At 34.6% G+C, this 47,049-nt stretch carries 40 protein-coding genes, 2 tRNA genes, 1 rRNA gene, 1 pseudogene and 1 riboswitch; of the genes and pseudogenes, 34 read left to right on the top strand and 10 right to left on the bottom strand.

What is annotated here, in order from left to right; all coding sequences use genetic code 11:
* Positions 1-53: 53 nt before the first annotated feature.
* From GX308_06855 to GX308_06845, 3 genes are all read left to right on the top strand, one after another.
* A tRNA-Glu gene (locus tag GX308_06855) sits at positions 54-125 on the top strand.
* Positions 126-135: 10 nt separating this feature from the next.
* Positions 136-253: ribosomal RNA gene (rrf, locus tag GX308_06850) — 5S ribosomal RNA — on the top strand.
* Positions 254-271: 18 nt separating this feature from the next.
* A tRNA-Cys gene (locus tag GX308_06845) sits at positions 272-343 on the top strand.
* 35 nt (positions 344-378) lie between these two features.
* Here GX308_06845 and GX308_06840 read toward each other — a convergent pair.
* Complete coding sequence (locus tag GX308_06840; GenBank protein ID NLK21790.1) at positions 379-666, bottom strand: TMEM165/GDT1 family protein; 288 nt, start codon at positions 664-666, stop codon at positions 379-381.
* Between the two features lie 193 nt (positions 667-859).
* Between GX308_06840 and GX308_06835 the strand changes: the two genes are divergently transcribed.
* The 7 genes from GX308_06835 (at position 860) to GX308_06805 (ending at position 5,382) form a co-directional block, all read left to right on the top strand.
* Positions 860-1,081, top strand: a complete 222-nt coding sequence (locus tag GX308_06835) for a DUF951 domain-containing protein (GenBank protein ID NLK21789.1) — start codon at positions 860-862, stop codon at positions 1,079-1,081.
* A 107-nt stretch (positions 1,082-1,188) separates the two neighbouring features.
* On the top strand, positions 1,189-1,476 hold the full coding sequence (locus tag GX308_06830) for a 30S ribosomal protein S6 (protein ID NLK21788.1): 288 nt from the start codon (positions 1,189-1,191) through the stop codon (positions 1,474-1,476).
* A 95-nt stretch (positions 1,477-1,571) separates the two neighbouring features.
* Entirely contained in the window at positions 1,572-2,012 is a 441-nt protein-coding gene (locus GX308_06825) for a single-stranded DNA-binding protein (GenBank protein ID NLK21787.1), read from the top strand.
* 24 nt (positions 2,013-2,036) lie between these two features.
* Entirely contained in the window at positions 2,037-2,270 is a 234-nt protein-coding gene (locus GX308_06820; GenBank protein ID NLK21786.1) for a 30S ribosomal protein S18, read from the top strand.
* Between the two features lie 106 nt (positions 2,271-2,376).
* Positions 2,377-3,357 (top strand): MoxR family ATPase, encoded by a 981-nt coding sequence (locus tag GX308_06815; GenBank protein NLK21785.1) that lies wholly within the window; start codon positions 2,377-2,379, stop codon positions 3,355-3,357.
* Positions 3,358-3,359: 2 nt separating this feature from the next.
* Positions 3,360-4,232 (top strand): DUF58 domain-containing protein, encoded by an 873-nt coding sequence (locus GX308_06810; protein NLK21784.1) that lies wholly within the window; start codon positions 3,360-3,362, stop codon positions 4,230-4,232.
* 19 nt (positions 4,233-4,251) lie between these two features.
* Positions 4,252-5,382 carry a GAF domain-containing protein gene (locus GX308_06805; GenBank protein ID NLK21783.1) on the top strand — a complete coding sequence of 377 codons (1,131 nt, stop codon included), beginning with the start codon at positions 4,252-4,254 and terminating at the stop codon, positions 5,380-5,382.
* A gap of 18 nt (positions 5,383-5,400) precedes the next feature.
* Here the strand turns inward: GX308_06805 and GX308_06800 are convergent, their stop codons facing one another.
* The 4 genes from GX308_06800 to GX308_06785 all read right to left on the bottom strand — a co-directional run bounded on the left by GX308_06800 (position 5,401) and on the right by GX308_06785 (position 7,844).
* A complete protein-coding gene (locus GX308_06800; protein ID NLK21782.1) occupies positions 5,401-6,558 on the bottom strand; it encodes a SpoIIE family protein phosphatase in 1,158 nt (385 codons plus the stop codon).
* Positions 6,533-6,979 carry an ATP-binding protein gene (locus GX308_06795; protein NLK21781.1) on the bottom strand — a complete coding sequence of 149 codons (447 nt, stop codon included), beginning with the start codon at positions 6,977-6,979 and terminating at the stop codon, positions 6,533-6,535. Before GX308_06795 ends, GX308_06800 begins: the two co-directional genes overlap by 26 nt.
* A 132-nt stretch (positions 6,980-7,111) precedes the next feature.
* Positions 7,112-7,522 (bottom strand): histidine kinase, encoded by a 411-nt coding sequence (locus GX308_06790; protein NLK21780.1) that lies wholly within the window; start codon positions 7,520-7,522, stop codon positions 7,112-7,114.
* Positions 7,515-7,844 (bottom strand): STAS domain-containing protein, encoded by a 330-nt coding sequence (locus tag GX308_06785; protein ID NLK21779.1) that lies wholly within the window; start codon positions 7,842-7,844, stop codon positions 7,515-7,517. The genes GX308_06790 and GX308_06785 overlap by 8 nt, the downstream gene beginning before the upstream one ends.
* Before the next feature lie 151 nt (positions 7,845-7,995).
* On the opposite strand from GX308_06785, the gene pheA reads away from it, so the two are divergent.
* The 8 genes from pheA to GX308_06745 all read left to right on the top strand — a co-directional run bounded on the left by pheA (position 7,996) and on the right by GX308_06745 (position 14,914).
* Positions 7,996-8,823: a prephenate dehydratase gene (pheA, locus tag GX308_06780; GenBank protein ID NLK21778.1), complete on the top strand. Its 828-nt coding sequence runs from the start codon at positions 7,996-7,998 to the stop codon at positions 8,821-8,823.
* A gap of 67 nt (positions 8,824-8,890) precedes the next feature.
* Complete coding sequence (locus tag GX308_06775) at positions 8,891-9,229, top strand: hypothetical protein (protein ID NLK21777.1); 339 nt, start codon at positions 8,891-8,893, stop codon at positions 9,227-9,229.
* Position 9,230: 1 nt separating this feature from the next.
* Positions 9,231-10,010, top strand: a complete 780-nt coding sequence (locus GX308_06770) for a DUF2232 domain-containing protein (GenBank protein ID NLK21776.1) — start codon at positions 9,231-9,233, stop codon at positions 10,008-10,010.
* Complete coding sequence (locus tag GX308_06765; GenBank protein NLK21775.1) at positions 10,003-10,254, top strand: hypothetical protein; 252 nt, start codon at positions 10,003-10,005, stop codon at positions 10,252-10,254. The genes GX308_06770 and GX308_06765 overlap by 8 nt, the downstream gene beginning before the upstream one ends.
* Positions 10,255-10,309: 55 nt before the next feature.
* Positions 10,310-12,310: a phosphoesterase gene (locus GX308_06760; GenBank protein ID NLK21774.1), complete on the top strand. Its 2,001-nt coding sequence runs from the start codon at positions 10,310-10,312 to the stop codon at positions 12,308-12,310.
* Between the two features lie 2 nt (positions 12,311-12,312).
* The gene (locus GX308_06755; protein ID NLK21773.1) at positions 12,313-12,759 is read left to right on the top strand and encodes a 50S ribosomal protein L9; all 447 of its coding nucleotides are present in this window, start codon (positions 12,313-12,315) and stop codon (positions 12,757-12,759) included.
* Between the two features lie 19 nt (positions 12,760-12,778).
* A complete protein-coding gene (dnaB, locus tag GX308_06750; GenBank protein NLK21772.1) occupies positions 12,779-14,110 on the top strand; it encodes a replicative DNA helicase in 1,332 nt (443 codons plus the stop codon).
* Between the two features lie 219 nt (positions 14,111-14,329).
* Positions 14,330-14,914, top strand: a complete 585-nt coding sequence (locus tag GX308_06745) for a MerR family transcriptional regulator (protein NLK21771.1) — start codon at positions 14,330-14,332, stop codon at positions 14,912-14,914.
* 41 nt (positions 14,915-14,955) lie between these two features.
* On the opposite strand, the gene GX308_06740 is transcribed toward GX308_06745, so the two are convergent.
* Positions 14,956-15,129, bottom strand: coding sequence for a 4Fe-4S binding protein (locus GX308_06740; GenBank protein ID NLK21770.1), 174 nt, complete (start codon positions 15,127-15,129; stop codon positions 14,956-14,958).
* Between the two features lie 77 nt (positions 15,130-15,206).
* Entirely contained in the window at positions 15,207-15,707 is a 501-nt protein-coding gene (nrdG, locus tag GX308_06735; GenBank protein ID NLK21769.1) for an anaerobic ribonucleoside-triphosphate reductase activating protein, read from the bottom strand.
* A gap of 183 nt (positions 15,708-15,890) precedes the next feature.
* Here nrdG and GX308_06730 point away from each other — a divergent pair, with 183 nt between their 5' ends.
* Complete coding sequence (locus tag GX308_06730) at positions 15,891-16,373, top strand: hypothetical protein (GenBank protein NLK21768.1); 483 nt, start codon at positions 15,891-15,893, stop codon at positions 16,371-16,373.
* A 25-nt stretch (positions 16,374-16,398) separates the two neighbouring features.
* Here GX308_06730 and pflA read toward each other — a convergent pair whose 3' ends face one another.
* Positions 16,399-17,127, bottom strand: a complete 729-nt coding sequence (gene pflA, locus GX308_06725) for a pyruvate formate lyase-activating protein (protein ID NLK21767.1) — start codon at positions 17,125-17,127, stop codon at positions 16,399-16,401.
* 76 nt (positions 17,128-17,203) lie between these two features.
* Positions 17,204-19,432 carry a formate C-acetyltransferase gene (pflB, locus tag GX308_06720; protein ID NLK21766.1) on the bottom strand — a complete coding sequence of 743 codons (2,229 nt, stop codon included), beginning with the start codon at positions 19,430-19,432 and terminating at the stop codon, positions 17,204-17,206.
* Positions 19,433-19,822: 390 nt separating this feature from the next.
* Here pflB and GX308_06715 point away from each other — a divergent pair, with 390 nt between their 5' ends.
* The 3 genes from GX308_06715 to GX308_06705 all read left to right on the top strand — a co-directional run bounded on the left by GX308_06715 (position 19,823) and on the right by GX308_06705 (position 22,538).
* Positions 19,823-20,515, top strand: a complete 693-nt coding sequence (locus tag GX308_06715; protein ID NLK21765.1) for a hypothetical protein — start codon at positions 19,823-19,825, stop codon at positions 20,513-20,515.
* A 108-nt stretch (positions 20,516-20,623) separates the two neighbouring features.
* The gene (locus GX308_06710) at positions 20,624-22,252 is read left to right on the top strand and encodes a putative manganese-dependent inorganic diphosphatase (GenBank protein ID NLK21764.1); all 1,629 of its coding nucleotides are present in this window, start codon (positions 20,624-20,626) and stop codon (positions 22,250-22,252) included.
* A 79-nt stretch (positions 22,253-22,331) separates the two neighbouring features.
* The gene (locus GX308_06705; protein ID NLK21763.1) at positions 22,332-22,538 is read left to right on the top strand and encodes a DUF1858 domain-containing protein; all 207 of its coding nucleotides are present in this window, start codon (positions 22,332-22,334) and stop codon (positions 22,536-22,538) included.
* 30 nt (positions 22,539-22,568) lie between these two features.
* Here GX308_06705 and GX308_06700 read toward each other — a convergent pair whose 3' ends face one another.
* A complete protein-coding gene (locus GX308_06700; GenBank protein NLK21762.1) occupies positions 22,569-23,213 on the bottom strand; it encodes an adaptor protein MecA in 645 nt (214 codons plus the stop codon).
* Positions 23,214-23,489: 276 nt separating this feature from the next.
* On the opposite strand from GX308_06700, the gene trxB reads away from it, so the two are divergent.
* The 12 genes and pseudogenes from trxB to pulA (GX308_06640) all read left to right on the top strand — a co-directional run bounded on the left by trxB (position 23,490) and on the right by pulA (GX308_06640) (position 46,946).
* Entirely contained in the window at positions 23,490-24,401 is a 912-nt protein-coding gene (trxB, locus tag GX308_06695) for a thioredoxin-disulfide reductase (protein NLK21761.1), read from the top strand.
* A 131-nt stretch (positions 24,402-24,532) separates the two neighbouring features.
* Positions 24,533-26,227 carry an SH3 domain-containing protein gene (locus GX308_06690; protein NLK21760.1) on the top strand — a complete coding sequence of 565 codons (1,695 nt, stop codon included), beginning with the start codon at positions 24,533-24,535 and terminating at the stop codon, positions 26,225-26,227.
* A 58-nt stretch (positions 26,228-26,285) separates the two neighbouring features.
* Positions 26,286-26,983 (top strand): annotated as a pseudogene (cwlD, locus tag GX308_06685) (N-acetylmuramoyl-L-alanine amidase CwlD).
* Positions 26,984-27,501: 518 nt separating this feature from the next.
* The gene (gene trpE / locus GX308_06680; GenBank protein ID NLK21759.1) at positions 27,502-28,887 is read left to right on the top strand and encodes an anthranilate synthase component I; all 1,386 of its coding nucleotides are present in this window, start codon (positions 27,502-27,504) and stop codon (positions 28,885-28,887) included.
* 9 nt (positions 28,888-28,896) lie between these two features.
* Positions 28,897-29,475: an aminodeoxychorismate/anthranilate synthase component II gene (locus GX308_06675; protein ID NLK21758.1), complete on the top strand. Its 579-nt coding sequence runs from the start codon at positions 28,897-28,899 to the stop codon at positions 29,473-29,475.
* Entirely contained in the window at positions 29,469-30,485 is a 1,017-nt protein-coding gene (gene trpD, locus GX308_06670) for an anthranilate phosphoribosyltransferase (GenBank protein ID NLK21757.1), read from the top strand. The genes GX308_06675 and trpD overlap by 7 nt, the downstream gene beginning before the upstream one ends.
* Positions 30,482-31,261: an indole-3-glycerol phosphate synthase TrpC gene (gene trpC / locus GX308_06665; protein ID NLK21756.1), complete on the top strand. Its 780-nt coding sequence runs from the start codon at positions 30,482-30,484 to the stop codon at positions 31,259-31,261. Before trpD ends, trpC begins: the two co-directional genes overlap by 4 nt.
* Positions 31,245-31,847, top strand: coding sequence for a phosphoribosylanthranilate isomerase (locus GX308_06660; GenBank protein NLK21755.1), 603 nt, complete (start codon positions 31,245-31,247; stop codon positions 31,845-31,847). The genes trpC and GX308_06660 overlap by 17 nt, the downstream gene beginning before the upstream one ends.
* Positions 31,848-31,921: 74 nt before the next feature.
* Positions 31,922-32,022, top strand: a riboswitch (SAM riboswitch).
* A 76-nt stretch (positions 32,023-32,098) separates the two neighbouring features.
* Positions 32,099-33,376, top strand: coding sequence for an O-acetylhomoserine aminocarboxypropyltransferase/cysteine synthase (locus GX308_06655; protein NLK21754.1), 1,278 nt, complete (start codon positions 32,099-32,101; stop codon positions 33,374-33,376).
* 408 nt (positions 33,377-33,784) lie between these two features.
* Complete coding sequence (locus GX308_06650; GenBank protein NLK21753.1) at positions 33,785-36,115, top strand: alpha-amylase; 2,331 nt, start codon at positions 33,785-33,787, stop codon at positions 36,113-36,115.
* A gap of 320 nt (positions 36,116-36,435) precedes the next feature.
* Positions 36,436-38,427, top strand: a complete 1,992-nt coding sequence (pulA, locus tag GX308_06645) for a type I pullulanase (GenBank protein NLK21752.1) — start codon at positions 36,436-36,438, stop codon at positions 38,425-38,427.
* Between the two features lie 38 nt (positions 38,428-38,465).
* Positions 38,466-46,946, top strand: a complete 8,481-nt coding sequence (pulA, locus tag GX308_06640) for a type I pullulanase (protein NLK21751.1) — start codon at positions 38,466-38,468, stop codon at positions 46,944-46,946.
* The last annotated feature ends 103 nt before the right edge of the window (positions 46,947-47,049 follow it).

The following is a 47,049-nucleotide window of genomic DNA, read 5'->3' as shown; positions in this document are numbered from 1 at the left end:
GCTGTTAACCGGAGGGTCGTAGGTTCGAATCCTACTCGGGGAGTCATACATAGGGCCCATTGGTCAAGCGGTTAAGACACCGCCCTTTCACGGCGGTAACAGGGGTTCGAGTCCCCTATGGGTCATTCATATATTTCTGGTGGCGATGCGTCTATGGGAAACACCCATACCCATACCGAACATGACGGTTAAGCCATAGACGGCCGATGGTACTTGGTGGGAGACTACCTGGGAGAGTAGGTGGCTGCCAGAATTTAATAAAATAAAATATGGCGCCATAGCCAAGTGGTAAGGCAGAGGTCTGCAAAACCTTTATTCCCCGGTTCAAATCCGGGTGGCGCCTTAAAAACCGTAGAATGTATTATTTCTACGGTTCTTTTATTTCGACATTTCAAAAAAGACCTCCTTCAAAACAAATATTCCAATTCCAATAAATAGACAACCAGCAACAAGCTTTATAATATGCTGTGGAATTAATTTGGATAAATATTCGCCGAAAAATGCCCCTATGAATGTAACAAGTATTAATCCCAAAGAAGCACCTAAAAATATGGGAATCGGCTGTTTTTTATCAGCACTCATACAAAATACAGCTAATTGTGTTTTGTCTCCTAATTCAGCAATAAATAAGGTAATAAAAGCAGAGAAGAAAAGTTTCCAATTCATTGTAGCCCCCCGTATTTCTGGATGATTTAAAAAGGATATCTATATATATATAGATATTCTTTTTAGAAAATATAACCACAGATAGTATAGGATATGAAATCTATTTATTTGTTGAAATTATTCGCGGTTACATTTATTATAGATATAAGTTGATACTAAGAATCATAATTTAGAGGGCATGTTTAGATGAAGGATGGAGGTAAATATGAAATTTTATATAGGTGATATTGTTCAAATGAAAAAGCCCCACCCCTGCGGTGAAAACAAATGGGAAGTTCTTAGGGTAGGAATAGATTTTAGGATCCGCTGTATGAAATGCAGCCATTTGGTAATGCTACCAAGAGCCAAATTCGAAAAAAGCGTAAAAAAGATTCTAGATAGAAAAAAAAATATAGAAGAAAAAGACAATCTATAAAAAAACCTTGTATCTTCTCAGGTTTTATGGTAATATATTAGATTGTAAGTATAAATATCCTTGCTCTGTAAACAAACAGGGCCAAAGTCCAAAAGGAGGTGTTCATGATGAACAAATACGAATTATCAGTTGTTCTAGTTCCAACTCTTGACGAGGAATCAAAAGCCTCTGAATTAGAAAGAATTCAAAAGTATATAACAAGATTTGGTGGAACTATGGATAATATTGATGATTGGGGTAAAAGAAAATTAGCCTATGAAATCGATAAAATTAATGAAGGTTTTTATTACTTTATTTACTTCACGGCTGATGCAAATGCTCCAGAAGAAATTGAAAGTCGCATTCGTATTATGGATTCTGTACTTAGATACATGTTCATAAAACAAGAAGATTAATTGCATTAAAATAATATTTAATGATTAAACATCTATTTAGTGGTTATAATTGGAAGTGTAAACATTTCAGATTCCCAAAGTTAAGGGGGTATTGTATGAATAAGGTTATTTTAATGGGACGACTGACCAGAGATCCAGAGGTAAGATACTCGCAAAGTGCAGAACCGTTGGCAATAGCTAGATATTCTTTAGCAGTTAATAAAAGGTTTAAACGTGATGGAGAACCGGATGCAGATTTTATTAATGTTGTTGCTTTTGGTAAAACAGGAGAATTCGCTGAAAAGTACTTTAAAAAAGGACAGATGGTAGCGATTGTAGGGCGTATTCAAGTTCGCTCATGGGATGACCAAGAGGGCAAAAAAAGATGGACAACCGAAGTGGTAGTAGAGGAACAATATTTTGCAGAAAGCAAAGCTTCTTTTGAATCTCATCAAAGTCGACAATCCCAACAAAATAATTCAGCCCCTTTTAAAGATGAACCGGAAGGTTTCTATCCAATCAATGAAAGTTTAGAAGATGAGGATTTACCATTCTAGGTAATTCATAAAGGAGGGTTTAGGATGACAATGCAGAGAAGACGTATCCGTAAAAGGAAAAAAGTTTGTAATTTTTGTGTTGATAAGATAAATACAATTGATTATAAAGAAGTAAACAAAGTAAAAAAGTATATCTCTGAAAGAGGTAAAATTCTTCCAAGAAGAATTACAGGAAATTGTGCAAAGCACCAACGTGCTCTGACGATTGCTATAAAAAGAGCAAGGCATATAGCTCTTTTACCATTTACACAAGATTAATGATAAAAAGCCCTATTTATTATAATAAATAGGGCTTTTTATTGACTAATGTTTTTTAGTTAGATACAATGATATTAGACTATACTAATAAATAATGGTGGTTGACATGGATATAAATGAAAGTAAGATAAAAGGCTTTTCAAATAAATTTATGGAGATAGAAAGGGTCATAGGGGAGAGCATAATAGGGCAAGATGATATAATACGAAACGTTCTTGTCGCAATCATTTCAGGAGGGAATGTACTCCTTGAAGGGCTTCCCGGCTTAGGCAAAACCCAATTAGTAAAGACCATAGGAAATGTTTTAGACCTTAGATTTTCTCGGATTCAGTTTACCCCGGATTTGATGCCGGCAGATGTCATAGGAACTAATATTATCGTCAAAAACCCTGATGGAAGCAGTGGATTTCAATTTCAGCAGGGACCTATCTTCTCTAACATCGTCTTAGCAGATGAGATTAATCGTGCCACACCTAAAACACAAAGTGCTATGTTAGAAGCCATGCAGGAAAAAACCGTTACCGTGGGCAATAATACATACAATCTACCTAATCCCTTTTTTGTTTTGGCAACACAAAACCCTCTGGAGATGGAGGGCACATATCCGCTTCCAGAAGCCCAGATGGATAGATTTATTTTTAAGCTAGATGTGAAGTTTCCAAATAAAGAGGAATTATCTCAAATCGTAGATTTAACTACAGGTTCAAAGGTATTGGAGACAGTAAAAGTTTGCAACAAGGAAGATTTAACGGAAATGGGGGAAATAGCAAGGGAGGTACCTATTGCTAAGGCAGTTAGGGATTATGCTATGACAGTATTGTTAAAGCTCCACCCTGAATCAGGAGATGCCCCTAATATGATCAAGAAATATGTTCACTATGGGCCTAGTCCAAGGGGTGCTCAAGCAATCATTACAGCCGCAAGAATTTATGCTTTGGTTAATAGAAGGTTTAATGTCTCCTTTGATGATATTAAGGCTGTTTTATCTCCCGCTTTAAGGCACCGTATTTTTCTTAACTTCGAAGCCTTGGCAGATAGAATTACTGCAGATGACTTGATATTAGAAGTGTTAAGGGAAGGAAAATAAACATGCCAAAATTAGTAGACGTCTTAGATAAAGAGTTTTTAAGACAATTGGAAACCTTTTCTATTAGGATGGAAACTCTTCTTTTAAACGGCTATAGTGGAGTTAGGAGCTCTAAAGCTCGGGGAATGTCATTAGAGTTTTCGGATTTTCGACCCTATACCTTAGGGGATGATATAAGAAGGATTGATTGGAATAGTTATGGGCGTTTTGATAAATTGTTTCTAAAGCTTTTTATGGAAGAAAAACAAGGGACTATTAATATTTTTCTAGACAGCAGTACTTCTATGGATAGCGGAAAAGTAAATAAACTTTTCTACGCAAAGCAGTTGGCTGCTGCCTTATCATATATTGCTTTAAAAAATACTGATATCGTCAACCTATTTAGTTGCGGGAAGATTATCAATAAGGAAAAAAGGAACATACAAACAAAAAACATATATTTGGATTTAGTAACATTTTTAGATGAGCTTCCCGTAGATAATGGCACAAAGTTAGTAACTTCTATAATGAATATTAAAAATAGGCCTATAACCAAGGGAATTTCCTTTATTATTTCTGATTTTTTCTCAGAAGATGGGTATGAGGAAGCAGTTAAAATCCTACAATATAAGAGGCAACAGGTGGTTTTGGTTCATATTTTATCTCCAGAAGAGATAAATCCAAATCTTAGGGGAAACTTCAGACTTATTGATAAAGAAAATAGGAGTTCTAAAAGTGTTGAGATAACAGAGGATAAAATCAAGCATTACAAAAGGGTATTAGAAGATTTTAAGAATAAAATACAATCCTTTGCCACTCAAAGGGGAGTAGGATATGTCTTTCTTTCAACAGACATGCCTATTCTCAGGGGGTTAAAAGATTGTTTAGAAGAATAAATGGAAGAAGCGTGAGAGCGTGCTTATTGAATTAATTTGTAGAAGTGTCATTATTATTGTATTTTTTACAGTTATTTGGTGGATATATAAAACCAATACGAGAAAACAGGTGGAGAAATTAATAGAAAGCATCGAAAAAGTCTCTAAGGGGGAAGAACTAGATGATGTCCCTTCTAAAACCTTAAAGCCTATCTATGATGCCCTTGAATCTCTAGGTATCCATCACAAGGATCAAATTAGAATAAAAGAGAGCATATTTAAGATTGTAAAAACTCTATCGGTGAATATCCAATTGGAAGGATTATTAGAGGATCTTATACCCAGAATTATAGAAGGTACGAGAAGTAATTGGGGCGCTTTTTATGTAGTTAATTCTGCCACAAATAAATTAGAAATAAAGTCATCTCTAGGATTTACAAAAAATGTATATAAAGAATTCGATATATCAATAGGTGAAGGATTTATGGGGCAGGCAGCTAAAGATAAAAAGATACAAATCATCAGGGATATCCCTGATGATACCATATATATAGGTAAAACTTTTATGGGTACGATTAAGCCAAAAGCTATAATGATTGTTCCTATTTGTGCCCAACATGAATTAGTAGGAACATTAGTATTGGCCAGTGTTTATGATTACGGGGAGGAACAAATAGAAGTTATAAGATCGGTAGGATACTATCTTGGAATGGCAATTCATAACACAATGACTTATGGGAGAATCGAAAAAACCTTAAAGGAATTACAATTTCAAAACCAGCTTATACAAAATATGAACAATGAATTGGAGGAAAAGATAAAAGAAGCATCAGAGCTTTTAAATACCATCGTAAATAATATTGAGGATTATGCTATTGTGTCTATGGATAACAGAGGATTTATCACATTAATTAATGAACAGACCTCTAATCTTTTGGGATTTACTAAGGACGAAATGAAAGGAAGATATTTCCCTGAATATCTCGAAAATCCGGAAATAATAAAGGAAGAATTAAAAGAGATAATAAGAAGGGGCGACTATAGGGAAGGTAAACTCAGTATAAAAGATAAAGAAAATAAATACCATCATGTTATGGTCAAAGCTAATATGGTAACTGATATAAAAGGAAAGGTCAAAGAAATACTGTTATACATTAAGCCTGAAATATAAAGGACCCGAAAAGGTCCTTTATATTTTACATATTATTATACTTACATCATCATTTTCGTACTTAGAGGATTTATTGGAATTATAAAATTGACCTAATATGGAATCGATGATTTCTTCCGATGGCTGTTCTTTGTATTCTAGGAGAAGTTCTTTTAGTTTCTGTGTGAATTCTTCAGGAGAATTCTTATAAAGGCAATCGGAAAGTCCATCGGTATAAAATAAAATGAAATCTCCCTCTTCAAAGGAAGCGGACTTTAAGCCATAGGAAGCATCATCCATAAGGCCAATGGGAAGCCCATTAATTGCCAGCTCCTCTACGGTATGGGTAGATGATTTGACAAATAAAGGAAGAGACTGCCCTGCATTAGAATAATATATTTTTTTAGCTTTGGTATCGATTTTTGCATAAAACGCAGAAGCATATACATCATTGATTTTATTAATAAATACATTGCTAAATTCATTATTCATCTGAGATAAAAGATTATTAGGTTCTGGGTAGGAAGGTATCAAACTTCTAAAGAGCATTTTAATCATAGAAGTAAGAAGGGCAGCTGAAATCCCATGGCCAGAAACATCGGCAATAAAAACTCCTACGGAATCCTCATCTAGTTTTATAATGTCATATAAATCTCCCCCTATATCTAGAGCAGGCATATATTTACTAGTGAATTTTACATCATTCACTGAGAAATTCGCCTCTTGGATTAGGGCTCTTTGGATTTGACGGGCCATTTTAAGTTGATAATCCGTAATATTATTTTTTTCTTGAAGTTCTGAATACTGCTTTTTTAGTTGATCGCTTAAGTGTTTAATCCTTAAGAGGGACTTAACTTTAGAAAGTAGGGTTAACTTATCAAAGGATTTGGTTATAAAATCATCGGCCCCTACCCCAAGAGCCCTTACCCTAGTCTCTTTTGAATCTAAGGCTGTTACAACCAAGATAGATATATATTTAGTATCCTCATCATTTTTAAGAGTCTTACAAACATCATACCCACTTATTCCAGGCATCATGATATCTAAGATAATTAAATCAGGATGAAGCATCTGCGCTTTTTTTATTGCGGATGCTCCATTATTTGCAGTAATCACATTGTAACCCGAATTAATAAGATAACGGCTTATTAATTCAACATTTTGCTCTATATCATCTACAACTAGTATTGTATCCAATTTGATTCATCCTTTTTAAAAAATAAATTTGGTTTCTAGAGGAATCGTAGTATAGTTCATTAGTCAGAGATTTTACTAACTGGATGCCTCTTCCTCTTTCAAGGAAGAGTCTATCGGAAGAAGATATCTCATTAATAAGGCTTTCATAATCAACCCCATTTCCCTCGTCGGTAATGATGGAAGAAAAGCTATCTTTATTAAGTATTTCAATCACAACCGATACATGCTTATTCTTATCATTTTCATTCCCGTGGATTACAGCATTAACTAACAATTCATTGTAGATTAACTTACAATCAAAGAAATCCTCTGGTGATAAGGAAGGAAAAGAGCGGGAAAGATAGTTCATAATTTCTCTTAAAAGTGGTTTAACTAGGTCCAATTGGCTTGAAAAAGTTTTTTCGTATAGCTTTATCTTCATTAAATCACCTTCACCTATTTTTTATTCAAAAGACTAATTAATCTTATATCCCGGTGTACTATTATTGCTATTAATGCAAGTTTTATCTGAGATTAAAAAAGTGGCATTATTAATACCACTTTCATTTGAAAACTACTTAAGTCTTTTTATCATCAATATATGTACATTAGGGTCAGTTTTATTAGATAAGGAAATATAGTCCATCAAGGCTTCTATCATCAAAATCCCTAATCCATCCTCTTCATATCCTATGCTATCTTCGTCTTTTTTGGCAGTTAATTCTATCTCTAGGCTTTCATCTTTTAACATAAATTGTATTTTAAAAGTATTATGTCTTTTTTTATCTAACTGGTTTTGTTTAATAAGGTATGTACAAGCTTCCGAAACAGCAGCCTTGATATCTTCTATAGCTTCTATATCAAAACCCATGCGATTGGCGATGGAGGAAGCGGTTAATCTTGCAGCAGATACATAAGCGGGATTTAACGGAAGGGCTAATTCAATTACATCTTGGTCGATAGATGGGTGTACATGCTTACTCATAAATAACACCCTCTATCATAAAAACCTTATTTAAGTCTGTGATTTTGAATATTTTAGCTACGCTAGGTTTAAGATGGGATAAATGAATATTGCCGTCGAATTGTTTTACTTTTTTAAGAACAGAAACTAAAGAACCCAGACCCGTGCTATCAATATACTCTAAGTCTTCACAATCAATATGTAGGTCTAGTTTTTCTTTTTCAAGTAATTCATATAACTTTTCTTTAAATTGTGCAGAATTATAGATGTCTATTTCTCCTTGGATTTTAATGTTCCAAAGTTTTCTAGAAGTGTCAAGTGAATGAATAAATCCAAAGTCCATCCCAATACCCCCTTTATTTAGAAATATTTGTGAATATTATAGCACAGATTAACCATTAATACCATAGATTTAAAAAAATCTATATGATAGAATAACAATTATATAGGAACCTAGCCGATGTTTAAATTATATGAAAGAAAGTGAGAAAAATATGATATATATTGGTTATTTAGGACCTAAGGGAACGTTTACCGAACAAGTTGCCCTTTCCTATTTCAAAGATAAAAAAGACTACAAGTTCATACCTTTTCCAACTATACAGGATTTACTTCTGGCAGCAGATAAGCAGGATATAACCCGAGGGGTTGTTCCTATTGAAAACTCTATCGAGGGAGCCGTCAATACAACTGTTGATATGCTTACTTTTGAAGTGGATCTTAAAATCCAAGCAGAGATGATAATTCCCATAGGACACAATCTTATCGGGCATAAAAGTTTTAAATTAGAGGATATAAAAGAAGTTTTATCTCATCCACAGGCTATTGCACAATGTAGAAATTATCTTCATGGTAAGATTCCGGGAGCTAATGTTGTATTTACTTCATCTACCGCAGAAGCTGTAAGAGAAGTATCAAGCACTGTCGGACCTAGGGTGGCAATAGGAACTGTGCTAGCTGCTAATAATTATGGGCTTGATATTTTGGATTCTGATATTCAAGACCAAAAGCAAAATGAAACCAGATTTGTAATTATAGGAAAAGAAAGTATGCAAAGGGGAAAAAGCTGTAAGACAACCCTTGTATTTTCTACAGGAAATAAGCCGGGGGAGCTTTATAGGGTATTAAACATATTTTCACTATGGGATATAAATATGACCAAAATTTTATCTAGACCTTCCAAAAATAAATTAGGTGAATATGTATTTTTTATAGAGGTGGAGGGCCATGTTGAGGAAGAGGATTTAAAGGATGCACTTATAATGATACGAAAGAAAACATCATTTTTTAAGCTTTTGGGCTCTTATGAGGTTTTTGAATAACCTTTCCAGGCAAAGAAAAGAATGTTATAATAAAAAGACGGTTCCAAATGGAAAATGGGGTGAAATAATGGCAATACAGGATAAAGAATTTGATATAACGCGTTCTCTTAAGATAGTTGAAAAATTAAAGAGCCAGTTACTTTGTGATATAGCTCATCTTTTTGCAGGTATGGCTGAATACAATAAAGAGTTTTATGAGGATAGAGGGGATTTGCTAGCTAATATGGTGATTCTCACTTACCTACTCTCAAAAAAACTAGGTATTCCTTATAATACTCTAGATATGAAAATCCGCAACAAGTTAAAATTAGGCATATTAGAAAGTAGTAATGAGCAAGAGTGGTTCGCTGATTTATCAAGTTTACTTCGACATTTAGATGCAACACAAGATAATTTCAGGAGGTAAAATGATGAGGTTGAATTCAAAGGAAATCCTATGGCTCATAGCAATGGGATTGTTTTATATTGGTATAGGTGTCTTGAGTTTTTGGTTTTCTCCTATATATTTATTTACATGGATTTTGGGAGTACCTTTTAGTTTATATGTTTACAAAAGGGGAACGAATATCTTATCATTTTCAATGCCCATAGTGGTTTTAGTTGTTTTAACGGCCATTGGAATGGGTAAAGCGGCTATGATGATTACCCTTCTTCTTTTTATACCTTCTTTTATATGTGGTATTTGCTACAATAAGCAAATAAATCTTTCGAAAAATATAATCCTTTCTTCTGTGGCTTATTTATTTGGATGGACTGGAATGCTTATTGCGTGGAATTTTATATATAAGATAGGAGTAATTGATAGGTTTTACTCTTTTACAAATGCAGTTGAAACTTATTATTTGAAAGAATTATCCAATCAATATAGTTTAATATTAAAAAGTATAAAGGAAGCAGGGGATATACAAAATACGGCCTTAGGACAAAACCCCAAAAAAATCATGGAAATGTATCCTCTTTACAGGCTGGCTTTCAAACAGTTTATTTATTTGATTCAATACTTGTTTCCCGTGATAATTTTTGTTTTTGGATTATTTGCTTCTTTGATACAAATTCTCTTTACAAAGCTGATATTAAAATCCCTAGATTGGAAGGCACCTAGTTTAAAACAAATACTTAATATCGGATTTACCCCTGCAACAGTAGGAGTACTGGGATTAACTTGGTTAATTAGGGGGGATGGATAGCAGCATATATCCCGAAATAACCATGGCAACGGACAACTTACTAGTTATATTTTCCATATTCATGTTTATCATGGGAATTTTGTTTACCATCCATGTCATTAAAAATTCAAGGACAGGACTGTGGTGGAAGGCATTAGTAAGTATATTAAGCCTTTTAAGTGTGATTTTTAGCCCGTTTTTATTTGTAACACTGGGATTTTTAGAAGCAATATTTAATTTTAGGAAAAAAGAAAGATTTTTATAGGTTAAGATAATATTAGTATAAATTGATTTTTTATGAATTTAGTGGAGGCTAATATATGAAAAAAATTAACATAAGCTTATTTCTTGAGAAGATTTTTTTGAAGCCTCAATTATATATGGCATTTACTCTGATACTTACAATAATTCTATCTTTTTATAATCCTACCATGGGATTTACTTTCATCGGATTTTGTGTTGTTCTGGGTGTGTTTTATAATATTTATGATAAAAAGTCAAAAAAAGAAATAGAACATAAAGAAAGATTAGAAGCGGGCATTAAGCTGGCTCAAAAAAATTCCCAAGATTATCTTCCTCTGCCTTTTACTATTGTTGATACTCATGGATGGATTCAATGGTACAATGATAAATTTGAAAGTATCATAGAAGATAAGAACTTAATTAATAAAAATATAAATAGTATTTTTATGGATATAAATTCTGAAATTTTTCCAAGAGAAGAGGAAGAAGTGATAAAAGGTATTTCAATGGATAACCAGCATTATAAGGCATATATTTATCAAATATATACGGAGAATGTAGAACATAGGAATTTATATGGGATATACTTTGTAGACAATACCGAAATGTGTTTTTTGAAGCAGGAAAATCAAAGGAAGAGGGTATCTATAGGGTTAATCTTTATTGATAATTATGAAGAAGTAATGCAAAGCCTAGAGGAAATAAGGAAACCTCTCTTAATTGCGCTAATTGATAGAAAGTTAAACACATGGGCACAAAATATAGAAGGTATCGTCAAGAAAGTTGAAAGAGACCAATATCTTATATTTTTTTATAGTAAGTACTTAGATGAATTTAAAAAGAAAAGGTTTGAAATATTAGATCAAGTCAGGGAAATTAATATAGGAAATGAACTTCCGGTTACTTTAAGCATAGGTATTGGAGTCAATGGAAATAGTCTACTTCAGTCTATGGAATATGCTAAAGCTGCAATTGATTTAGCCCTAGGTCGGGGAGGAGATCAGGCGGTTATCAAAGATATAGATAAGTATTCCTTCTACGGTGGAAAGACAAAAGAGGTAGAAAAAAGTACCCGAGTGAAGGCAAGAATGAAAGCATATGCTTTTAGGGAACTGATGGAGGAAGTTGATGAAGTTATTATAATGGGACACGAAAATCCAGATATAGACTCATTAGGAGCAGCTATAGGAGTTTACAGGGGGGCTAAACTATTAGGTAAAAAGGCATATATTGTGCTAAATGAGCCTACAGCAGCGATAAAAACGGTATATGATAGGTTAATGAAATTTGAAGAATACAGAAAGGGATTGTTTTTAAATAATGTAGAGGCCATAGGTCGTATAGGAGAAAAAACACTTTTGGTAGTTGTGGATGTCCATCGACCAAGCTATACAGAATGTCCAGAACTCCTAGAACTCAGCAAAAAAACAGTAGTGTTTGACCATCATAGAAGAAGTGCAGAGTTTATAGAAAACGCAGTATTAACCTATTTAGAACCTTTTATTTCTTCTACCTGTGAAATGATAGCAGAAATACTTCAATATATTGTTGATAAGGTAAAACTAAAGCCTATAGAGGCAGATATACTTTTAGCGGGGATTACCATTGATACAAAAAACTTTGTGTTTAAGACAGGAGTCAGAACCTTTGAAGCTGCCGCCTTTCTTAGGAGGAATGGCGCTGATAGCACAAGGGTTAGGATGCTTTTTCAAAATGATATGGAATCTTATAAAGCAAGAGCGACAGCTGTAAGGGATGCACAAATTTATAAGGAAAATATGGCAATATCTATAGCCCCATCAAATATCGATAACGGGGCAGTAATTGCAGCCCAAGCAGCTGATGAATTATTAAACATATCAGGAATTATTGCATCCTTTGTAATGTGCGCTGAGGAAGACAAAATAATGATTAGTGCTAGAGCCCTAGGGGATATAAATGTTCAATTAATCATGGAGAAATTAGGAGGCGGAGGCCATCAAACAGTAGCAGGGGCCCAGCTTAATGAAACCTCCATAGAAGAAGCACGGGAAAGACTAAAAAGAGCTATTGATGAGTATTTAGAGGAAGGAGATTAAATATGAAGATTATACTAATTCAAGATGTTAAAAAACATGGTAAAAAAGGTGATGTTATAAATGTTAGTGATGGATATGCAAAAAACTATTTGATTCCTCAGGGTCTAGGAATAGAGGCGACAAAAGCCTCAATAAATGACCTAAATTTAAAAAATCAGGCAGAAAACAAGAAAAAGGAAGAAGAGTTAAATATGGCTTCCAAACTAAAGGATGAATTAACAAATAAGGTTGTTATAATCCCCGTAAAGGCGGGGGAAGGGGGTAAGCTTTTTGGTTCTGTAAATTCAAAGGAGATAGCATTAGCAACTAAGGAACAACTAAAATTTAAATTGGATAAGAAAAAGATACAACTCGATGAACCCATAAGGACCCTAGGAAATCATATGGTACCAATTAAGCTTCATCCAAAAGTAACCGCACAATTAACTGTAAAAGTAACAGAACAATAAAATAGTAAGGGGTACGATTATGGAGGAATCAAAGCTGCAAAGAATCCCCCCCCATAATATAGAGGCAGAACAATCTGTAATAGGCTCTATGATAATTGATAGAGAAGCCATTGCTTCTGCAGCGGAAATATTAAGGGGAGATGATTTTTATAGACCGGATCATAAGATAATTTTTGATGCCTGTATTGAATTATTTAATGAAAGTGCTCCTGTTGATTTAGTTACCTTAAAAAGCCGTATCGAAGAAAAGGGATTACTAGAGCAAATAGGAGGCATCTCTTATCTTACACAACTAGCTTCTAGTGTTCCTACATCGGCCCATATAAGGCAGTATACTAAGATAGTTGAAAGCAGGTCAATTCTTAGAAGATTAATTAAAGCCAGTCAAGATATTATGGGTCTTAGTTATGAAGCTAAGGAAGATGTAAATAATATTCTAAATCTAGCGGAACAAAGTATTTTTCATATATTGCAAAATAAACATACAGAAGATTTTGCACCCATGAGGGAAGTGCTTTTATCGGCTTTCGATAAAATAGAAGATATATATAGAAATCAGGGAAAAGTAACAGGAATCTCCACAGGATTTTTAGATCTAGATTATAAAACTGCTGGACTTCAACCTTCGGATTTAGTATTGGTTGCTGCAAGACCCTCCATGGGTAAAACTGCATTTGCTCTTAATGTGGCACAATATGCTGCAGTAAGGCAAAAGGTTCCTGTGGCCGTATTTAGCCTTGAAATGTCAAAAGAACAGCTAGTTAACCGTATGCTATGTGCAGAAGCCATGGTAGATGCCCAAAAGCTAAGGACAGGCTCTCTAGAACAGGATGATTGGATTAAGATTGCAAGGACTATGGGTCCCCTTTCCGAGGCTCCGATATATATAGATGATACCCCTGGGATTTCAGTCATGGAAATGAGAGCAAAATGTAGAAGACTTAAATTAGAAAAAGGACTGGGGCTTATACTGGTTGACTATCTGCAGCTTATGAGTGGCAATACCAAATCGGATTCAAGGCAACAAGAAATATCGGAAATATCTAGGTCATTGAAGGCTCTAGCAAGAGAAATGGAAGCACCAGTTGTTGCTTTATCTCAGCTAAGCCGTGCCTGTGAAGCTAGAGCAGACCATAGGCCAATGCTCTCAGATCTAAGAGAATCCGGAGCCATAGAGCAGGACGCAGACGTTGTAATGTTCTTATATAGGGATGAATATTACCACCCCGATACGGAAAAAAAGAATCAAGCAGAAGTCATCATAGCAAAACAGAGAAACGGTCCAACAGGAACCGTAGATTTAATTTGGCTTGGACAATATACAAAGTTTGTAAACATGCAAAAATCCTAATTACAATTTTATTGTAGGGGCTGCCTTCCACGGCAGCCCGTTTTATTACCTACATCGAGAAATTAGCATTATATTGTGCAATTTTTACAAAAAGCCGTAAAAATATAGTGTTTTTAAAAAGGGTTATTTCTTATTAAAATAACTCTTTTTTATTGCTTAATTGTAAATTTATGGTATACTATGAATATAACTGGAAATTATTGATAATGAGGTGAGGTAATGGAAGTAAAAAGATATACCATATCGGAAGCAGCAGAAATATTAGAATTAGAAACCCATGTACTTCGTTACTGGGAAGAAGAACTAAACCTAGATATCCCGAGAAATGAAATGGGACATAGATATTATACGGAGAAAGAAATTAAGACATTTGAAAGGATTAAAGCCTTAAAGGATAAAGGACTTCAACTTAGAGCCATTAAGATGTCCCTTTCAAATACGGGTGAAAAAAGGGAGAGCCATAGTCTTGATTTAATCAATAACAACCAGATAAATATAGCAGATCCCAATAATGATAGAGTAAGACAGTTTAAACTCATGATAAAAGATTTATTCAAAGATGCCCTAATAGAATACAATAAGAATTTTAAAGAGGAATTAAAAGAAGATTTAAGCCAGGATTTAAGGGAAGAAATATCCGTTCAAATGAAAACTCTAGAGCTAGTAGAAGAGACAAAAGAAAAGGAAAGATATAAAAGACTTGATGAGGCTATAAGGGAAATCCAAACCATGAGAAAAGAAACTGCTACCACCACAATATCTAAGAAATCAAAGCCCTGGTATAGACAGGTCTTTAAAAGATAAAAATAGCCCCTATATAAATAGGGGCATTACTGTTTATGTATTTAGTCTACAGGATTTGGAGCATCCACAGGACATACATCCGCACAAGCACCACACTCAATACATTCTTCTTCATTGATTACGTATTTGCCATCTCCTTCAGAAATACAAGAAACAGGACATTCTGGTTCGCAAGCACCACAACTGATACAATCATCATTTATTCTATAAGCCATCATTCCACCTCCTCAGAATATTAAATACAAGCATATTGTATACTAAATGCTTTAAACTTACAAGAGAAAAAACAATTTTAGCCCTTCCAAAATACAGCCTTATTTAGCTTTTTTGACAAATAGACATCAATCAATCTTTGATTGGAAGAACCACGGTATAAAAGGGTTAAATCCTTCTTTTTTAAAATAAATCTCCCGTCTATAAGTACATTGATTTGTCCTAAGAATTTATTCCAAAGGGGATTATTTGCTTGTAAAATTTCCTCATAGGTATATCCTGTATAAGCCCATACATCCCATCCAATAAAGTGACAAAATTTAGCAATTTCATAACAGGCTTCCGACTGGATAAAAGGATCCCCACCGGAAAAGGATATACCTCTTTGCAGTTTAATCGTCTTGATTTCTTTAATAATTTCTTCGGTGGTTGTTTCAAATCCCCCATTTAGGGGATGAGTTTTGGGATTATGGCAACCCTTACAATGATGGATGCAGCCCTGGGTCCAGAGTACTGTCCTAAGGCCGGGGCCATCTACAATACTATCCTTAGTTAGGGGAGAAGATAGCTGTATTTTCATTTTAACTCTCCTTAAAATTAATATTAATAATCCTATACTATAATAGCATAATATATTATTAGGAGGTTATAAAGATATTTTATAAAAAGTAAAAGTAGAATATAGTTTAAAGGTTGTTGATTTAATACATAGTTCTGATATAATAAATTATGTATTAAAAATTTAATTATGGGGGGAAATGGAATGAATGAACTAGGAATATTATTAGGCATGGGTATTATTATCGGTTTGATAGGGATAGTAGTTGGTATTTTATTTTATGTTTTAATGTCACTCGGACTCTATGGTATGGCTCAAAAGGCAGGGATTGATAATGCTTGGTTTGCATGGATTCCTTTTTTAAATATGTACATAATTGGAAAACTCATAGGTACACTTGAAATATTTGACCAAAAGATTCCCAGCATGGAATTGGTACTTCCTATAGTAAATATTGTTGCTTCCGTTTTAAGTGGTGTAAAAATAATAGGTTTACTTTTGGGCGTAATAAATTATATTTTATTAATAATATCTTTAAATACCATTTATAAAATGTACAAAAAGGATAATGCTACAGTAATGACAGTTCTTAGCGCAATATTTCCTTTTACAATCCCATTCTTTTTATTTAGCCTTAGAGCTCTAGAGCCAAATGTGGAAGTGAGTGAAAACATAGTTAATATGTAATAAAAAATCGACCGAGGTCGATTTTTTATATTTTTAAGCCATGATTCCTAAATATTTTTTTTGCTCTATCTATTATTTTTTTGGAAGGAGTAGGGGTGTCTTTTAGATGATAGGGATAACCTAGTTCTTCCCACTTGTATTCTCCCATCTTATGAAAAGGGAGAATTTCTATTTTTTCTATACTATTTAAGGTGGATAAGAAGGATGCTAATTCTTCAATATGAAGGGGATTATCAGTTAGGTTCGGAACTAGAACATAGCGAATCCACATGGGTTTATTTATATCTGAAAGGTACTTGGCAAGCTCTAGGGTAGGCTCATTGGAAACCCCTGTTAGGTCCTTATATACTTTAGAGTTAAAAGATTTAATATCTAATAAAACCAAATCTGTATATTCTAATACATCCTTTATATGTTGCAAGGGGATATAGCCTGAGGTATCTAGGGCAGTGTGTATGTCCTTTTCCTTACACCTTAAGAAGAGCTCCCTTGCAAATTTAGGCTGCATAAGCGGCTCACCACCGGTTAGGGTAACGCCCCCTCCAGAAAACTTCATATAAGATCTATACTTTTCTATATCTTTTATTAATTCATCTACATCGACTTTTTTTCCGTGGGTCGTATCCCAGGTATCGGGATTATGACAGTATTGACATCTAAGGGGACAACCTTGGGTGAATACTACATAACGAATTCCGGGTCCATCTACGGTTCCACAGGTCTCGATTGAATGAATTCTACCGGTTACACTCATAATATGACCCCTTTCTATAGGAATGAAAGAGAAGGAACTAAAGTCCCTTCCCCTTATTGTATTATATCATATCCTTTTAGAATCTATCATGGAAAGTTCTATGAATAACATCTAATTGTTGTTCTCTTGTAAGTTTAATGAAGTTTACCGCATATCCAGAAACGCGGATGGTAAGTTGGGGATATTTTTCTGGGTGATCCATGGCATCAAGTAAAGTTTCTTTATCAAAAACATTAACATTGATGTGATGTCCCTCATCATGGAAATATCCATCAAGCATACCTACTAAATTAATAGCTCTTTCATCTTCTGTTTTACCTAAGGCCTTAGGAACGATAGAGAAGGTGTAAGATATACCATCTTCTGCATGTTGGTAAGGAAGTTTAGCAACGGATGCCATAGAAGCAATAGCTCCTTTTTTATCCCTACCATGCATTGGGTTAGCTCCGGGAGCGAATGGATCTCCAGCTTTTCTACCATCAGGGGTACTTCCTGTCTTTTTACCGTATACAACATTAGAAGTAATCGTTAAAACAGATAATGTTGGAATAGATTCACGGTAAGTCTTATGCTTTCTTAGTTTGTTCATAAATCTTTCTACAATTTCATAGGCAATGCTATCAACCCTATCATCATTATTTCCGAAGGCAGGGTATTCACCTTCCACATTATAATCAACAGCTAAGCCTTCCGCATTTCTTATTACCTTTACCTTGCTATACTTGATAGCAGAAAGAGAATCGGCAACAACGGATAATCCTGCGATACCACAGGCGGAAGTACGAAGGACATCCTTATCGTGAAGTGCCATTTGTAATTTTTCGTAGGCATATTTATCATGCATATAATGAATGATATTTAAGGTATTGATATAAAGCTGTGAAAGCCAATCCATGATTTGATCGAACTTTTCCATTACTTCATCATAATTTAGATATTCAGAAGTAATCGGAGCAAAGGCAGGGGAAATTTGTTCTCCATTTTTTTCATCTTTACCACCATTAATAGCATATAAAAGGGCTTTTGCTAAGTTAGCACGGGCTCCAAAGAATTGCATTTGTTTACCTATTCTCATGGCAGATACACAGCAAGCAATGCCATAATCATCACCGTACCATCTTCTCATCAAATCATCATTTTCATACTGGATGGAACTGGTGTTGATGGATGCTTTTGCACAGAATTTCTTAAAGTTTTCTGGCAGTCTTACAGACCAGAGAACTGTTAAGTTTGGCTCAGGAGCAGGGCCTAAATTATTTAGAGTATGAAGAATACGGAAACTAGATTTTGTTACAAGAGTTCTTCCATCTTCCCCCATACCGCCGATGGATTCGGTCACCCAAGTAGGGTCTCCAGAGAATAAGTCATTGTAGGATGGAGTTCTAAGGAATCTTACCATCCTTAGTTTCATAACAAAATGATCCATTAGTTCTTGGGCTTGTTCCTCAGTCAGAATACCTTTCTTTAAATCTTTTTCAATATAAATATCAAAGAAAGTAGATACGCGACCTAGGGACATAGCTGCACCATCTTGTTCTTTTATGGCACCGAGGTATGCAAAGTAAGTCCATTGGATAGCTTCCCTTGCATTGGATGCAGGTTTGCTAATGTCATAGCCGTAGCTTTCTGCCATGGTTTTCAAATCTTTTAAGGCTTTTATTTGTTCAGAAACCTCTTCGCGAAGGCGAATAACCGGGCTTTCCATGTATTCCATTTCAAGCTGTTTTCTTTCTCCTTCTTTTGCCTTTATTAATCTATCCACCCCATAAAGGGCAACTCTCCTATAGTCACCTATTATACGTCCTCTTCCATATGCATCAGGAAGTCCGGTTATAATACCTGTATGCCTTGCTTTCCTCATGTCTTCGGTATAGGCATCAAATACTCCATCATTATGAGTTTTCCTATTTTTCTTAAAAATTTCTTTTGTGACAGGATCCAGTTGATATCCATAAGAATCCAAAGCTTTTTCTACCACACGGATTCCACCAAAAGGCATAATGCCTCTTTTTAAGGGTTTATCTGTTTGGAAACCTACGATTTGTTCTAAATCCTTATCTAGGTATCCAGGGCCATGGGAAATGATACTAGAAGGAATTTTTGTTTCTGCATCAATGATGCCTTTTATCCTTTCCTCCCTCGTTAGGTCCATAACTTCATCCCAAAGTTTCTTTGTTTTTTCGGTAGCCCCTACAAGGAAAGAGTCATCCCCTGAATAAGGAGTATAATTTTTTTGAATGAAGTCCCTTACATTGATGTCTTTTATCCAAGCGCCTTTATTGAAATCATTCCATTGTTCAAACATAAGATACCCTCCTATCGAATTTGTATGATTGTTATTTTATTAACAGTAAAAACATATTAATTTATTATTTATCTATAGTATATATGAATACTGTATACACGTCAATAGGTTTTTAAGTAATAATGATTATTCAAATATATAAAAATGATTTAAGTATCAACATTATTTAGTTTAAAGGATTTGTGAAAAAAAGAATCATAATTGAAATCGATTGTTAATATCAATGTGTGCAGAAATCAACTTATATTATATTGACAAGTATTTAACATACGGTTTAGATTATCTAACCTTATGTTAAAAGCTGGTTGTAATTAAGAGTATAAACAAGGAAACAATATATATGCATTCCAGCAATGGGTAAATTTAAAGAGGCATCTTGGAGGTATGATAATGATTAGGAAAAATGATATGGCAACGATTATACTTCATGGATTTAACAATTCTCCTAGGGATATGGGAATTCTATATGAATATTTAAATAAAAGGGGAATTTACACTATATCACCTCCTTTAGCAGGGATGGAGGGTAGCAAAAAAGAGTGGAATAGGACAACCTGGAAAGATTGGATAGGAAATGCTGAGAGAGAATTTCTAGAATTAAAAAAGCAATTTAAGAAGGTGGCAACTATTGGTTTTTCCATGGGTGGATTGGTTGCAATTCACCTAGCCCATGAGTATGGTGCTGATTTTCTTACTATGGTTAATACTCCTATATATTGTGGAGATGGAAAAAAGATTTTAGAGAATATTAGGAGTGACATGCGAAAAAGAAATTATGAATCCATAAGAAATTATTATAAAATAATAAACGAAACTCCCTTTAAGGCCATTTATTATTTTACAAGGGGACTTAAGGAATGCATACCCCTTATAGGAAGCATAAAAGCACCTATGTTGATTATTCAAGGTTTAAAAGACGAGGCAGTTAGGTGGAAAAGCGCTGATTATCTATTTGCCCATTCTTCTTCCACAAGAAAGAAGAAAATTTACTATAGAAATTCCGGTCATTTTATATTTGAGGGAAATGATAAAGAAGATGTTTGTAGGGAAATATTTCACTATTTGGTTCAGACACAATCATAGTATATAATTTTAAGCAAGACGAGCAATTCATTATAAAGATAATAGCCCTAAAGTCTAATTTGAATCTTATTATAAAGGGTGATAAAATAACGAAAATGGAGGTGAACAATGATGGAAAAGAAAACTTTTGTTTTTGGGCATTTGAATCCTGATACGGATTCGATATGTTCAGCCCTTGCCTATGCTAATCTTAAGAACAAATTGGGTTACAAGGACGTCATTGCAGTTAGATTAGGTGAAGTGAATAGAGAAACCAAATATGCCCTTAGATATTTTGGTGTAAAATCACCGCCAATAATAGAAAATGTAGAGCCCCAGGTTTCCGATTTGAATCTGTATGCTCCTAATATAGTACATAAAAAAGACCCTATAAAAAAGGTATGGGAACTTATAAAACAAGAGGGAAAGCATACACTTCCTGTTGTTGATAAAGAAAATAGATTAAATGGTTTGGTTTCAATTACGGATGTAGCCGGAACATATATGGAGTTATCCGATGAAATGGCAATAAAATCTCATAAGACCAGATTTATGAGCTTAATAGAAGTGTTAGATGGGGAAATCGTAGAAGGAAATTATCCATATGAATATGTGGAAGGAAATATTTATACAGATTCGACTTTAGAAGAAGGCAGAAAGTTATCAAAAGGGGATATAGTAATAACGGGTCATATCAAAAAGCTACAAAAGAGGGCTGCCCACACCGGTGCCGGTTGTATTATTGTGGCTGAAGGGAAAGTGACGGGTAAACTATATAAAATGGGGGAGGATATAGATTGTTCTATTGTAAGAGTTCCGCATAGCTTTTTCAAGACAATAAAATTGATAAATCAAAGCATACCTATATCTGCTATTATGAAAAATAAAAATTTGGTCTACTTCCAAATGGATGATTATATTGATGAAGTTAAAGAAATCATGCAGGGTTCTACTTATAGAAGTTTTCCCGTAGTCGATTCCGATGGAAAAGTGAGGGGAATGATATCTAGAAGGCATTTAGTAGATATAAATAGGAAAAATGTCATATTAGTGGACCACAATGAAAAGGGACAATCTATAAAAGCTTTAGAAAAGGCCAATATATTAGAAGTTATAGACCACCATAGAATAGCAGATATTTATACCATGTCCCCCCTATATTTTAGGGCAGAGCCTGTTGGGTGTACGGCTACTATCATTTCTAAAATGTATAAGGAAAACAATATAACCCCCAGCCCAGATATGGCAGGACTTATGTTAAGTGCTATTTTATCAGATACTCTCATATTTAAATCTCCAACCTGTACCAGTGAAGATGAAAATGAGGCAAAATACCTTGCGCAAATTGCAGGTGTAGATATAAAAACCTATGGGATGAATCTTATTATTGCTGGAACCTCTCTAGAGGGTAAAACAGCAGAGGAAGTGTACTATACTGATATGAAAAAATTTGTATTGGGAGAATATAATGTGATCATTTCACAGATAAATACAGCAGATTTTGGAAGTGTATTCAATTTAATTGGTGAATTAAAAGAAATAATGTATAGACTTTGTGAGGTTGAAAAATATAATTTAGCCCTTTTAATGGTAACAGATATTATTTTGGGGGGGACGGAATTAATCGCTGTAGGTACAGGAAAAGAGTTGGCAGTTAAGGCCTTTGGATTGGATGCTAGGGAGGAAAGCATATTCTTACCAGGAGTATTATCAAGGAAGATGCAAGTAGTACCAAAATTAATGAATACAGTTCAATAAGATTTTGGTTATTGCATTATATTATATAATTAGGATATAATAAAAAAGCGCATAATTATTTTATAAAGGAGGAAGCGTGATGGCGATTAAAGTAACAAAAGATATGATTATAGCTGATATTATTTCCATAGATCAAGGTCTTATTCCTATTTTAATGGAAGCAGGGATGCATTGTATAGGGTGTCCTTCTTCCCAAGGAGAAACCTTAGAAGAAGCAGGAATGGTTCATGGACTCGATGTTAATGAAATAATAGAAAAAATGAATGCATATCTAGAAAACAAATAAAAAACTGACGGATTATAATCCGTCAGTTTTTTATGCTAAATGTTTTTTAAGCATTTCTATGGCCTTATTTTGAATCATTAATTCTCCATGTTCGGCTAAAAATCCCTCGCTTAAAGGAGAAGAGACATGTTTGTTTCCGTACTCGCTTAGAATAGATTCTATTTGAGAAGCACTAGAATTTACAAAGTAGTTTTTATGAAGCACAAGAAAATATCTTTTATTATCTATATCTTTATAAAGGGAATTTGCACCGCAATATAAAGGATATAGACGGATAGAAGCATCAATAACATCATCTAACCTACCAAAAGAATAAACCATTAAGGTAGGGGATACCTTTTCTTCTTCTGCAATAGTTGATTTCTTCTTAAAGGTACGAGAATTTATCTTAGGACGAAGAGCACTTATCCTTTCATCAATTTCTTCGGGATTATCTACCTTTGTTACAATAATCATAATGCTATCAATGGAAAGAGGTACAGCCTCAATCATTAAGGGTACATTACTGGCATCAAATCCATGTTCCTCAAAGGCTGTCTCCATCATATCACGAAATAGTTCCTGTGCTTTTTTAGAACCGTAAGCTAATTCACTGATTTTTATGTCTCTATGCTTTAGATCTGCTTGATTCAAAATAATCTTAATTTGAGTGTCACTAATCTTTACTATTTTCACAAGCATCACTTCCAATCTCATATGGTCATAAATTATATGTATAGTATAATCTATATTGTGGTAAAATGTAAAGAGGGGAATTATGTCACATAAAACTCGACGTTATTGACTCTTTTATTTAATTTTAAAAATAACGATACTGTGTAGAGATAGTTTTAATAGTAGACCGTTAGGGACACTGATTAAATTTATCATCTTGTGTGTAGCAAGAATCTAGGCTTTGTGAAATAATATCTTATAAAATATAAACAATATATATTATAATGAGGTGATTTTATGTATGATATGATTATTATAGGTGCTGGTCCTGCAGGTATGGCAGCAGCCATTTATGCAGGAAGGGCAAAGCTTAATGTAATTATGTTCGAAAAGGAATTCGTGGGAGGACAGGTTAGTAAGACCTATGAAGTAGCCAACTATCCCGGTATTGCCGATGTAATCGGTCCGGAACTAGCTCTTAAGATGCAAGACCATGCTAAGGAGTATGGTATAGAACCGATTGTTGAAGAGGTAATAGAAATACAAGCAGAAGGAAAGATTAAAAGGGTTAAGACAAAAAGCAATATATATGAAGCTAAAACCCTTCTTTTAGGAATGGGAGCAACCTGGAGAGAGCTTGGGGTACCTGGTGAAAAGGAACTAAAGGCAAAAGGGGTATCTTATTGTGCCACTTGTGACGGAGCATTTTTTAACGGGAAAAATACTGTAGTTGTTGGGGGAGGCAATACGGGGGTAGAAGATGCCACCCTTCTTGCTAAATTTTCTCCTAAGGTTTATTTGGTTCAAGATTTACCTGAGTTAACGGCCCAAAAAATCTTACAGGATAATCTTCGGTCCCTAGAAAACGTAGAGATCTTAACCAATCACCAAGTTATAGAAGTCTTAGGAGATAATAAGGTATCAGGTCTTAAAATAAAAAATAAAGAAACAGGAAAAGAAAGGGTATTAGATGTGGAAGGGATTTTTGTTGCCGTTGGAATGATACCAAATTCTGATATAGCAAAGGAAAAGGTAAAAATTAACGATTGGGGATATATTCAGGCAAATGAAAACTGTGAGACCAATGTCCCGGGGGTTTATGCCATAGGGGATATCAGAGAAAAAAAGTTAAGACAAATTATTACCGCCACTGCGGATGGAGCTATAGCTGTTTCTGCAGCAGAAAAATATATAATAGAAAATCCTTAAAATACCCTAAAAAATAGGGTATTTTTTACCACATTTCTTTATAAAAATTATGTTAATTTTTATGTTACAATTAGAGATAAATAAAAAACAAAAGAGCTTATATTTATTAAACTGTAGTCAAGGGGGAAGAAATGAAAAAACTAAAAAGGTTTTATATATTTTTATTACTTATTTCGGGATTTGCAATGTCTATATTTACTGTAGAAAGATATTTGCCTAATTTTAAAGTGATTCCAGCCTATAAACTCTTTGCGGGCTTCGGACAGGATGATATTGGTATAGTTCTTGGTGAAGATATAATAATTATGGAACACGGGCCTCAAGTAATAGAGGAGGAACTTTTTTTGCCCTTTGATTTTGCAAAGCAGTATATAGATTCCTATCTGTTTTGGGACGAAGAAACCCAGAAACTAACTATTACAACCCAAAATAAAGTAATTCGCATGCGAACTGATGATTTGACTTATTATGTAAACCAAAAACCCTTAACACTTCAAATGCCTCTTAGAAAATTTGGGGATATGGCTTATATTCCTTTTTCATTTTTAAAGGAATGGTTTAATATAGAGGCAGCTTATCATGGGGAAAATAATATGATTGTTATGGATAATACAACAAAAGATAAAAAGATAGGAGAGGTTATAACAAAAAACCCTCCAATTAGATATGAACCTAATATAAAAAGCCCAATTCTTAAAAAAGTAGAGTTAGGGGATAATCTTAGAATTTTCGAAGAAAAAGATCAATGGATACATGTAAGAAGCAAAGAGGGTATTATAGGCTATATTCATAAAAAGAACATAGGTAATATAGAAGAAATAAAAGGAAAGCCTATAGAAAAAGAAGAAGAAAAGTCTATTTGGAAACCGTTAGAGGGAAAGATTAACTTAGTCTGGGATCAAGTTTTTGAAGTTGAAAGCAGTGAACTACCTTCAAAATTTGAGTCTATAGAAGGTTTGGATATTCTATCTCCAAGCTGGTTTGAAATCGAAAGCGAAAAAGGAAATTTGAAAAATATAGCCAGTGAAAAATATGTGAAATGGGCCCATGCCCAGGGATATCAGGTATGGGCTATGATGACAAACCCTTTTACTGAGCCAGATTTAACCCATAGGGTATTAAGTAATACGGATAGTAGGGAAAATATTATAAAACAGTTATTAGCTTTTGCGTCTCTATATAACTTAGATGGGATTAATATTGATTTTGAAAGCTTAAAACAAGATACAGGAGAATATTTTGTGCAATTTATAAGGGAATTAACCCCACTTTTACAAGAACAGGGCTTAGTTGTATCTGTTGATATGTATGTACCATCCGGTTGGACTAGACATTACAATCGGGCAGAAGTAGGGAAAGTAGTAGATTATATAATGGTTATGGCATACGATGAACATTGGAGCACATCACCTAAAAGCGGTTCGGTAGCCTCCATAGGATGGGTAGAAGAAGGAATAAAAAATACTCTTAAGGAGGTTCCAGCTGAAAAAGTAATACTGGGCCTTCCATATTATACTAGGCTTTGGGCTGAAGAGGAAGTTGAAGGGGAAATCAAGGTTTCATCCAAGGCATATGGCATGAATAAAGGCAGAGGAATACTACAAGAGGCTCAGGTAGAACCTAAATGGCTTCCAGAGGTAGGTCAATATTACGGAGAATATATACAAGATAATATTACCTACAAAATCTGGCTTGAGGAAGAGCGTTCCATAGAGGAAAGGTTAAGGCTTGTGAGAAAATATGATTTGGCAGGAGTTGCAGGCTGGAAGCGGGGTCTAGAAAAAGATGAAATCTGGGGTGTGCTGCGTGAGTATCTAAAAAAATAGTCATATATATACCTCCTATGAATAAAATATACTAGTAAATATTTATAGAGGTGAATCCATGAATTTTTGGAACCAAAGCCCCAAAATTTATGTAGGAGTCGGGATTATTTTGGTATTGTTTTTAGGATATAATATGTATTCTTCCAAAGCAGTTACCACTTTCGCCCTTCCCACAGCTAGACACGTGATTGTTATAGACCCTGGGCATGGAGGATTTGATCCTGGTAAGGTGGGGATTAATGGTAAAGATGAAAAGGATATTAACCTTTCAATTGCACTAAAGCTTCAAGCATACCTTGAACAAAGCGGTGCTTATGTGGTTATTACAAGGAATACGGATGAAGGGCTAAATGAAAAGGGAGATACCAAAAAAAAGAGTTCTGATATGAGAAGAAGAAAGGAGCTAATTAATAGTAGTGAGGGAGATATATTGGTTAGTATTCACCAAAATAGCTTTTCTCAGTCAAAATATAAGGGGGCCCAGGTTTTTATCATGGTCATTCCATAGAGGGCGAAAGACTGGCAAAGATAATACAAAATCAGTTAAAGGAATTCGTAGATCCCACTAATAAAAGAGAAGCAAAAGCCAATACGGATTACTATGTTCTAAAGACCACAGAGGTTCCAGCGGTCATAGTAGAATGTGGGTTTTTAACAAATCCTGAAGAAGAATCCAATTTAAACAATGAAACCTACCAAGAAAAAATTGCCTGGGCAATATATGTAGGTATTGTTGATTACTTTAAGGAATCTTAAAGGACAAATCCACCAGGATAATAGGTATTAATTGTATTATGCTGAATAAACTAATATGAATTATTTTTAGATTTTTACTGGTCTTGGATGTTTTCTATAGACTTTAAAAAATCTTCTTTACAAATTCCAAATATTCGAATATAATATTAAAAAGGCTAAAATCCATGATTAGGAAGAGTACTTTTAGGATTTTGTTAAAGCGAGTCGGCGGTTGGTGTAAGGTCCGATACAAAAGACTTTAAGGAATGGTTCTATGAGATGCTAGGTGAAATGTAAAAAGTATCCGATGCCGGGTCCTCCCGTTATAGAGGTAAGATATCGAGGAAACTCCGTATCGGATTAAATGATACTTAATGTATTGGGTGGCTAAAGACATTTATCCCAAAGGATGAATGTCTTTTTTTGTTCAACTTAGTACCTTAAAGCTCATTGGGTGGCATAGCGAAGATAGCTCTTCGTCCCAATTTTTGGGATGAAGGGCTTTTTTGCGTTTAAATAAATTTTAAGGAGGAAAGGGTATGGAACTTAAGTTATATTCAAAATCCATAGTAGGAGATACAAACACTCCCATAACTATATTTCAAAAGTATGTGGGTAAAGAAAAAGGATTTTTACTAGAAAGTAGGGATGGAACAAAGGGTCAGTATTCCTTTATAGGAAAAAACACATTTGGGGAACTAAAAAGTATTAAAAATGAAACCGTCATAAAAGAAGGAAATAAGATAAGAAAGAAACAAGGAAAAACAATGGAGATTCTAAGGGAATATATGTCGCATTTTCAAATCCAAAATCCCAGTTCCATCCCCTTTATAGGGGGAGCAGTAGGATTTATAGGATATGATGTGGTACGACAATACGAAAAGTTGAAAGAGCCCAATAAAGATACTATAGGAACTCCCGATATACATTTGGTGTTTGCCAAAGAGATAATAGCTTATGACCATTTTCATCAGCAAATATATCTTATAGTTTTAGATGAAGATACCAAAGAAGGCGAAGAAAAGGCAAGAAAGATAATTTCATTAATGGAAAAAGAGCTTAAAAATGAAGTAGGAACAAAGGAGATGGCAAAGGTTAGCTCATCATTTAAAAGCATAAAAAGCAACATGTCCAAGGAAGAATATATGGAAAAAGTCAAAAAGGCCAAAAGATATATCCATGAAGGAGATATATCCCAAGTAGTAATATCAAAAAGATGGACCCTAGAAACCCAAGAGGATGCCTTTTCTCTTTATAGGAAACTTAGAAGACTTAACCCCTCACCCTATCTTTTTTACTTAAACTTTGGAGAATATCAAGTGGCAGGCAGCTCTCCGGAAATGTTAGTAGAAGTTAGAAAAGATAAAGTCTATACCTGTCCGATAGCAGGAACTAGAAAGAGGGGCAAAGACGAAAAAGAAGATGAAACATTAGCTAAGGATTTACTAGAAGATAAAAAAGAAAAGGCAGAACATGTGATGTTGGTGGATTTGGCTAGAAATGATATGGGAAGGATAGCCCGTATTGACTCCGTAAAGATCACAGAGTTTATGAATGTTCATTATTATTCCCATGTTATGCACCTGGTATCCCAAGTAGAAGGAAAGAAAAAAGAAGACAAGGATGTATTTTCCATACTTCACTCATTTCTCCCCGCAGGAACTCTATCAGGGGCCCCAAAGGTTCGAGCTATGGAAATTATTGATGAGTTGGAAGAAGAAAAAAGGGGACTTTATGGGGGTGCCATTGGGTATTTTGGATTTGATGGAGATATGGATATGTGTATTGCAATCCGTACCATGGTTATAAAGGATGGAAAAGTATATATGCAGGCAGGAGCTGGTATTGTAGTAGATTCAGATCCAGAAAAAGAAAATGAGGAAAGTGAAAACAAAGTTAAAGCCTTATTTAAGGCTATAAGATAGGAGGATGTTATGATTTTATTAATCGATAACTATGATTCTTTCACATATAACTTATACCAATATTTAGGTAGGTATGAAAAAAACATAAAAGTGGTCAGAAATGATGAAATATCCATAGAAGAAATCAAAAAGTTAAATCCTAATCATATTGTGATATCTTCAGGACCTAAGACTCCAAAACAAGCAGGTATATGCCTAGAGGTAATAAGGAATCTTTACAAGGAAACCCCTATTCTTGGTATAGGGCTTGGGCATCAGTGTATAGGAGCAGCTTTCGGGGCTAAAATTGATTATGCAAGGGACTTTTTTCATGGGAAGACATCCATCATAATGCATAAAGGAAGAGGGATTTTTGAAGGGATAAAAAACCCCATGAAGGTTGTAAGATATCATTCTCTAGCAATTAGAACAGATACTATTCCGGATTATTTTGAAATAGGGGCAGTTTCGGAGGATAGAGAAGTGATGGCAATTTCACATAGGGAATATCACCTAGTGGGATTGCAATTTCACCCAGAATCCATATATACCCCCGATGGAATTAAAATAGTAGAAAATTTCTTAAGAAAGGAGAGTCTTATATGTTAAAAGATGCAGTTGAAAGGGTTTTAGAAGGAAAACATTTAACAGAATCAGAAATGATTAATGCCATGGAAAGTATTATGGGAGGAGAAGTATCCCCCATTTTAATTGGAAGTTTTCTAACAGCCCTTAAGATGAAGGGAGAGACCCCAGATGAAATTACTGGTGGTGCCATAGTGATGAGAAACAAAGCTGAGAGAATTAAATTAGATAATTACTATACCCTAGATACTTGTGGAACTGGAGGGGACTGTGCAGGAACTTTTAATATATCTACAGCTGTAGCTTTTATAGCAGCGGCAGCAGGAATATATGTGGTTAAGCATGGCAACCGTTCCGTATCTAGTAAAAGTGGTAGCGCTGATGTCTTAGAGGCCCTAGGGGTAAATATTGCCCTTACTCCAAGTCAGGTAGAAGAATGTATTAGAGCTCATAATATAGGTTTTTTATTTGCTCCAACTTTCCATAAAGCAATGAAATATGCCATAGCTCCAAGAAAAGAATTAGGTTTTAGAACCATATTTAATATCCTAGGCCCCCTTACAAATCCAGCTAATGCCAAATCACAAGTATTAGGGGTATTTGATGAAAATTTAACGGAACCCATGGCACAGGCTCTTCTTAATCTAGGGGTAGACCACGCTATGGTGGTTCATGGAATGGATGGTCTTGATGAAATTACTATAATGGATAAAACTAAAGTAACAGAACTTAAAAACAAGGAAATAAAAACTTACTATATATCCCCCGAGGCATATGGAATAAAAATTTGTAAAAAAGAAGAGATTAGTGGGGGGGATTCCTTAGAAAATGCAGAAATAATAAGGGAAATTTTAGAAGGGAGAGAAGGGCCCAAAAGAGACATCGTTCTTTTAAATGCAGGAGCTGCTCTCTACGTAGGAAAAAAGGCAAAAAACATCGAAGAAGGAATAGACTTAGCCAAGGAACTTATAGAAGAAGGATATGTTCTTAGAAAGCTAAATGAATTTAGAGAATATACAAGGAGATTGTTATGATATTAGATAAAATAGTAAAAAGGAAAAAAGAAAGGGTAGAAAAATTCAAAAAAAGCGTGACTATTTCTTTTTTAGAAGAAAAAGCAAAACTTAAAAAAGCCCCACCATCTTTTTATAAGGCTATGGCAAAACCAAATCTGTCTATTATAGGAGAGGTTAAAAAGGCCTCTCCTTCCAAAGGTATTATTAAGGAAAACTTTAACCCCATAGAAATAGCAAAACAATATGAAACCTGTGTGGATGCTATTTCTGTTTTAACAGAAGAAGAATTCTTTTTAGGTTCTTCTAGCTATCTCAAGGAAATCCATGAAAAAACAAATCTACCTTTGCTTAGAAAGGATTTTATAATAGACCCCATTCAAATCTACGAGGCAAGGGTTTTAGGGGCTAGTGCCGTACTACTCATAGCTTCTATATTAGATGATAGTAAACTTAAAGAGTATATAAATCTTACTCATTCTCTTTATATGGATGCTTTGATAGAAGTTCATGATGAACTGGAACTAGAAAGGGTCCTTAATACCAATGGAGTTATAATAGGAATTAACAATAGAAATCTAAAAGACTTTAAAGTAGATATAAACACTACCATAAACCTAAGTAGGAAAATACCTAAAGATAAGCTAATAATAAGCGAAAGTGGCATTTTATACAAAGAAGACATAATTAAACTCAAAAAAGCCAATATCAATGGAGTTTTAGTAGGGGAAAGCTTTATGAAGTCAGAAGATATCGATAAAAAAACAAAGGAGTTTAGGGATGCTTACAATACCTAAAATAAAAATTTGCGGACTTAAAAGTCCACAACAGATAAAAATGATAAATAAATATGATGTAAATTATATAGGCCTTGTATTTGCAAAAAGTAAAAGAAGGATATCCCCAGATATTGCAAAAGAAATGAAAGTTCTTTTAAGACATGATATAAAAGCTGTGGGAGTATTTGTAGATACTCCCATAGAAGAGGTGAACCAATTGATAAAATATTGTAATTTAGATATAGTACAGCTTCACGGAAGTGAAAGGCCAAAGGAGTGCTCAAAATCCATAGTCCCAGTATGGAAAGCATTTTCAATCAAAGAAAAGCTAGAACCTACTTTATTAGAAGACTATAAGGCTGTAGATGGGTTTGTATTTGATAGCAGCAGCGGAGGCTCTGGAAAAACCTTTTCGTGGGATTTGATAAAAGGCGTATCAAAAAACCATTTTATAATCCTGGCGGGGGGATTAAACAGCAAAAACATAAGAGCCGCTATGGATGAAGTACAACCCCAAGTTGTAGATGTAAGCTCAGGGGTAGAAACAGATGGTAAAAAAGACGGAGAAAAAATTAGAGAATTTATTATGAAAATTAAAATTTAAAAATAATCCAAAAGGGTATTGACAAATGAAACTTTAATTCTTATAATTCATATAAAAATACTATGAATAAAAAACTCTTATCAAGAGTGGTGGAGGGACTGGCCCGATGAAACCCGGCAACCTGAATAAACGAGGTGCTAAATCCTGCAGCATGTTTTATGCTGAAAGATAAGGGAGAAGAAATATAACTCTCCTATTATCTTCCTAGGGGAGTTTTTTATACATAGTCACCATTGAAAGGAGAATGTATCATGAGTAAGAAGAAGTATCAATTCGACACAATACAGGTTCATGGAGGACAGGAAGTAGATAAAACAACAGGCTCAAGGGCTGTTCCCATTTACCAAACAACTTCCTATGTTTTTAATGACACGGATCATGCAGAAAATCTATTTGCCCTTAAGGAAACAGGAAATATTTATACAAGAATTATGAATCCTACAACGGATGTGTTTGAAAAAAGGATGGCACAGTTAGAAGGAGGAGTAGGGGCTTTAGCTGTAGCATCTGGTTCGGCGGCTATAACCTATGCTATAACTAATATTTTGGGATCAGGAAATGAAATTGTTGCAGCATCCACATTATATGGGGGAACTTATAATCTATTTTCCAATACCCTCCCACGCTTTGGCATTCATACCCACTTTGTAGACCCAGATAACCCGGAAAACTTTAGGGCGGCAATCAATGAAAAAACAAGGGTAATTTTTATAGAGTCTATTGGAAACCCAGGGATAAACATTATAGATATAGAAGCTATAGCAAAAATTGCCCATGAAAATAAAATTCCCCTTATTGTTGATAACACTTTTGCCACTCCGTATCTGCTTAGGCCCATTGAATATGGTGCGGACATTGTTGTTCATTCTGCAACAAAATTTATTGGAGGTCATGGAACATCCATAGGAGGAGTCATAGTAGACTCAGGAAACTTTGATTGGGAAAGCAGTGGTAAATTTTCCGATTTCACCAAACCTGATAGAAGTTACCATAACATTCAATACACAAGGGCACTTGGAAATCTTGCTTATATAGTCAAAGCAAGAGCGACTCTCCTAAGAGATACTGGAGCAGCCCTTAGTCCTTTTAATTCCTTTTTGTTTCTACAAGGTCTTGAAACCCTGTCCCTACGGGTAAGGACCCATGTAGCTAATGCTAAAAAAGTAGCTGAATTCTTACAAAACCACCCAAATGTTTCTTGGGTAAATTATCCTGGACTACCAGAGAACAAATATTATGAGTTGGCTAGAAAGTATTTACCGAAAGGAGCGGGTTCTATCTTTACCTTTGGAATCAGAGGGGGGGAGAAAAAGGCCAAAGAATTTATCAATAAATTAGAGTTATTTTCAAACTTAGCAAATGTAGCAGATGCAAAGTCCTTAGTGATTCACCCAGCTAGTACCACCCATCAACAATTATCGAAAGAAGATCAGCAAAGGGCGGGGGTAACTCCCGATACGATTAGATTATCCATAGGGATAGAGGATGTAGAAGATTTAATCGGAGATATAAGATATGCATTAGAATAAAAGATGCCTGCTGTGCAGGCGTTTTTTATTGATTTTGTGCAATCGTTTTACTAAAAAAAGAAAAGAATAGTAAGGAATTTCTAAAATATGTTTAATTAACTAGCTATGTTTCAAAATATAAACAAATATATAATAAGAGGTCCAAATAATATAGTAAAAATATCTAAAAAATATTGAAATAAATTCTGTAATATGATATTCTTAATGCAAGCGATTTCACAAAACACGTGAAATCCTACACTCAATTCCTTTTATCACAACTTATAATTAAAATAAACTTCTTATTTATCTTCCAATGCAAAATATGAGATTTTAATAAAGGAGGGCGGATTTTATACAAGGGTTTTTTAGAAGCGTGCTTGGAAGTAATAAGGATTTTAAATAGGAAACTTATAAGGAGCAAAAAGAATGAAAAACAAAGTTTTAAAAAGATTTATTGCATATACTTTAATTGCTTTTAGCATTTTCTTTACTCTGCCAGCCATAGATTATGGATTTAATGATGCTCCTATAGCCTATGCAGCTGGACAGTATAATTTACCCTTAAAAACTGAAGATGGGGTTATGTTACATGCTTATATGTGGAGATTTAAAGATATAAAAAATATGCTGCCAGAAATTGCACAGGCGGGATATAACTCTATTCAGGTATCCCCGGTTCAAGGCACAAAAGGTACAGGACAATGGTGGCTTTTATATCAACCTACGAATTTTCACATCGGGAATGCTCAATTAGGCAGTTATAACGATTTTAAAGATTTATGTAATGAAGCAAAAAAATATGGCATTGATATTATTGTAGATGTTGTCTTAAACCATGTGGCTGAAGGTAATAGCCCGGGACAATGGTCAGATGCTGTAGCAGCTGAGTTAAAGCGCCATGAACTTTATCATAACCGAGGTGCTATTGGTAACTATAAAGATAGGGAACAGGTGACACAACAAAACCTTGGGGGGCTGCCAGATTTAGCAACCCAAAGGCAAGACGTTCAGGATATGCATATAGCTTTTTTAAATGAATGTATTGACGCCGGGGCAGGGGGCTTTAGATTTGACGCAGCAAAACATATAGAAACCAATAAGTATGAAGATGCAGGAAAGCCTTGGCAAGGTAATTATTGGGACAGAGTCCTAGGTAGTATTAGAAACAAAGATAGTTTATATCTTGTCGGAGAGGTTTTACCAGATAGTGGAGATAATTATCAGGCATACTTAACGTATTTTGATATTACGGCCCATGGATACGGTGGATCCCTAAGAAATGCTGTAACATCAAAGAACTTGACAGGACTTGGCACTATCAATCATGGAAATCATACTCTACCAGCGAATAAATCTTTTGTATATGTAGAAAACCATGATGACTATGAACATAATGTTTCAAGAAGCCTAGGGCAATGGGAAAGAAAAATGGCTTTTGCTGTTGCGGCAGCTAGGGCAGAAGTGACCCCAAGATTTTTAGCTAGACCTTTAGAAGCACTATGGAAAGACGCGGATGTTGTAGCTGTAAATAAATTCCGTAATGCTATGGTAGGAAAAGATGAATATTTAAGATGGACAAGAAATGAAACCATGATTATTGAACGTGGTAATGCGGGGATGGTTATCGTTAATGTTGGGGGAAATGCATATATCGATTCTCCAACTAGACTAAAGGATGGAGTTTATACAAATAAAGCTACAGGTAATGCCACATTACAGGTAACTAACGGAAAAGTTAGAGGGGATATACCAGGAGGCAGTATAATAGTACTATATAATGAAAATGGTAGTGGTAATGATGGAGATAACAGTGGAGACGATAAGGAACCTACTATTCTAGGAGATACAGTTGCAATAAATCCAGCAACTCCTATCATCGGGCAAAGCTTTACCTTAACATACAATGCAAAAAATCGCCCGCTTCATGGTGCATCTATAGTTAAGGCTCATTGGGGATATGATGGCTGGAAGGGTGTAACCCAAACTAATATGATATCAAAAGGCAATAATATTTGGGAAGTAACCCTAAATGTCCCTACCCAAGCCCAAAACAAAATAGATATTGTATTTACCGATGGTAGCAGATGGGATAATAATGATAGTAAGGATTGGAGTATTGGCGTTAAAGAGGACGAAGGCGGGGGCGAAGTTGAGGATCCAATAGTAATTCCAACAAAGACTCTTAGCTATAATGTAGAAGGAAATACTATTAAAGTTATATATTATGCAAAAGACCGTCCACTTCATGGTGCATCTATAGTTAAAGCCCATTGGGGATATGATGGCTGGAAGGGAATAACCCAAACCAGTATGACATCCAAAGGTGAAAATATTTGGGAAGTAATTTTAAATATCCCTAGCCAAGCCCAAAATAAAATAGACATTGTATTTACCGATGGTAGTAAGTGGGATAATAATAATAATAAGGACTGGAGTATTAAAACTGAGAAAGATAATGGTGAAGGGCCTATAATTCCGACGGAAACCTTTGGCTATAAAACAGAAGGAAATACCATTAAGATTACATATTATGCAAAGGATCGTCCACTACATGGTACATCCGTAGTTAAAGCATACTGGGGGTATGATAATTGGAACGGTATTAGTGAAACTAATATGATATCTAAAGGCAATAATATTTGGGAAGTAACCTTGCAGATACCGGCCCAGGCACGAAATAAAATAGACATAGTATTTAATGACGGCAGTAGATGGGATAATAATAATAATCGGGATTGGGCTATACAAATAAGATAAAATGTTATAACAAAGGACTGTTAATACTTAGGATATATTAGCAGTCTTTTGAAATTCTTTTTATAGGACAAACGGTTTAATTGACGGGATATAAAAAAGCTATAAAATAGTAAAATTATAGAAAAACATATAGGTATTAAGAAATGTACTTTAAATATACATAAATATTAGGATTTTAGTCCTAAGCCATTGGTTATTTTATATAAGAAAATATTGCATAGGTATAAATTATATGGTAACATATTAATAATTAGTGCAATCGGTTGCATTTGTATTATATTCTACATATTTTAAAAATAGACTTCCTTGGGGGGGATAAGATGAATTATTATGCCGGAGAAGATCTAGGAGTAATCTATAACTTAAAGTATTCTACTTTTAAAGTATGGGCACCTACTGCTAAAAAGGTAACTTTATGCCTATATGATGGTCCGGGAAAATACAACAATCTAGGACTTATAGAAGACCATACCAGTGACAATCAAATAGATATGAAACAAGATGTGGATGGAGTATGGGTAGTTACTGTAAATAAAGACTTGGAGAAAAGGTACTATATGTATAAAGTAGAACATGAAGATGGAAGAATAGACTATTCCGTGGATCCCTATGCTAGGGCAGTATCAGCCAATGGTCAACGGGGAGTGGTTATTGATTTAGACAAGACCAATCCAAAAAATTTTAATCCAAATAAAAGGCCTCCTATGCTAAATCCAACAGATGCAATTATTTATGAACTTCACATAAGAGATTTCTCCATAGGTGAAAATTCAGGGATGAAAAATAAGGGTAAGTTTTTGGCCTTTACAGAGGTAGGTACAAGATATAAGGATATATCTACTGGAATTGAACATCTAAAAGAATTGGGGATTACCCATGTTCATTTACTGCCTGCCTATGATTTTAAAACAGTAAATGAATTAGCAGTAGATGATAAAAATTCTACTGAGCCCAAATTCAATTGGGGGTATGACCCTCAAAATTATAATGTGCCAGAAGGTTCTTATGCTACTGATCCTACCGATCCAATAGCTCGCATTAAAGAGTTTAAACAAATGGTTCAATCCCTTCATGATAATGGAATTCGTGTAATTATGGATGTGGTATATAATCATACTTTTGAAATACAGGATGGACCATTTAATAAGATTGTTCCCAAATATTATTATCGTATGGATGATGAAGGTAATTTCACTGACGGTTCATTCTGTGGTAATGAAGTAGCCTCAGAAAAACCTATGGTAAGAAAGTATATTATAGATTCTGTTAAGTATTGGGTAAAGGAATATGGAATTGATGGATTTAGATTTGACCTTATGGGACTTATTGATATAGACACCATGGAGCAGTTGACGCAGGAACTTCATAAAATTGATCCAACTATCTTAATCTATGGTGAACCTTGGATAGCAGCCCCTACGCCTCTACCTAAAGAACTTCAAACCCTAAAGGGCACACAAAAAGATAAAAGTTTTGCTGTGTTCAATGATAATGTTCGTAATGCAATTCGTTCTCCAAAAGGTAATGGAAACGGTCGTGATCAAGGATTTGCAACAGGGGGAGTTAATCAGGAAAAGGATGTTATAGAAGGAATAAAGGGAGCTATAGATGATTTTGCTAATTCTCCTACAGAATGTATTAATTATGTAGCAGCCCATGACAACCTTAATATCTGGGATAAAGTGGTGGCGGATATATATAGGGAGTTAGATCCTAAGAAAGATAAAAAACCCCATGAATTTATTAAAGAAGAAGAGCTGCTAGATAATGAAGGGGTAAGAAGAGTTCTTCTAGCTCATGGCATAGTTTTGACCTCTCAAGGAATACCTTTTATCCATGCAGGGGATGAATTTTTAAGAAGTAAGTTTGGAAATCATAATAGCTTTAAAAGTTCCGATGATATCAATAAGATACGTTGGGAGTTAAAATCAAAATATAAGAAGGTATTTGACTATCATAAAGGATTAATAGCCTTAAGAAAGGCTCATCCAGCATTTAGAATGACAACAAAAAAACATATTAAAGAAAACCTTGAGATAATAGAAGCAAAGGATAATATAATCGCCTTTAAACTTAGAAATTTTTCTAATAAAGACATATGGAAAAATATTATAGTTATTTACAATGCTAATAAGGAAAAAAGGATAATAAACCTTCCAGAAAACACAGATAGTTGGAACGTAGTAGTTGATGAAAAAAAGGCAGGTACAAAAGCATTAAGAACAATCAATTCTAAAAATATGGAGATTGCTCCTATTTCTATGATGGTTCTTTATGATGAAGAAGTATCTAATGGGGAGGGATGTTTCTAAATATAAAGGTAACATGATTTTAAATCTAGAAGGGAGAAATGAAAGTGAAAGGTAAATCACAAAAAGTTATTTCGTGGATACTAACCTTAAGTATGATGGTAGGCTTATTCGTTGGGATTATACCTAACAAAGAAGCAAAAGCTTCGGCAAGTTCCGTTTCCATTGCAGGAGATTTTAATGGATGGAATCCAGATGCCAACCTCTTAACAACGGTATCAGAAGGGGTATGGGAGGGAACTATTGAAATACCCGAAGCTAAAACGTATGGATATAAAGGGGTTGTAGATGGAAAGGATTGGCATGGGTTTAAAATTGTGGATGCTGGAGGTAATAGCACCTTTGATACAACCACAGAAAATCAAAATGTAAAGTTTACATTTTATGAAGGTATTAATGTCGTTTTAGATGATATAAACTATCCAAATGGATTAGTACCTACCATAGTAGGAGCCGCTGAGGCTTTTGGAAATTGGAATCCAGAAAGTTCAAATGCAAAGATGGAATGCGTCGAAGGAACTGTTTTTAAATATGTATATGATGTTCTAAGACCAGGAGAAACTCTTGAATTTGCAATTATTTTAAATCCTCAAAATGCCAGTGATTGGGATTATAAAATTAGTGATGGATTAAATAATCTAAAGTTTACAAATTCATCAGATGAAGCAAAGGATATCAGTATTTATTTTGATGCTTCTAAAGGATATGGTAAGGATAGTGTTACTGATACACTCCCACAAAAGCCACTTCCAACAGAAAAGCCTAAATTAAATAGTTCAACACCACAGGATGGAGAAACTAATGTTTTACCAACTACAAAACAAATAGACTTTAAATTTAATAAAAATGTTTCCGTAGAGGACGATGGTAAAATTGTTATTTCACCAGAAGTACCATTTACTACTTCTATGGTAAACAATAATACGCTTAGAATTTCTTTAAAAGAATTCCTTAAGGTTAAGACCTCTTACACAATTACTGTAGGAGAAGGTAGCATTAAAGATGAAATAGGTAATGTTAATGATGAAGAAAAATTAAGTTTTACAACAGCAGATGAACTTATTGAAACTCCGAAAGTTAATGGAGATGGAACTGTAACCTTTAAAGCAAAATATGATGGAGATGAGTTGTATATTGTCGGCTCATTAAATGGATGGGACAATACAGGAATCCCTATGGCTAAGAACGGTGAAGGAATGTTTGAAAAAACTATTCCCCTTGCACCGGGAATCTATGAATATAAGTTTAATACTGTATCAGGAGAATGGAAAAATGACTTCATTGATCCTTTAAATCCAAACATGTCAAATGGTAACAGTATGTTAGTGGTTCCAGGGCTTACAAGTTCTATTCCTTCCGAGGCACCTTTAGGAGATACAATTACCTTAGAGGCAGAATTCCTAAATGAAGATGGAAACAAACAAAAGGTATCTCCCGTATGGACATTAAAAGAAGCAATAAATAATGTATCCATAGAAGGTGATGTGCTAAAAATTGGAACAGACGCAACTCCAAACACAAAAATTACCATTGTTGGAACCTATGAAGGATATAAGATTGAAAGAGCTATAACTATTTTAGAAAACATGTATACATATACTATCCACTACTTTAGATATGATGATAAATCATTAGATTGGGATATGTGGATTTGGTCAGAAGGTAAGAATGGGGAAGCATATAAATTTAAAAATGAACTAGATGAAGAAGGTTTTGCCGTTGGTATTGTTAAATATACAGAACCTAAAATCAGCATAATCACAAGATTAGGAGAAAATTGGACGGCACAAGAAGAAGAAAGGGAAATAGAAATACCAAAAGGGGAGGATTCTACAGAAGTATGGATTGTTCAGGGAGATAAAACAGTATATACTAGTCGACCTGATACTTCTAAGAGAGTTATGAGTGCCCTAGCAGACTCTAAAACAAAAATAGTATGTTCTACCACTCATGCAATCGAAGGAAATACTATAAATGCTACTCTAGAAGATTCCCAAGGAAATACTATACCCGTAACAACGAAAAAATTAACTGATAAATTATTTGAAGTAACAACAAAAAAAGATATAGATGTAACTGAAGCTTATGAAATATTCATAGAAGGATTTAATTCTTCTAAGGTTACTATGAGAGATGTTTTAAATGATTCCGAGTTTGTATATAAAGGAAATGATTTAGGATTATCTTATAATCGAAATACATCTACCTTTAAGGTATGGGCACCAACAGCTAAACAAGTAAGTGTAGCTTTATATAATGAAGCGGGTACCTATAATAATGCAGGAATAGTAACGGACCATACCGATGGCGACGAGACAGAAATGACAAAAGTATCCGCTGGAGTATGGGAGATTACTATACCTCAGGATTTAGAATCAAAATATTACATGTATAAAGTTGAATTTGCAGATGGAACTGTTAACTATGCGATAGATCCATATGCAAAGGCAGTTTCAGCGAATGGTCAAAGAGGAGCAGTAATTGATTTAAACAAAACTAATCCTAGTGGTTTTGATCCAATGGATAAGCCATTCATGATTAATTCAACCGATGCTGTTCTTTATGAGCTTCATGTAAGAGACTTCTCCATTGGCGAAAATTCAGGAATGGTTAATAAGGGTAAGTTTAAGGCATTTACAGAAACGGGAACAAAATATAATGGGGTAAAAACAGGCGTTGACCATCTAAAAGAACTAGGAGTTACCCATGTTCATTTGCTTCCTGCTTATGACTTTAAAACAGTTAATGAATTAACAGTTGATGATGAAAGTTCTAAAAATCCAAAGTTTAACTGGGGATACGATCCGCAAAACTACAATGTACCAGAAGGATCATATTCTACAGACCCAACTAATCCAGAAGCTAGAGTAAAAGAGTTTAAAGAAATGGTTCAAACACTTCATGATAATGGAATACGTGTAATCATGGACGTAGTATACAACCATACCTTTGAAATCGAAGAAGGTCCATTTGATAAGATAGTCCCAGGTTATTATTATCGTACAGATAACTATGGTAAATTTACCAATGGTTCCGGTTGTGGGAATGAAGTTGCTTCCGAAAGGCCAATGGTTCGTAAGTTTATCAAGGACTCTGTAAGATATTGGTCGGAGGAATATGGTGTTGATGGATATAGATTTGACCTTATGGGCCTTATCGATATAGATACCATGGAACAAATAACAACGGAACTTCATAATGAGATAGATTCAACCCTTTTAATTTATGGAGAACCATGGACAGCAGGAGGTAGCCCTTTAGCAGCAGAACTCCAAACCCTAAAAGGAAGTCAAAAGGATAAAAACTTTGCGGTGTTTAATGATAATCTTCGTAATGCCGTTCGCTCAGCTAGTGGGAATGGAAATGGCAAGGATCCAGGTTTTGCAACAGGGGCAACTGGACAAGAGGATAGGGTGGTACAGGGTATAAAAGGTGCCATAGATGATTTTACTAATGCTCCTACAGAAAGCATTAACTATGTTGCAGCTCATGATAACTTAAATATTTGGGATAAGGTAATGGCGGATATGAATAAGGCCCTAAAACCTGAAACTACCACAAATCCCCATGCTATAATTACTGAATCTAATCCTTTAGAGAACGAGGCAGTAAGAAGAAGCTTATTGTCAAATGGTATAGTATTTACATCCCAGGGGATTCCATTTATCCATGCAGGGGATGAAATGCTAAGAAGTAAATATGGAGATCATAACAGCTATAAAAGTTCTGATGAAATTAATAAAATTCGTTGGGAACTAAAGACAGAGTATGAAAAAGTATTTGATTATTATCAAGGATTAATAGAACTTAGAAAAAATCATCCTGCCTTTAAGATGACAACGAAAGAAGCAATAAACAATAATCTACAAATTATCCATGCTAATGGTAATGTGATTGTATTTAAATTAAAGAACTTTGCCAATGGAGATCCATGGAAGAATATTGTTGTTATTTACAATGCAAATAAAACTAAACAAGTGGTAAATCTCCCCAATGACTCTTCTGTATGGAATATAGTTGTTGATGAAACAGCAGCAGGGGTAGAAACCATAGGAGTCGTTAATGGAAATGCAGTTGAAGTTGCACCTCTTTCTATGATGGTACTATATGATATAGCTGATGACTATGAACCTGTAGCGACTACCATTGAAATAGAAGAAGATGCAATAGGCTTGGAGGCTGGAAGTACAAAGACCATAACAGCAGTTGTAAAAGACCAAAAAGGAAGAATAATGCAAAATCAAAATATCACTTGGATTTCTTCTGATGAGTCAGTAGCAACTGTAACAAATGGAAGAATCCAAGCGATATCAGAAGGAAAAGCAATTATTACAGGAATTTCAGGAGAACTTCAAGATACTGTAGAAGTAAATGTAGGAAAATTAAATCCGATGCAGATTACTTTAACAGGGCAAGAAGCAGTATACGAAACCACAAGTATTCAACTAAAAGCTGAAGTATTTGACCAGTATAATCAGAAAATCCTAAGCCCTACTATTACATGGACATCTTCTGATGCAAACATTGCAACAGTAGATACAACAGGAAAGGTTTTAGGTGTAAAACCTGGTAGAGTAATCATCACAGCAAAAAGTGGAAATGTAGAGGCAGAAAAAGAGATTGTAGTTAAAAAATATGAGCAAAGAGCTATTGAATTAAAATATGTAAGAGAAGATGGAAAATATGAAGACTGGAATCTGTGGGTATGGGGCACAGGTACAGAAGATGTAGATCAAGTTGATTTCACTGAAATAAATTCTGATTATGCTAAGACAACCATAAAAGTAGCTCCAGGGGTTACTAGTGTAGGTTTTATTGTAAGAAAGGGAACCGATTGGGATACTGCTAAACAAGATATCCAAGACGATAGATATATTACTCTTCATCCAGAGCAAGTAATAACAAAAGTTACAGTTAGAAGCATGGTAAAAGAATTACTTGTTGTGCCTTATGTAAGTGGACCAGTCTTAAGGGATGGAGATATTACCTTCTATTATAGGGATGAAGAGCTCTATAAAGAAGATAAGTTAGACACCATTGAAAAGGTAGAGGTAGTTATAAATGGTATTGCTTACGAAATGATCTATGATAAGCAAAATGAGTATTTCAAATATACCATTAAAAATGCCGAGGAAGGTATTTATGAATACCTATTTAGGATTATTAAAGATGGCGAAACAATAGAAATAAGTGACCCTAAAAACACTGATGATACTGGAAAGTCAATTATTGAGATTGTTAAGCTGGACTTAGATATCAAGGTGGCTGTAGAACCAAAGGTTATTGATTATAATCAAAATGCTGTACTTACTCTTGATATAAAAAACACAAAAACCGGTGAAGATGTAAAGGCAAAAGAAATCCATGTTGATTTAAGTACTATTGGTGGAAGCAATAAGGTGGAAATACCTACGGAGTTAAATGCTGTTACGATTGCAGTTTCGCAGAAGGTTGCAGCAGGAGTTAAAACACTTCCAATAGAAATATTAGACGAATATGGAATAGTTCATAGAACTTCTACAAATGTGGAAGTAAAAACAAGAGCTAAAACTAAAAAGGCAGACTTTGATTGGGATGAGGCTGTAATCTACTTCATGCTAACTGATAGATTCAATGATGGAGATAAATCCAATAATGATCCATATGGTATAGGGGATTATGATTTAGATGCTCCTGGTGCATATCACGGAGGAGACTTTAAGGGAGTTACACAAAAATTAGACTACTTAAAACAATTAGGGGTTAATACCATTTGGATTACTCCTATAGTAGAAAATATTAAACATGATGTAAGATTTTATCAAGATCCGCATATTACTCCTTTCTATGGATACCATGGATATTGGGCAAGCAATTTTGAAAGGCTTAATCCTCATTTGGGAACTGTAGAAGAATTCCATAATCTAATCGATGCAGCTAATGAAAAAGGCATTAAGATTATGGTAGACGTAGTTATCAACCATGCAGGATATGGTTTAAGGGTAGTTGAAGAGGACTCAGATAGTGTCATCGGATATCCAACAGATGAAGATAGGGATAGATTTAAGGGAATGTTTAGAGAAAACCCTGTAGATGGAGATGACATTACAGGAGAATTATCAGGGCTTCCAGACTTCATAACAGAAGATCCAGAAGTTAGGGATCAAGTTATTAGTTGGCAAGTTGCTTGGGTTGATGAAATCGCAAGAACTTCTAAGGGAAACACCATAGATTATTTCCGTGTAGATACTGTAAAGCATGTTCAAAATGAAATGTTGGTAGCATTTAAGAATGCCTTAACCAAAGTTAAACCGGACTTTAAAATGATAGGTGAATCATACGGTGCAACACCCGGAAATGATTTAGGACATCTAAGTAATGGAAAGATGGATTCTTTACTTGATTTTGATTTTAAATATAAGGCTGCAGACTTCGTAAATGGAAATATTGATGGAGTAGAAAGCTATTTAGAAAATCGAAACCAAGTAATAGGCAATGATTATATGTTCGGCCAATTCCTTGGAAGTCATGATGAAGATGGATTTTTAACCCGCGTAGGAAATGACAAGAATAAGCTTAAGATAGCGGCTTCCCTTCAGGCTACATCTAAGGGGCAACCGGTTATTTACTACGGTGAAGAATTAGGTTTAGGTGGGAAGAGTAACTATCCATATTATGACAACCGTTATGATATGCCATGGGATGAAGTAGAAGGCAACGATGTTCTATCTCACTACAGAAAGATATTTAGTGCAAGACAAAAATATTTAGATATATTTGCGAAAGGGAACCGCACAAAATTGGCAGGCTCCAATGCTGATGGATATCTTGTATTTGAAAGAAAACACAAGAATGAATCTGTTTTAGTTGGATTAAATCTAGGAGATGCCAAAGGGTTAGAATTATCAGTACCATTTGCTAAAGGGGAAGAAATAGAAGAAACATACGGTGGTAAAAAGTATACAGTGGGTGAAGAAGGTACAGTGGTTATAACTCTCCCTTCTATGGAAGATGGGGGAACCTTTATACTAGGTAAAATTAAGAAAGAAGAACCTAGCAAACCAGAAGAACCAGGAGACGGGGGTTCGGGAAGCTCCGGTGGTTCTAGTGGAGGCTCTCCTTCTAAACCTAAGGATAAGATAGTAGACAAAGTTAAAGACTTAGAGGATCTTAAGGATTTAGATAAGGTTACTTCTGAACAAGCCAATAAGATACTAGATAAGATATTAGATAAGGAAGTTAAGGTAAATAAAAAGCAGGCAGAATATATTTCTAATATCTTAAATCAAGTAGGACAATTAACACCTAAGGTAGAAGAAAAAGGTGGTAAAAAGGTTGTAAAAGCAGATAAAGAGGATTTGAAAAAGGCAATAGAAGATGCTAATAAAGCTTTGGAAAAAGTTATAAATAGTATCAAAGATATTAATAGTAAAGAAATAGAAACCCTCATAAAAGAGAATATAGCCATTACTATTAATATAGAAAATATAGATAAAAAAGATACTATAGAAGTTATGATTCCGGCTGATATTATGGCAGAACTAAAAGAAAAAGCCATTGCTCTTCAAATCAAAACTCCTAGTGGAGATATAGTTTTACCGGCAGGAGCTATTAGTAGCAATATCCTAATTAATGCGAAGGATATTCTTATAAATAGAGAACCCACCAAGGATATTGATATACTAAAGCAAAAACTAGCAAGCAAAAATAAAGGATTAATATCCTATGGAATACCATTTGATTTTGAGGCATTAGCTATAGATACCAATGGAAATAAAACTAAAATCAAACAATTTAACTATAAAGTTAAAGTGCGAATTCCAATGGATAAAAAGGATTTAGATAGTATTAAGGATAAACGTAAAGCAGGGGTTTATTATATAGGTGATAATGCTAATGTAGAATTTAAGGGTGGTAAATTTGAAGAAAATGCTATAATCTTTGAAACGGACCACTTTAGCACCTACATGGTGATGGAGTATAATAAGACCTTTACCGATATCCAAAACCACTGGGCAAAAGAGGTTATAGAAGTTTTAGCGGCGAGACATATTACCGGTGGAATAACAGAAAACTTATTTGCTCCAGACCAATTGGTAACAAGGGGTCAAATGGTAACTTTCATAGGTAGGGCCCTAGGAATTAATCCTAATAAGGAATATCAAAATCCATTTAGTGATTTAAAGGAAGATGCATACTATTATGGATATGCCCTAGCTCTTAGGGATGCAGAAATTGTAGGAGGATATTCCGATGGAACTTTCAGACCTGATGAAGCAATAAATAGAGAGCAAATGTTTACCATGATTATGGCAGCTTATAAATATTTAACACAAATTAATTTAAATGATATTTCAGGTTATGAAGAAGCGGACTTTGCAGATATGGATAAGGTCTCAAGCTGGGCTAGGGAAAGCATAAAGGCAGGAAGGGCTTTAGATATCGTTGGTGGGGTTGGCGATAATAAAGTTGATCCTAAAGGTAAAGCAACGCGTGCAGCTGTAGCAAAAATGATTGTAAAGCTAGTAGAATTAACAAATTAATAATAAAAAGAGTATGTCCTAGGACATACTCTTTTTATATAGTATTATCACCAGAAAGAGCAAATATATTTAATCGGTATAATAGGGGTATCCTAAGGTTCGC

The organism is Candidatus Epulonipiscium sp. (assembly GCA_012519205.1).
Lineage (GTDB): Bacteria > Bacillota > Clostridia > Lachnospirales > Defluviitaleaceae > JAAYQR01.
The sequence above is the reverse complement of the archived record's forward strand: the minus strand, read 5'-3'. Positions and strand labels throughout refer to the sequence as shown.

Coding starts and splice junctions, on each gene's coding strand:
- GX308_06710 (NLK21764.1), top strand. CDS start 20,624: ATGATGGAAAAGAAAACTTTTGTTTTTGGGCATTTGAATCCTGATACG.
- pheA (NLK21778.1), top strand. CDS start 7,996: ATGATATATATTGGTTATTTAGGACCTAAGGGAACGTTTACCGAACAA.
- GX308_06795 (NLK21781.1), bottom strand. CDS start 6,979: ATGAAGATAAAGCTATACGAAAAAACTTTTTCAAGCCAATTGGACCTA.
- trpC (NLK21756.1), top strand. CDS start 30,482: ATGATATTAGATAAAATAGTAAAAAGGAAAAAAGAAAGGGTAGAAAAA.
- GX308_06775 (NLK21777.1), top strand. CDS start 8,891: ATGGCAATACAGGATAAAGAATTTGATATAACGCGTTCTCTTAAGATA.
- GX308_06840 (NLK21790.1), bottom strand. CDS start 666: ATGAATTGGAAACTTTTCTTCTCTGCTTTTATTACCTTATTTATTGCT.
- GX308_06760 (NLK21774.1), top strand. CDS start 10,310: ATGAAAAAAATTAACATAAGCTTATTTCTTGAGAAGATTTTTTTGAAG.
- pflA (NLK21767.1), bottom strand. CDS start 17,127: ATGAGTGTAACCGGTAGAATTCATTCAATCGAGACCTGTGGAACCGTA.
- GX308_06715 (NLK21765.1), top strand. CDS start 19,823: ATGATTAGGAAAAATGATATGGCAACGATTATACTTCATGGATTTAAC.
- GX308_06705 (NLK21763.1), top strand. CDS start 22,332: ATGGCGATTAAAGTAACAAAAGATATGATTATAGCTGATATTATTTCC.
- GX308_06650 (NLK21753.1), top strand. CDS start 33,785: ATGAAAAACAAAGTTTTAAAAAGATTTATTGCATATACTTTAATTGCT.
- GX308_06675 (NLK21758.1), top strand. CDS start 28,897: ATGATTTTATTAATCGATAACTATGATTCTTTCACATATAACTTATAC.
- GX308_06830 (NLK21788.1), top strand. CDS start 1,189: ATGAACAAATACGAATTATCAGTTGTTCTAGTTCCAACTCTTGACGAG.
- GX308_06820 (NLK21786.1), top strand. CDS start 2,037: ATGACAATGCAGAGAAGACGTATCCGTAAAAGGAAAAAAGTTTGTAAT.
- dnaB (NLK21772.1), top strand. CDS start 12,779: ATGGAGGAATCAAAGCTGCAAAGAATCCCCCCCCATAATATAGAGGCA.
- pulA (NLK21751.1), top strand. CDS start 38,466: ATGAAAGTGAAAGGTAAATCACAAAAAGTTATTTCGTGGATACTAACC.
- pulA (NLK21752.1), top strand. CDS start 36,436: ATGAATTATTATGCCGGAGAAGATCTAGGAGTAATCTATAACTTAAAG.
- GX308_06745 (NLK21771.1), top strand. CDS start 14,330: ATGGAAGTAAAAAGATATACCATATCGGAAGCAGCAGAAATATTAGAA.
- GX308_06655 (NLK21754.1), top strand. CDS start 32,099: ATGAGTAAGAAGAAGTATCAATTCGACACAATACAGGTTCATGGAGGA.
- GX308_06790 (NLK21780.1), bottom strand. CDS start 7,522: ATGAGTAAGCATGTACACCCATCTATCGACCAAGATGTAATTGAATTA.
- GX308_06690 (NLK21760.1), top strand. CDS start 24,533: ATGAAAAAACTAAAAAGGTTTTATATATTTTTATTACTTATTTCGGGA.
- GX308_06835 (NLK21789.1), top strand. CDS start 860: ATGGAGGTAAATATGAAATTTTATATAGGTGATATTGTTCAAATGAAA.
- GX308_06810 (NLK21784.1), top strand. CDS start 3,360: ATGCCAAAATTAGTAGACGTCTTAGATAAAGAGTTTTTAAGACAATTG.
- GX308_06770 (NLK21776.1), top strand. CDS start 9,231: ATGATGAGGTTGAATTCAAAGGAAATCCTATGGCTCATAGCAATGGGA.
- GX308_06730 (NLK21768.1), top strand. CDS start 15,891: ATGAATGAACTAGGAATATTATTAGGCATGGGTATTATTATCGGTTTG.
- trpE (NLK21759.1), top strand. CDS start 27,502: ATGGAACTTAAGTTATATTCAAAATCCATAGTAGGAGATACAAACACT.
- GX308_06815 (NLK21785.1), top strand. CDS start 2,377: ATGGATATAAATGAAAGTAAGATAAAAGGCTTTTCAAATAAATTTATG.
- GX308_06765 (NLK21775.1), top strand. CDS start 10,003: ATGGATAGCAGCATATATCCCGAAATAACCATGGCAACGGACAACTTA.
- pflB (NLK21766.1), bottom strand. CDS start 19,432: ATGTTTGAACAATGGAATGATTTCAATAAAGGCGCTTGGATAAAAGAC.
- GX308_06755 (NLK21773.1), top strand. CDS start 12,313: ATGAAGATTATACTAATTCAAGATGTTAAAAAACATGGTAAAAAAGGT.
- trpD (NLK21757.1), top strand. CDS start 29,469: ATGTTAAAAGATGCAGTTGAAAGGGTTTTAGAAGGAAAACATTTAACA.
- GX308_06785 (NLK21779.1), bottom strand. CDS start 7,844: ATGGACTTTGGATTTATTCATTCACTTGACACTTCTAGAAAACTTTGG.
- nrdG (NLK21769.1), bottom strand. CDS start 15,707: ATGAAAATACAGCTATCTTCTCCCCTAACTAAGGATAGTATTGTAGAT.
- GX308_06825 (NLK21787.1), top strand. CDS start 1,572: ATGAATAAGGTTATTTTAATGGGACGACTGACCAGAGATCCAGAGGTA.
- GX308_06740 (NLK21770.1), bottom strand. CDS start 15,129: ATGGCTTATAGAATAAATGATGATTGTATCAGTTGTGGTGCTTGCGAA.
- trxB (NLK21761.1), top strand. CDS start 23,490: ATGTATGATATGATTATTATAGGTGCTGGTCCTGCAGGTATGGCAGCA.
- GX308_06660 (NLK21755.1), top strand. CDS start 31,245: ATGCTTACAATACCTAAAATAAAAATTTGCGGACTTAAAAGTCCACAA.